The organism is Saccharopolyspora gregorii, from assembly GCF_024734405.1.
Lineage (GTDB): Bacteria > Actinomycetota > Actinomycetes > Mycobacteriales > Pseudonocardiaceae > Saccharopolyspora_C > Saccharopolyspora_C gregorii.
Genome location: NZ_CP059556.1, coordinates 114,686 through 172,356 on the forward strand (window position 1 = coordinate 114,686; position 57,671 = coordinate 172,356).

The 57,671-nt window shown below is 69.7% G+C and carries 49 protein-coding genes and 2 tRNA genes (2 of these 51 running past the window's edge); 17 read left to right on the forward strand and 34 right to left on the reverse strand.

Translation table 11 applies throughout. The features are described from left to right. Positions 1-289: the 5' portion of a metallopeptidase family protein gene (locus H1226_RS00520; protein ID WP_258344873.1), read on the reverse strand. 62 nt of this gene lie to the left of the window's left edge; the window shows 289 of its 351 coding nt (coding positions 1-289); the start codon lies at positions 287-289; its stop codon lies beyond the left edge, outside the window. 4 nt (positions 290-293) lie between these two features. Further along, entirely contained in the window at positions 294-1,295 is a 1,002-nt protein-coding gene (locus H1226_RS00525; RefSeq protein WP_258344874.1) for a septum formation family protein, read from the reverse strand. Positions 1,296-1,499: 204 nt separating this feature from the next. Here H1226_RS00525 and H1226_RS00530 point away from each other — a divergent pair, with 204 nt between their 5' ends. From H1226_RS00530 to serS, 4 genes are all read left to right on the forward strand, one after another. Continuing rightward, positions 1,500-2,135 (forward strand): hypothetical protein, encoded by a 636-nt coding sequence (locus H1226_RS00530; RefSeq protein WP_224958394.1) that lies wholly within the window; start codon positions 1,500-1,502, stop codon positions 2,133-2,135. A 4-nt stretch (positions 2,136-2,139) separates the two neighbouring features. Beyond that, on the forward strand, positions 2,140-3,306 hold the full coding sequence (locus H1226_RS00535; RefSeq protein ID WP_224958396.1) for a glutathionylspermidine synthase family protein: 1,167 nt from the start codon (positions 2,140-2,142) through the stop codon (positions 3,304-3,306). Between the two features lie 106 nt (positions 3,307-3,412). Next, a complete protein-coding gene (locus H1226_RS00540; protein ID WP_258344879.1) occupies positions 3,413-4,279 on the forward strand; it encodes a flagellar biosynthesis protein FlhF in 867 nt (288 codons plus the stop codon). Positions 4,280-4,372: 93 nt separating this feature from the next. Then, positions 4,373-5,638, forward strand: coding sequence for a serine--tRNA ligase (serS, locus tag H1226_RS00545; RefSeq protein ID WP_224958400.1), 1,266 nt, complete (start codon positions 4,373-4,375; stop codon positions 5,636-5,638). Here serS and H1226_RS00550 read toward each other — a convergent pair whose 3' ends face one another. After that, positions 5,639-6,274 (reverse strand): endonuclease, encoded by a 636-nt coding sequence (locus tag H1226_RS00550; RefSeq protein ID WP_258344886.1) that lies wholly within the window; start codon positions 6,272-6,274, stop codon positions 5,639-5,641. Between the two features lie 106 nt (positions 6,275-6,380). Here H1226_RS00550 and H1226_RS00555 point away from each other — a divergent pair, with 106 nt between their 5' ends. Further along, positions 6,381-6,998 carry a helix-turn-helix domain-containing protein gene (locus H1226_RS00555; RefSeq protein ID WP_258344888.1) on the forward strand — a complete coding sequence of 206 codons (618 nt, stop codon included), beginning with the start codon at positions 6,381-6,383 and terminating at the stop codon, positions 6,996-6,998. Positions 6,999-7,252: 254 nt separating this feature from the next. Here the strand turns inward: H1226_RS00555 and H1226_RS00560 are convergent, their stop codons facing one another. Continuing rightward, positions 7,253-8,125, reverse strand: coding sequence for an LLM class flavin-dependent oxidoreductase (locus H1226_RS00560; protein ID WP_258344890.1), 873 nt, complete (start codon positions 8,123-8,125; stop codon positions 7,253-7,255). A gap of 175 nt (positions 8,126-8,300) precedes the next feature. On the opposite strand from H1226_RS00560, the gene H1226_RS00565 reads away from it, so the two are divergent. Next, positions 8,301-9,110, forward strand: a complete 810-nt coding sequence (locus H1226_RS00565; RefSeq protein ID WP_224958406.1) for an HAD family hydrolase — start codon at positions 8,301-8,303, stop codon at positions 9,108-9,110. A 93-nt stretch (positions 9,111-9,203) separates the two neighbouring features. On the opposite strand, the gene H1226_RS00570 is transcribed toward H1226_RS00565, so the two are convergent. Next, positions 9,204-10,430 carry a glycosyltransferase 87 family protein gene (locus H1226_RS00570; RefSeq protein WP_258344892.1) on the reverse strand — a complete coding sequence of 409 codons (1,227 nt, stop codon included), beginning with the start codon at positions 10,428-10,430 and terminating at the stop codon, positions 9,204-9,206. A gap of 266 nt (positions 10,431-10,696) precedes the next feature. On the opposite strand from H1226_RS00570, the gene glf reads away from it, so the two are divergent. The 4 genes from glf (at position 10,697) to H1226_RS00590 (ending at position 15,651) form a co-directional block, all read left to right on the forward strand. After that, the gene (gene glf, locus H1226_RS00575) at positions 10,697-11,890 is read left to right on the forward strand and encodes a UDP-galactopyranose mutase (protein ID WP_258344899.1); all 1,194 of its coding nucleotides are present in this window, start codon (positions 10,697-10,699) and stop codon (positions 11,888-11,890) included. Between the two features lies 1 nt (position 11,891). After that, positions 11,892-13,871: a glycosyltransferase gene (locus tag H1226_RS00580; RefSeq protein WP_309148769.1), complete on the forward strand. Its 1,980-nt coding sequence runs from the start codon at positions 11,892-11,894 to the stop codon at positions 13,869-13,871. A gap of 120 nt (positions 13,872-13,991) precedes the next feature. Further along, entirely contained in the window at positions 13,992-14,510 is a 519-nt protein-coding gene (locus tag H1226_RS00585; RefSeq protein ID WP_224967134.1) for a phosphatase PAP2 family protein, read from the forward strand. Then, positions 14,503-15,651, forward strand: coding sequence for a decaprenyl-phosphate phosphoribosyltransferase (locus H1226_RS00590; RefSeq protein ID WP_258344900.1), 1,149 nt, complete (start codon positions 14,503-14,505; stop codon positions 15,649-15,651). The genes H1226_RS00585 and H1226_RS00590 overlap by 8 nt, the downstream gene beginning before the upstream one ends. Before the next feature lie 52 nt (positions 15,652-15,703). On the opposite strand, the gene H1226_RS00595 is transcribed toward H1226_RS00590, so the two are convergent. The 5 genes from H1226_RS00595 to H1226_RS00615 form a co-directional block, all read right to left on the reverse strand. After that, positions 15,704-16,969, reverse strand: a complete 1,266-nt coding sequence (locus tag H1226_RS00595) for an NAD(P)/FAD-dependent oxidoreductase (RefSeq protein WP_258344902.1) — start codon at positions 16,967-16,969, stop codon at positions 15,704-15,706. Next, positions 16,966-17,367, reverse strand: a complete 402-nt coding sequence (locus H1226_RS00600) for a GtrA family protein (RefSeq protein ID WP_258344904.1) — start codon at positions 17,365-17,367, stop codon at positions 16,966-16,968. The genes H1226_RS00595 and H1226_RS00600 overlap by 4 nt, the downstream gene beginning before the upstream one ends. Beyond that, positions 17,354-18,331, reverse strand: coding sequence for a glycosyltransferase family 2 protein (locus tag H1226_RS00605; protein WP_258344905.1), 978 nt, complete (start codon positions 18,329-18,331; stop codon positions 17,354-17,356). Before H1226_RS00605 ends, H1226_RS00600 begins: the two co-directional genes overlap by 14 nt. A gap of 232 nt (positions 18,332-18,563) precedes the next feature. Next, positions 18,564-21,830 (reverse strand): arabinosyltransferase domain-containing protein, encoded by a 3,267-nt coding sequence (locus tag H1226_RS00610; protein ID WP_258344906.1) that lies wholly within the window; start codon positions 21,828-21,830, stop codon positions 18,564-18,566. Positions 21,831-21,927: 97 nt separating this feature from the next. Further along, complete coding sequence (locus H1226_RS00615) at positions 21,928-23,082, reverse strand: helix-turn-helix domain-containing protein (protein WP_258344907.1); 1,155 nt, start codon at positions 23,080-23,082, stop codon at positions 21,928-21,930. Here H1226_RS00615 and H1226_RS00620 point away from each other — a divergent pair. The 3 genes from H1226_RS00620 (at position 23,075) to H1226_RS00630 (ending at position 25,202) form a co-directional block, all read left to right on the forward strand. Then, a complete protein-coding gene (locus H1226_RS00620) occupies positions 23,075-23,299 on the forward strand; it encodes a zinc finger protein (protein WP_224958415.1) in 225 nt (74 codons plus the stop codon). The two genes, H1226_RS00615 and H1226_RS00620, sit on opposite strands and share 8 nt — an antisense overlap. Further along, on the forward strand, positions 23,296-24,219 hold the full coding sequence (locus H1226_RS00625) for a hypothetical protein (protein WP_258344910.1): 924 nt from the start codon (positions 23,296-23,298) through the stop codon (positions 24,217-24,219). Before H1226_RS00620 ends, H1226_RS00625 begins: the two co-directional genes overlap by 4 nt. A 119-nt stretch (positions 24,220-24,338) precedes the next feature. Beyond that, on the forward strand, positions 24,339-25,202 hold the full coding sequence (locus tag H1226_RS00630) for an alpha/beta fold hydrolase (RefSeq protein ID WP_258344912.1): 864 nt from the start codon (positions 24,339-24,341) through the stop codon (positions 25,200-25,202). Between the two features lie 93 nt (positions 25,203-25,295). Here the strand turns inward: H1226_RS00630 and H1226_RS00635 are convergent, their stop codons facing one another. The 7 genes from H1226_RS00635 to H1226_RS00665 form a co-directional block, all read right to left on the reverse strand. Next, the gene (locus tag H1226_RS00635) at positions 25,296-26,267 is read right to left on the reverse strand and encodes an LGFP repeat-containing protein (protein WP_258344913.1); all 972 of its coding nucleotides are present in this window, start codon (positions 26,265-26,267) and stop codon (positions 25,296-25,298) included. Between the two features lie 335 nt (positions 26,268-26,602). Then, the gene (locus tag H1226_RS00640) at positions 26,603-27,907 is read right to left on the reverse strand and encodes a hypothetical protein (protein WP_258344914.1); all 1,305 of its coding nucleotides are present in this window, start codon (positions 27,905-27,907) and stop codon (positions 26,603-26,605) included. Between the two features lie 374 nt (positions 27,908-28,281). Continuing rightward, a complete protein-coding gene (locus H1226_RS00645; RefSeq protein ID WP_258344915.1) occupies positions 28,282-28,791 on the reverse strand; it encodes a DUF4232 domain-containing protein in 510 nt (169 codons plus the stop codon). Positions 28,792-29,043: 252 nt separating this feature from the next. Beyond that, entirely contained in the window at positions 29,044-30,933 is a 1,890-nt protein-coding gene (locus H1226_RS00650) for an alpha/beta hydrolase family protein (RefSeq protein ID WP_258344917.1), read from the reverse strand. Positions 30,934-31,101: 168 nt separating this feature from the next. Beyond that, positions 31,102-31,428: a hypothetical protein gene (locus H1226_RS00655; protein ID WP_258344919.1), complete on the reverse strand. Its 327-nt coding sequence runs from the start codon at positions 31,426-31,428 to the stop codon at positions 31,102-31,104. A 273-nt stretch (positions 31,429-31,701) separates the two neighbouring features. After that, positions 31,702-32,691, reverse strand: coding sequence for a helix-turn-helix domain-containing protein (locus H1226_RS00660; RefSeq protein ID WP_258344921.1), 990 nt, complete (start codon positions 32,689-32,691; stop codon positions 31,702-31,704). Between the two features lie 403 nt (positions 32,692-33,094). Next, positions 33,095-33,532, reverse strand: a complete 438-nt coding sequence (locus tag H1226_RS00665; protein WP_258344922.1) for a hypothetical protein — start codon at positions 33,530-33,532, stop codon at positions 33,095-33,097. A gap of 387 nt (positions 33,533-33,919) precedes the next feature. Here H1226_RS00665 and H1226_RS00670 point away from each other — a divergent pair, with 387 nt between their 5' ends. Next, on the forward strand, positions 33,920-34,582 hold the full coding sequence (locus tag H1226_RS00670; RefSeq protein ID WP_258344925.1) for a hypothetical protein: 663 nt from the start codon (positions 33,920-33,922) through the stop codon (positions 34,580-34,582). Positions 34,583-34,734: 152 nt separating this feature from the next. Here the strand turns inward: H1226_RS00670 and H1226_RS00675 are convergent. The 4 genes from H1226_RS00675 to H1226_RS00690 form a co-directional block, all read right to left on the reverse strand. Then, positions 34,735-34,807 (reverse strand) — tRNA-Arg (locus H1226_RS00675). Positions 34,808-34,846: 39 nt separating this feature from the next. Next, positions 34,847-34,936 (reverse strand) — tRNA-Ser (locus H1226_RS00680). 80 nt (positions 34,937-35,016) lie between these two features. Beyond that, positions 35,017-37,002, reverse strand: coding sequence for an acetoacetate--CoA ligase (locus H1226_RS00685; RefSeq protein WP_258344930.1), 1,986 nt, complete (start codon positions 37,000-37,002; stop codon positions 35,017-35,019). A gap of 114 nt (positions 37,003-37,116) precedes the next feature. Further along, on the reverse strand, positions 37,117-37,821 hold the full coding sequence (locus H1226_RS00690) for a dienelactone hydrolase family protein (RefSeq protein WP_224957173.1): 705 nt from the start codon (positions 37,819-37,821) through the stop codon (positions 37,117-37,119). Positions 37,822-38,287: 466 nt separating this feature from the next. Between H1226_RS00690 and hisC the strand changes: the two genes are divergently transcribed. After that, complete coding sequence (gene hisC, locus H1226_RS00695; RefSeq protein WP_258344931.1) at positions 38,288-39,346, forward strand: histidinol-phosphate transaminase; 1,059 nt, start codon at positions 38,288-38,290, stop codon at positions 39,344-39,346. A gap of 67 nt (positions 39,347-39,413) precedes the next feature. Continuing rightward, positions 39,414-40,157, forward strand: coding sequence for a hypothetical protein (locus tag H1226_RS00700; protein WP_258344932.1), 744 nt, complete (start codon positions 39,414-39,416; stop codon positions 40,155-40,157). Between the two features lie 233 nt (positions 40,158-40,390). Here H1226_RS00700 and H1226_RS00705 read toward each other — a convergent pair whose 3' ends face one another. The 5 genes from H1226_RS00705 to H1226_RS00725 all read right to left on the reverse strand — a co-directional run bounded on the left by H1226_RS00705 (position 40,391) and on the right by H1226_RS00725 (position 44,486). After that, positions 40,391-41,161: a hypothetical protein gene (locus H1226_RS00705; RefSeq protein ID WP_224957170.1), complete on the reverse strand. Its 771-nt coding sequence runs from the start codon at positions 41,159-41,161 to the stop codon at positions 40,391-40,393. An 88-nt stretch (positions 41,162-41,249) separates the two neighbouring features. After that, positions 41,250-41,726, reverse strand: coding sequence for a hypothetical protein (locus tag H1226_RS00710; RefSeq protein ID WP_258344933.1), 477 nt, complete (start codon positions 41,724-41,726; stop codon positions 41,250-41,252). Between the two features lie 195 nt (positions 41,727-41,921). Further along, a complete protein-coding gene (locus H1226_RS00715; RefSeq protein ID WP_258344942.1) occupies positions 41,922-42,770 on the reverse strand; it encodes a L,D-transpeptidase in 849 nt (282 codons plus the stop codon). 640 nt (positions 42,771-43,410) lie between these two features. After that, positions 43,411-43,689, reverse strand: coding sequence for a hypothetical protein (locus H1226_RS00720; RefSeq protein WP_258344944.1), 279 nt, complete (start codon positions 43,687-43,689; stop codon positions 43,411-43,413). Positions 43,690-43,928: 239 nt separating this feature from the next. Further along, positions 43,929-44,486 (reverse strand): VanZ family protein, encoded by a 558-nt coding sequence (locus tag H1226_RS00725; protein ID WP_258344945.1) that lies wholly within the window; start codon positions 44,484-44,486, stop codon positions 43,929-43,931. Between the two features lie 515 nt (positions 44,487-45,001). On the opposite strand from H1226_RS00725, the gene H1226_RS00730 reads away from it, so the two are divergent. Then, the gene (locus H1226_RS00730) at positions 45,002-45,472 is read left to right on the forward strand and encodes a very short patch repair endonuclease (RefSeq protein WP_258344946.1); all 471 of its coding nucleotides are present in this window, start codon (positions 45,002-45,004) and stop codon (positions 45,470-45,472) included. On the opposite strand, the gene drmB is transcribed toward H1226_RS00730, so the two are convergent. From drmB to H1226_RS00770, 8 genes are all read right to left on the reverse strand, one after another. After that, complete coding sequence (drmB, locus tag H1226_RS00735) at positions 45,441-47,402, reverse strand: DUF1998 domain-containing protein (RefSeq protein ID WP_258344947.1); 1,962 nt, start codon at positions 47,400-47,402, stop codon at positions 45,441-45,443. The genes H1226_RS00730 and drmB overlap by 32 nt on opposite strands. Continuing rightward, a complete protein-coding gene (locus tag H1226_RS00740; protein ID WP_258344948.1) occupies positions 47,399-50,896 on the reverse strand; it encodes a helicase-related protein in 3,498 nt (1,165 codons plus the stop codon). The genes drmB and H1226_RS00740 overlap by 4 nt, the downstream gene beginning before the upstream one ends. Next, the gene (locus tag H1226_RS00745) at positions 50,893-52,593 is read right to left on the reverse strand and encodes a nuclease-related domain-containing DEAD/DEAH box helicase (protein ID WP_258349528.1); all 1,701 of its coding nucleotides are present in this window, start codon (positions 52,591-52,593) and stop codon (positions 50,893-50,895) included. The genes H1226_RS00740 and H1226_RS00745 overlap by 4 nt, the downstream gene beginning before the upstream one ends. After that, positions 52,590-53,771, reverse strand: a complete 1,182-nt coding sequence (locus H1226_RS00750) for a hypothetical protein (protein WP_258344955.1) — start codon at positions 53,769-53,771, stop codon at positions 52,590-52,592. The genes H1226_RS00745 and H1226_RS00750 overlap by 4 nt, the downstream gene beginning before the upstream one ends. 344 nt (positions 53,772-54,115) lie before the next feature. Further along, complete coding sequence (locus H1226_RS00755) at positions 54,116-55,051, reverse strand: hypothetical protein (RefSeq protein ID WP_258344957.1); 936 nt, start codon at positions 55,049-55,051, stop codon at positions 54,116-54,118. Between the two features lie 32 nt (positions 55,052-55,083). After that, entirely contained in the window at positions 55,084-56,202 is a 1,119-nt protein-coding gene (locus H1226_RS00760; protein ID WP_258344959.1) for a DNA cytosine methyltransferase, read from the reverse strand. 450 nt (positions 56,203-56,652) lie between these two features. Next, positions 56,653-56,907: a winged helix-turn-helix domain-containing protein gene (locus H1226_RS00765; RefSeq protein WP_258344961.1), complete on the reverse strand. Its 255-nt coding sequence runs from the start codon at positions 56,905-56,907 to the stop codon at positions 56,653-56,655. Between the two features lie 417 nt (positions 56,908-57,324). Next, positions 57,325-57,671, reverse strand: partial view of an SUMF1/EgtB/PvdO family nonheme iron enzyme gene (locus H1226_RS00770; RefSeq protein WP_258344963.1) — the 3' portion only. Its footprint extends 586 nt past the window's final position; the window shows 347 of its 933 coding nt (coding positions 587-933); the start codon falls outside the window, past its right edge — the gene reads right to left on this strand; the stop codon is at positions 57,325-57,327.

The window sequence follows — 57,671 nt, forward strand, 5'->3', positions numbered from 1 at the left end:
GGACCACGGTGATCGCCACCTCGTCGACGACCTCGTCCTCCGAGTCGCACATCTCCAGCAGCGGTTCCCGGTAGATCGAGATCCGGTCCGGCAGCACGCCAGCGTAGGTGCTGTCCCGCTCGGTCAGCGCCACCCCGAAGTACAGGCCGAGCAGCGTCGGGTCCTCCTCGTTGTGGTCCTCGACGAGCACCACCACGTTGTTCATCGCGGCCGCGAACTGCTCGGGCACGAGGTCGAGCGCGTCGGCGACGAGTTCGTCGAACCGGGCCCGGGTCATCTCCACCGGCACCGGCTCAGCGCTCCCCGGAGGCGGGGACGCCGGGCTGGATGGGGGCGGTGTTCTGCGGCGCCGGTTCCGCGCCGACCTGCACGTCGCCCTTGACGCTGCCGGTGATCGGCGCGAGCCCGCTGCCGTCCGGCAGCTGCGCGCTGACCTTGCAGTTGACCTGCCGCGACCCGGCGTTCCAGCTCTCCTCGGAGAGCGTGTCCCAGTAGGGGACGAGCTTCTTGTCCTGCACCGCGGTCGGGCTGCCCGCGTACTCGGCGGCGAGCTCGCCGCAGCGGGTGGCGAGGAACCCGTCCTGGTCGTCTTCGGCCGGGTAGTCGGCGGGGAACTGCTGGCCGAGGTCGACGACGCCGGTGACCTCCACCGAGTGCGGCTGCGCGCAGTCCACCGGGTCCCACACCTCGGTGCCGTTGATGCCGAGGCAGCGGCCCACCTCGTAGGTGTTGGACTGGTCCTGCTCGGCGACCTTGCCCTTGATCGTGAACAGCTCCCCGGACGGGCCGGGCTGCTGGAGGCCGCAGTGCAGCATCCTGTCCCCGGAACCCCAGCCCTTCTCGCTGGGCGTGAACGCGCCGACGGAGAACCGGCCTTCCGGGTCGAGCCTGCCGCGCAGGTACTGCGCCGAGACGGCGGTGCAGCGCTCCTGCTTGAGCTGCTGCCACTGCTCCGCGGACGGGTACGGCGCGGTGCCCGCGAAGTCGGCCTTGAGATCAGCCTTGCCGGTGACCTCGAACAGGTGGCGCTCGCGGCACTTGACCTGCCGGATGTCCGCCGCGTCCGCTTCCGTCCAGTGCAGGCAGGTGCCGGCCTCGGCCTCGAACACCGGCGGGGTGGCGGGTGCGGCGCCTTCGCGGCCGGGCCCGCCGATGCCGGAGCCGCCCTGGCCGGGCGTGTTCAGCAGCGCGCTGATCAGCAGGACCAGTGCCCCGCCGATGGCGGCGGCGATCATCACCAGCCGGGTGTTGGGCTTCTTCCGGCGGTGCTTCTGGGGATCGCTGCGCTCGGCCATCGATCACATCATGCCTGGCGCACGGGACCCGTGCCCAAACGCTCACGCATCGAGTTGAAACCGATTCGTGTCCCCGCGCGTCCTACCGAGGCGTACCCGGCGCGGGTGCGCGATGGGTAGTGTTGCCGCTGGGAGTGGGCGATGACGGAAGATGGCAGACCATTGGCAGACCAGGACGGGCCGGACCGCAGAGACCAGCCGCCCATGGGCGGGGCTGACGATGTGACGCGGCCGAACGAGGTGCAGCAACCGGGTGAGCAGGGGGCTCGCGGCCGGATGCGCTTCCAGGACGAATCGACGACCCCGCGGGAACCGACGCTCGCCGAGAAGCGAGCCCGGATCGCGGCGGAGAAGCGCCAGGAGGAGCAGGCGCAGGCCGAGCTCGCCGAGCAGGAGCGCAAGACGCAGACCAGGCGGCGCGTGATGGTCGGCGGCGGGGTCACCGTCGGCGTGGTCGCGCTGGTCGCCGCGTTCTACTCGGGTTCCGCGTACAGCCAGGAGCAGACCGCGGTGCAGGAGTACTGCGCCACGGGTCAGGGCCAGACGACGGTCCAGGACCCGAACATGTGCGACGAGAACTACGTGCAGAGCCACGGCGGGTACCACAGCGGCGGCATGTTCTTCATGCCGATCTTCCTGCCCGGTGGCGGCATCGGTGGGTACAACTCCTACCGGTACGGCTACACCCAGCCCGGCACCGCGGCCCCGCCGGTGGGCCAGCCGGTGTCGAGCCCCAACTTCACCAAGCCCGCCGACGCGAACATCAAGAACACCAAGGGCCAGACGGTGCAGCGCGGCGGTTTCGGGATCAGCAACAAGAGCGGCAGCAGCGGGAGCTGAACGAGTGCGGCGGAGGACAACCGGGCGCAGGCCGGACTGGCAGCGCAAGGTCGAGGAACTGGGTCTCGTGTTCGGCACCCCGGCGCGGGCGGCCGACGGCTCGCAGCGGCCGTACTGGGACGAGGGCGTGCACTACGAGTTCAGCTTGGACGAGGTGCTCTCCCTGGAGGCCGACGTCGAGCTGCTCCAGTCGATGTGCCTGGACGCGGTGGACCACGTGGTCACCACCGAGCGCTACCGGGACTTCGGCATTCCCGAGTGGGTGTGGCCGCACATCGCCGAGTCGTGGAAGCGGAACGATCCGCACCTCTACGGCCGGTTCGACCTGCGCTACGACGGCTCCGGCCCGGCGAAGCTGCTGGAGTACAACGCCGACACGCCGACCTCGCTGCTGGAGGCGGCGGTCGTGCAGTGGAACTGGCTGACCGAGTGCCACGAGGGCGACGACCAGTGGAACTCGATCCACGAGAAGCTGGTCGAGCGCTGGGGCGAGATCGCCGACCAGCTCGCCACCCGCGAGGTCCACTTCACCTGGTCCGGCTCGGACACCAGCGGCGAGGACAACATCACCTCCGCCTACCTGCAGGAGACCGCGGCCGAGGCGGGCATGGACACCGTCGGCCTGGTGATCGAGGAGATCGGCTGGGAGCCGCTGCTGGAGCGCTTCGTCGACCTCGAAGAGGCGCCGATGAACTCCGTCGTCAAGATCTACCCCTGGGAGTGGATGGTCGACGACGACTTCGGCAAGCACGCGGTGCACACGCTGCCCGCGACGCAGTGGATCGAACCGCTGTGGAAGATGCTGCTGTCCAACAAGGCGCTGCTGGCCGTGCTGTGGGAGATGTACCCCGGGCACCCGAACCTGCTGCCGACGTTCCTGGACCAGCCCGGCATGCTCACCGAGTACGTGCGCAAGCCGCGGCTCGGCCGGGAGGGCAACAACATCACCGTGGTCGCGCCCGGCTGGGAGACCGAGACCGGCGGCTTCTACGGCGAAGAGGGCTACGTCTACCAGGCGTTCGACCCGCTGCCCGAGTTCGACGGGATGCGGCCCGCGCTGGGCGCCTGGGTCGTCGGCGACTCCGCCGCGGGACTCGGCATCCGGGAGACCGCGGGCCTGATCACCGACGACGGCGCCGCGTTCGTCCCGCACCGCATCCCCGGCTCCTGACCCGGCCCGCCGACCGGGCGTGACCTCGTGACCTGTGCTTCCGTGGGGAAACGGGGTGGGGGCGGCGCGCCTCCGCGAGCCCGGTTCGACACGGCGGGGTGGGCGCATGCCGTACAGCCAGGCGGGGAACGACGACGAGGACCGCGAAGCGGTCGAGCAGCACCGCGCGGAGCAGCAGGCCGCTGAGCGGCCGGGCGAGGTCGAGCCCGACGTGCTGCTCGACGTGCCGGCCCTGCGGGTGGAGGAGCTCCACCTGGAGGTCGAGGACCTGCGGGCCCAGGTGTCGCTGCAGGCGGAGATCCGCGACCTGCTGCGCCTGAGCGTGGGTGCGGACGTGTCGCTGGGGCGGGCGGACCTGGAGCTCAAGGGCGTCGAGGCGCAGGCGTTCCTCAAGGTCCGCCTCGACCACGTCGCCGAGATCATCGAGCGGGTGCTCACCTCCATCGACCGCAACCCGGAGATCGTGCTGGGGCTGACGCGGGAAGCCCGCGGGGTGCTGCGGGACGCGGGCGTCGACGACGCGCTGCGCGGCGGGGTCGGCGAGCTCGGCGAGGCCGCCGCGCGGTCGGTGCAGGCGGGCAGCGAGGTCGTGTCCGACGCGGCGACCGCCGCGGAGCAGGCCGGTCCGGCGGCGACCGGGGAAGCGGACCCGGCGGGACCGGCCGACCGCCCCGCGGGCGCACCGATGGACCGCCCCGCCGAACCCGCCGACCGCCCCGCCGAATCGGCCGACCGCCCCGCCGAACCCGCCGCCGAGCGGCCGGAGCCCGCCGACACCGACGCCCCCGGGCAGTCCGCCGCCGTGGCCGAGGAACCCGCTCCGGCGACCGACGAGCAGGCCGCTGACCAGCGACCCCCGCGCCGCCCCGCCGAGACCGCGCGCCGGGCGCGCTACCGCTCGGCGACCGGGCGCAGGCTCGGCGACCCCGCCCGCCGGGACCGGCCCCGGCAGCGGCGCCGCCACGAGCGCTGACGCCCCGACCGGCCACCCGGATGACCTGGACGGGCCGCGGGCACCGCCCCCGCGACGGCACCGGAGGGAGCCGACCGGCTAGGCTCACCTGCTGTGATCGACCTCAAGACGCTTCGCGATGACCCGGAGGCCGTGCGCGCCTCGCAGCGCGCCCGAGGTGAGGACGCGTCCCTCGTGGACGCGCTGCTCGCCGCCGACGAGCGTCGCAGGTCCGCGGTGTCCCGAGCCGACACGCTGCGCGCCGAGCAGAAGCAGCTCGGCAAGCAGGTCGGGAAGGCCAAGGGCGAGGAGCGCGACGAGCTGCTGGCCCGCGCCAAGGACCTCTCCGCCCAGGTCAAGCAGGCCGAGGCCGAGCAGACCGAGTCCGACGCCGAGCTGCTGCGCACCCAGAAGAAGGTCTCGAACATCGTCGAGCCCGAAACCCCGCCGGGTGGCGAGGACGACTTCGTGGTGCTCAAGCACGTCGGCACCCCGCACGAGTTCGACTTCGAGGTCCGGGACCACCTGGACCTCGGCCTGGGGCTGCGCGCGTTCGACATGGAGCGCGGCGCGAAGGTCGCGGGCGCCCGGTTCTACTTCCTCACCGGCATCGGTGCCCAGCTGGAGCTGGCGCTGCTGAACATGGCCGCGGCCCAGGCCACCGCCGCCGGGTTCACCCTGGTCGTGCCGCCGGTGCTGGTCCGCCCGGAGATCATGGAGGGCACCGGCTTCCTCGGTTCCCACTCCACCGAGGTGTACCGGCTGGAGGAGGACGACGCGTACCTGGTCGGCACCTCCGAGGTCCCGCTCGCGGGCTACCACTCGGGCGAGATCCTCGATCTCGCCGCCGGTCCGCTGCGCTACGCGGGCTGGTCCACCTGCTTCCGCCGCGAAGCGGGCTCCTACGGCAAGGACACCCGCGGCATCATCCGCGTGCACCAGTTCAACAAGCTGGAGATGTTCGTCTACTGCCGCGAGGAGGAGGCCCGCGCCGAGCACGAGCGGCTGCTCGCGTGGGAGGAGGAGATGCTCGCCAAGATCGAGGTGCCGTACCGGGTGATCGACACCGCGGCCGGCGACCTCGGGGCGAGCGCGGCCCGGAAGTTCGACTGCGAGGCGTGGATCCCGTCGCAGCAGGCCTACCGCGAGCTGACGTCCACCTCGAACTGCACCACGTTCCAGGCGCGGCGGCTCAACACCCGCTACCGGGAGGCCGACGGCCCGAACGCCATCGCCTCCACGCTCAACGGCACGCTCGCCACCACCCGGTGGATCGTGGCCATCCTGGAGAACCACCAGCGGCCGGACGGTTCCGTGGTGGTGCCCGCGGCGCTGCGGCCGTTCCTCGGCGGCCGGGAAGTGCTCGAACCGGTCGCCTGATCAGGCCGACGCGGTGATCCCCTGGAGGAGGCCCTTCTCCAGCGTGATGCGCACCAGGGCGGCGGAGAAGCGGGCGTGGTCGTCCGCGGGCACCAGCTCGCCCAGCCGGTGCGCGTCCGCAGGCAGCCCGGCCTTCTCGGCTCCGGAGAGCGCCTTCGCGTCGAAGTGGGGGCGCAGCTCCGGCCACACCGCCTGCGCCTCCCGGCAGAAGATGTGCGCGCCGACCGGGCCGAGGCTCGGCACCTCGCGCAGCAGCCGCTGCACCTCCGCCGGGTCCCCGTCCGCGGCGGCCCGCAACCGGCGCAGGTCGCCCCGGTAGCGGTCCAGCACCAGCTCGGCGCCGCGGCCGAGCGCGGTGGCCGTGCTCTCGTCGTAGCGCACGTAGTGCCCGCGGCCCAGCGCGTCCACCCGCTGCTGCCAGGTCGCGTCCCGCATCCGCTCCGCGGTGGGGAACTCGCCGAGCTCCCGGGCCGCGGCCACCGCGATCTCGGCCTTGATCCGGGTGGACAGCAGCACCGACAGCACCAGCAACCGGTACAGCGGGGACGGCTTGTCGGCGAGCGCGATGCCCGCCTGCTCCGCGTAGGTGGTGCCCGCTTCGCGCACCAGCGCGCGGGCGGTGGACCGTTCGGACATGTCGGCACCTCCTCCGGCCCGGCCTACCCGGGCGTGCCCGCGCCCACACCGGCACGCGGAGCTCGGTGCCGGGATCCGCGGGGGACCAGCGCCTATGGTGGTGGGCGTGGCGGATCCTTCAGCTGAACGACAGAGCGCGCCCGGCGACGGCGCGGACGGCCGGGGGCTGGCGGGCATCGGCGAGCGGATCCGCCGATTGCGCGCCGAGCGCGGGCTGCCCGGGACCGGACTGGCCGAGGCCGCGCGGCTCACCGCGGAGCGGCTCGCGGCCGTCGAGGACGAGGCGGCGACGCCGACGCTTCCGGAGCTCACCGCGCTCGCCGGGGCGCTGGACGTGGCGCTCCCCGAACTGTTCACCGACGCGGTGCCCGGTCCGGCCGCGGTCGTGATGCGCGGCGACGAGGTGCCCACCGTCGAATCCGGTGACCTCGCGGTGCAGGTGCTCACGCCCCGCTCGGTGCTGCCCGGGATGTACGCGGCGCGCTACCGGCTGGACCCGACGAGCGTCGGGGTGCGGCCGGTGCAGCACGAGGGGCACGACTGGTTGTACGTGCTCAGCGGGGAGCTGCGCGTCGAGTTCGAGCAGGATTCGGTGACGCTGCGGGCCGGGGACAGCGCCAGCTTCGGCGCGACGGTGGCGCACCGGTTGGTGGTGCCCGGCGGCGAGCCAGCCGAGTTCCTGGCCGTCGGCGCCACCCTCCTCACCACCGACCTACCCGCGTAGCCACCGAGGCCCGTCGGGCTGACCGCCCGCCGGTCAACCTGCCCGGTGGATCGTGCCGCTTTCCTGTCAGCGGCGAAGCCGCTGAGCGGCGACCACGCACGCAACGGGACCACCCGCGGGTTCTCAGCGCCCTCCTCGCGAGGACAGCGTTTTCTCATGTGGCGGAGCCACCTGTGAAAACGATCCCGCAGCGAGGAGGGCGCTGAGGTTCCGCCACCCGACCACTGCGCAAACCGAGTTCGACAAAGAAACGGTCAGAGCTCGGGGAGGACCTCGGAGGCGATCTCCTCGACCGTCGACTCGGTCCCCTCGTAGGGCGAGTCGGTGCGCGGCCAGTGCGTCACGACGTCGGTGAAGCCGAGTTCGGCGGCGCGGCCCACGACCTCCTTGAAGTACTCCACGCTGCTCATCGAGTACGCCGGGGCCGCGTCCGCTTGCAGGTAGCGGTGGACGCGGGCCGGGGCCTTGCCCTCGGCGGCGAGCGCGTCGTCGAACTTCTTGGTCAGCTCGGCCACGCCGCGCCACCAGGCCTCGACGTCGTCCCCGCCGCTGCCGGTGGTCACCCAGCCCTGCCCGTAGCGGGCGGCGAGCCGCATCGCGCGCGGCCCGTTCGCGGCGATGACGAACGGCAGGCGCGGCAGCTGCACGCAGCCGGGGGCGCGGCGGGCTTCCACGGCGGTGTAGTGCTCGCCGTACCAGCTGGTGTTGTCCTGGGTGAGGATCTTGTCGAGCAGCTCGACGAACTCCTCGAACCGCTCGGTCCGGGCGGCGGGGGCGAGCGGCTGCCCGCCGAGCACCGCGGTGTCGAAGCCGGGCCCGCCCGCACCGATGCCGAGCGTGATCCGGCCGTCGGAGATGTCGTCGAGCGCGGTGATCTCCCGGGCGAAGTGCACCGGGTGCCGGAAGTTCGGCGAGGCCACCAGGGTGCCCAGCCGGATCGTGGAGGTCACGGTCGCCGCCGCGGTGAGCGTGGGCACCGCGTCGAACCAGGGTTTGTCGACCAGCGACCGCCAGCCCAGGTGATCGTAGGTCCAGGCGTGGGCGAAGCCGTACTCCTCGGCCATCCGCCACAGCGGCTCCGCGGCCCACCACCGGTGTTCGGGCAGTATCACAATCCCAACGCGCACACCGCTGACCGTATCGGTACCACCCGGACGGGTTCGACCCTGTGCGGGCTCTTGACCAGGTTTCGTGCCTGCCGCCCGTCCGAGTGCTCCCCGGCCGACGGAAAGATCCACACTGTCAGGTGAAGCCGGATTAATCGAGCCCCGGCTCGTGCGCGGTCTCGCCAGCATGTCCCGGGTGAACAAACCCGCGCTAGTCGCATCCGATGTGGACGGAACGCTGCTGGACCCGTCGGTCCAGGTCAGCGAGCGGACGGCGCGCACCGTGCGCGCCGTCGTGGACGACACCCCGTTCGTGCTGGTCACCGGAAGGCCACCACGATGGGTGCCGCAGATAGTGGACGGTCTCGGCGTGGCCGGGATCGCGGTGTGCTCGAACGGCGCGGTGCTCTACGACGCCGAATCCGACCGGGTGCTGCACCGCACCGAGATGGAACCGGAGCAGCTGCGCGACGCGGCCCGCGAGCTGCGCGAGGCGCTGCCCGGCTGCACGTTCGCGGTGGAGCGCTCCACCGGCCGGGCCCGGGACGACGTGGCCGAGCAGTTCCTCGCCGAGGCCGGGTTCCACCGGGTCTGGCCGAACCGGGACATCCGGGTGGTGGAGCGCTCGGAGCTGTTCGACCGGCCCGCGGTGAAGCTGATGGTGCTGCACGAGGACCGCAGCACCGACCTGGTGCCCGCCGTCGAGGAGGTGCTGGGCCCCCGGTTGTGCCTGACCTGCTCGATGGGCGGCGGCCCGGTCGAGCTGTCCGCGCCGGGGGTGGACAAGGGCAGCGGTCTCGCGGCGGTGGCCGAGAAGCTCGGCGTCCCGCCGGACGAGGTGATCGGCTTCGGCGACATGCCCAACGACATCCCGATGCTGGACTGGGTGGGGCACGGCGTGGCGATGCGCAACGCGCACCCGGGGGTGCTGGAGATCGCCGACGAGGTCACCGGCTGCAACGGGCAGGACGGGGTCGCGCAGGTGCTGGAGCGCTGGTGGCCGTGAGCCGCTGACCGGGCGCCGCCGCGGGCGGCGTGAAGATCTGATGAACGTTCGGAGCGCCGTGTTCGGGCTGGGGAGGCGGACACGGCGTCCTGGCTAGACCCCGCTGCCGACCCGTTCGGCGGCCGGTTCCGCCGCGGTCCGCTGCCGGTGCAGCAGGTGCGCGGCCGCGCAGGCGATGAGGAAGCCGATGCCCAGCAGCGCGTAGGAACCGCCCACGACCTGCTGCGAGAACGTCCACCGCAGTTCCCGGTCCCCGGTGTTGGGCAGGTACCAGTGCGGCGCGACCAGCACCGCCAGCGCGCACAGCCCCGCGTACATCGCGATCCCGTACCAGCGGTGCCGCCAGGCCATCGCGAACACGAGCACCAGCGCCGGCCCGGCCCACACCCAGTGGTGCGACCAGGAGATCGGCGAGACCAGCAGCACCAGCACCGCGTTGACCACCAGCGCCAGCGGCACGTTCCGGGTGCGCAGCGCGTACCGCATCCCCAGCACCGCGAGCACCAGCAGCACGAGCGACCCGGCGATCCACAGCGAGTCCAGCGCCGTCCCGGTGATGTCCTGCTTGGCGAGCAGGCTGCGCAGCGTCTGGTTCCCGGCGTACACCGCGCCGATGTCCTCGCCGGTGGAGAACATCTTGTCCAGCCACCAGTCCGCCGAGTCGTCCGGCGCCGCCAGCAGCCCCAGCAGCACCGTCCCGGCGAACGTCACGGCTGTGACCGACATGGCCCGGAAGTCCTTGCGCAGCAGGAACAGCAGCAGGAAGCCGAGCGGGGTGAGCTTGATTGCGGCGGCGATCCCGACCAGCAGCCCGCGCGGCCACCGGGTGCGCGGCAGCAGGCAGTCGGCGGCGACCAGGCCCATCAGCAGCAGGTTGACCTGCCCGTAGTTCACCGTGTCCCGCGTCGGTTCGATGATCGTCATGATCGGCAGGGCGACCGCGGTGGCCACCGCGACCGAGCCGGCGTTCGGCGCCAGGTACGGCGAGGAGCGCGCGAACGAATACGCGGTCACCAGGATCGACAGGTGCGAGAGCACCGAGACCACGACGACGGCGGCATCGCCGGACAACCACCACAGCGGGGTGAAGACGATCGCCGCGAACGGCGGGTAGATGAACGGCAGGGTGGTGCTGTCCGGGGATTCCGGAGTCAGGTCGCCGTAGATCTCGTAACCGTTCAGCCACGCTCGGGCACCGAGCCGGTAAATCTCGGTGTCCAGGTAGCCGCGGGTGTCGATCCAGTGCACGAACCAGATCGCCAGCGCTTCCAGGACGATCGCCGCCACCAGCAGGTACCGGCCGTCTCGGACCTTGGTCACGCTGCAGATCACCTTCCAGGTCCGGGAGCGGGCCGCGGCGATGCTACCGAATCCGACTCGCCGGTCCCGTCACCGCGCTGAGCGACACCGATCGTCGTGATGACTCCGGAGAGTCGCGAAGTGTCACTGTTCGTGCTGCACGATCGGTCTTGATCGGACTCAGCGCCACCCGGATGGCCAGCGAAAACACGTGATGTAGTTGAATCGGGACGGGAACCTCAACGCGGTTCCCGGGCCCCGTCGGCTGGCCGCTACCCTCGACGGCTGTGAGCTTCGCAGGCTATGACCTGATCGTTGTTGGCTCCGGATTCTTCGGACTGACGATCGCAGAGCGCGCCGCCACCCAGCTGGACAAGCGGGTGCTGGTGCTGGACCGACGTGACCACATCGGCGGAAACGCCTATTCGGAACCGGAACCGGAAACCGGTATCGAGGTGCACCGCTATGGCGCGCACCTGTTCCACACCTCGAACAAGCGGGTGTGGGAGTACGTGAACCGGTTCACGGATTTCACCGATTACCAGCACCGGGTGTTCACCCGGCATGAGGGGCAGATTTACTCGTTCCCGATGAACTTGGGCCTGCTGTGCCAGTTCTTCGGTCGCGCGTTCTCCCCGGACGAGGCCAAGGCGCTGGTCGCGGAGCAGGCGGCGGAGATCGAGACCGCCGACGCCCAGAACCTGGAGGAGAAGGCGATCTCCCTGATCGGCCGTCCGCTGTACGACGCGTTCGTGCGCGGCTACACGGCCAAGCAGTGGCAGACCGACCCGAAGCAGCTGCCCGCCGCGAACATCACCCGGCTGCCGGTCCGCTACAACTTCAACAACCGCTACTTCAACGACACCTACGAGGGTCTTCCGGTTGACGGCTACACCGCCTGGCTGGAGAAGATGGCGGAGCACCCGAACATCGAGGTCCGGCTCAGCACGGACTACTTCGACGTCCGCGCCGAGCTGCCCGCCGACGTGCCCGTGGTGTACACCGGCCCGCTGGACCGCTACTTCGACTACTCGGAGGGCGAGCTGGGCTGGCGCACCCTCGACTTCGAGTCCGAGGTCGTGCCGACCGGCGACTACCAGGGCACGCCGGTGATGAACTACGCGGACGAGGACGTGCCCTACACCCGGATCCACGAGTTCCGGCACTTCCACCCCGAGCGGGAGGACCGGCACCCGAAGGACAAGACGGTCATCGTCCGGGAGTACTCGCGGTTCGCCGAGCACGGCGACGAGCCGTACTACCCGATCAACACCGGCGACGACCGGGCGAAGCTCGAGGCGTACCGCGAGAAGGCGAAGGCCGAGGCCAAGGAGCGCAAGGTGCTCTTCGGCGGCCGGCTGGGCACCTACAAGTACCTCGATATGCACATGGCGATCGGCTCGGCGTTGAGCATGTTCGACAACAAGCTCACCCCCTATTTCACCGAGGGCCGCCTCCTGGACGGCTCGCTGGAGGATTGACGTGACCGACCGGACCCCCGACGTGTCCGCGGCCGCCACCAAGCGCGCCGGGACCGCGACCGCGGCCGAGAGCAAGACCGGTGAGGCGGCCGCCACCCGCTCGAAGAGCCGCAAGGTGGCTCCCGAGCAGGTGCTGCAACGCGTGGTCTTCCCGCGTGGCGAGGACCCGCTGGACGTGCGCGCGCTTTACATCGACGAGCCGCAGACCGGCACCACCACGGTGGTGTCCCGGCGCTCGATCAAGGTGCCCGCGCACTCCAAGATCTCGCTGGCGTCCTACTTCAACGCCTTCCCCGCCAGCTACTGGAAGCGGTGGACGAAGGTCGACGAGGTGGTGCTGCGGCTGAAGGTCAAGGGGGCCGGTCGGCTCGACGTCTACCGCTCGAAGGCCAACGGCGACAGCGTGCACCTGGAAGGTGCGCCGGTCGCCAGCCCGAAGTCCTGGACGTGGCTGGAGTTCCGGGTCTCGCTGAAGCCGTTCGAGGACGGCGGCTGGATCTGGTTCGACCTGTTCACCAACGACAGCGCGCTGGAAGTCGACGAGGCGGCCTGGACCACCGACGTCGAGCTGCCGCGGCAGCGGGTCGTCGTGGGCACCACCACGATCCGCCCGGCCGACTGCGTCGTGGCGCTGCAGACCCTGGGCGAGGACCCCGAGGTCATGGCCGTGGTGGAGAAGGTCGTCGTCGCCGACCAGGGCGGTCAGAAGATCCGCGACACCGAGGGCTTCGAGCTGGCCGCCGAGCGGCTCGGCGACAAGCTGCAGGTGATCGAGCAGGCCAACATCGGCGGCTCCGGCGGCTTCACCCGCGTCATGTACGAGGGCGTGCACAACTCGGACGCCGAGCAGGTCCTGCTCATGGACGACGACATCGCGCTGGAGCCGGACGGCGTGCTGCGCGCCAACGCGTTCGCCCGGGCCGCCTCCCACCCGGTGATCGTCGGCGGCCACATGCTGAACCTGCAGGCCCGCTCGCGGCTGCACAGCATGGGCGAGGTCGTCGACGTCGGCGTCGGCATCTGGCGCCCCGCGCCGGGCGCGGTCACCGACTACGACTTCGCGAAGACCCCGCTGCGCAAGAGCAAGAAGCTGCACAAGCGGATCGACGCGAACTACAACGGCTGGTGGATGTGCCTGTTCCCGCGTGAGGTCATCGAGAACTCCGGGCTGCCGCTGCCGCTGTTCATCAAGTTCGACGACTCGGAGTACTCGCTGCGCGCCGGCGCGCACGGCTACCCGACGGTGACGCTGCCGGGCGCGGCGGTGTGGCACATGCCGTGGACGGACAAGAACGACGCCACGGACTGGACCGCCTACTTCCACACCCGCAACCGGCTGGTGATGGCCGCGCTGCACAGCCCGGAAGAGGTGCGGCAGGTCCTGGTCAAGCAGGGCCTGAAGCTGACCTTGCGGCACCTGCTGTCGATGGAGTACTCCACGGTGGCGGTGCAGCAGAAGGCCATCGAGGACTTCCTGGCCGGACCGGGCGAGCTGTTCGACTCGCTGCGCACGGCCCGCCCGGACGTGCTGGAGCTGCGCAAGGACTACGACGACGCGAAGACGCTGCCCTCGGCCCGCGAGTTCCCGCCGCCCTCGGCGGACCCGATCATGGCGGAGGGCCTGCTGAAGCCGCCGGTGAACCCGGCGGTCATCGCGGCGCGGGCGTCGAAGGCGCTGCTGCACAACCTCAAGGAACCCGACCAGGCGGCGGGCGAGCGGCCGCAGCTGAACATCCCGGCCGACAGCGCCCGCTGGTTCCTGCTCGGCGCGCTGGACAGCGCGACCGTGTCCAACGCCGACGGCAGCGGGGTGTCGTTCCGGCGCCGCGACCCGGAGGAGTTCCGCAGGCTCGGGCTCCGCGCCTTGGCGAACTACCGCAAGCTGGCCCGCGAGTGGCCGCGGCTGCGCGAGGTCTACCGCGCGGCGCTGCCCGAGCTGACCAGCCCGGAGTCCTGGAAACAGGTCTTCGACGAGAAGTGATCGACCCCGTGACCTGTGTGCCCCGACCCCGGAGACGAAGTGGCTGCTGAACCGACTACGACGACTCCCGGCGCGTCCAGCGCCGCGGAGCGGGAGTTCATCCCCGGCACCGAGGAACCGATGCCGGAAGTCACCACCGAGACGCTCGTCCTGCGCAAGGTGCAGGGCGCGCTGGCCAAGCCGCCGGTGGTCAAGGCGGCCCGCGCGATGTCGCTGTTCGGCGAGCACGCGGCAGGCTGGCTGGCGATCGGCGCCGTGGGTGCGCTGGTGGACCGCAAGCGGCGCGGCGAGTGGGTCGCGGCCGCGGCCGGCGTCGCCTTCGCGCACGGGGCGTCCATCGGGGTGAAGCGGGTCGTGCGGCGCAGCCGGCCCGGTGACCCGCAGGTGAAGGTGCTGGTCGGAACGCCGAGCAAGCTCAGCTTCCCGTCCTCGCACGCGACTTCGACGACGACGGCCGCCGTGCTCTACGGCGGTCTGCTGGGCAAGCGGCTGACCCCGGCGCTGGTGCCGCCGATGATGGTCAGCCGGATGGTCCTGGGGGTTCATTACCCGAGCGACGTTCTCGCCGGTTCAGCGCTCGGCGGTGCCGTGGCGCTGGGCGTCCGGCGGTTCACGAGACGGCGGAGGAACCGTGGCTGACAAGAACGAGACCGGCGCGACCGTCAGCGAACCCGAAGGCGGGATCGACGAGGCCGCGGCGAAGACCGAGGACGGCGGGGCCGAGGCGAAGGTCTCCGTCGAGACCGACGCCGAGCAGGTGCGCGAGGTCGAGGCCGACGCCGAGGGGTCCATCGGCTCCGAGGCGGGCGGCAGCGCCGCCGCGCTGGAGGAGTCCGCGGCGAAGGCCGGGGACGAGAAGGACAAGTCCTCCGACGCCTACCACGCGAAGGTGACCGCGAAGGCGGGCACTCCGGCGGGCCTGATCAGCGGCCTGATCAAGGAGCTGCGCCCGAAGCAGTGGGTCAAGAACGTCCTGGTGCTGGCCGCCCCGTTCACCGCGGGCGCGCTGCTCAACACCGACGTCGTGCTCGACGCCGCCCTGGCGTTCGTGGTGTTCTCGATGGCCGCATCGGGCATCTACTTCATCAACGACGCCATCGACGTCGAGTCGGACCGCCAGCACCCGACCAAGCGGAACCGGCCGATCGCGGCGGGCCTCATCCCGGTGCCGATCGCCTGGGTGGTGGCGGTGCTGCTGCTCGGCGGCTCGCTGGCCATCTCCGGCGTGGTGAGCTTCGGGCTGTTCACGGTGATGGCCGTGTACATCGCGGTGCAGCTGGGCTACTGCTTCGGCCTGAAGCACCAGCCGGTGATCGACCTGTGCATCGTGGCCTCCGGGTTCCTGCTGCGCGCGGTCGCCGGTGGCGCCGCGGCCGGGCTGGAGATCACCCAGTGGTTCTACATCGTGGTGGCGTTCGGCTCGCTGTTCATGGTGGCGGGCAAGCGCTACGCCGAGGTGAAGCTGGCGGCCGAGACCGGTGCGAAGATCCGCAAGTCGCTGAAGGCGTACTCGCCGTCGTACCTGCGGTTCGTGTGGGCCATCGCGGCCGCGATCACGATCATGACGTACTGCCTGTGGGCGTACGACATCCGCGAGATCGAGCAGTCCCGCTGGGGCATCATCTCGATCATCCCGATGGTGATCGCGATCCTGCGGTACGCGGTGGACGTGGACAAGGGCGTCGCGGGCGAGCCGGAGGAGGTGGCGCTGAAGGACAAGGTGCTGCTGGTCCTCGGAGCCGTGCTCGCGGGCTGCCTGTTCCTCGCGTACTACCTCTGATCGAACCCGATCTCGGAACGCCCCCGGTGCCCGCCGGGGGCGTTCCGCCGTTCTAGGGCCGGTCCAGGCCGAGGTCGCGGATGACGTCGTGGGCCATCCGCACCGCGTAGCTCTGGCCGCGGTCCTGCGGGTAGATCTGCGACATGGTGGCCAGCACGACCCCCGGCATCGAGGTGGCGTGCGGCGGGATCAGGTCCCGGTACTCGGGCGTGACGACCGGTTGCGCGAACCCGGCCTTGGAGAAGTGCCAGTCCCGGATCCACGACTCGTCGAACTCCGGGTTCAGCTTCCGCAGCCACGGGACGTAGCGCGCCAGCAGCTCCGAGGGTTCGGTGGTGAACCGCCAGTCGTCCCGCGGCACGTAGTTGCCGACGTAGACGACGTGCCGCCCGCCGTACTCGGCGCGGTCGACCATGTTGGTGTGCTCGACGACGGCGAGGAACGGGAAATCGGTGTCGTTGATGTTGAGCCAGTAGTACGGGATGACGCTGCGGTCGCACTCCAGCACGAAGCAGGTGGCGCCCAGGTACTGGTTGCGCCACAGCACGTCGTCGGACTCGATCTCGGCGGCCTTCGCGAACACCGGTTGCGGGACGGTGACGACGAGCCGGTCGAACTCGTAGGCGGTGCCGTCGGCGGTCTTCACCTCCACCGAGTTCGGCTGGCGGACGGAGACCACGGGCTTGTCGAACTCGACGCGGCCGCCGCGTTCGGTCACCGCGTCCAGCAGCGCCCGGTACACCTTCTGGAACCCGCCGTGCACGTAGCCGAGCTCGAAGGTGCGGTAGTGGATCCGCGCCCACAGCCACGCCATCGACACCTGCTCGGCGCGGTCGCCGAACTTGCCGGTCAGCAGCGGTTCCCAGATGGTCCCGGTGACCCGCGGCCCGGCCCAGCGGCGCATCCAGTCGAGGGCGCGCACCGACCCGAACCGGGAGCCGTCGCGGACCGCTTTGAGCGCGGCGGAGCTGGCGCCGAACCGCAGCCGGTCGAGCAGCGAGAACTTCGGGAACCGCAGCATCTCCAGCGGGGTGCCGAACGGGTGCAGCTCGCCGTCCAGGTACACGCCGGTGCTGGGGGAGTGGAACCGCAGGTCGTCGGCCAGGCCGAGCTCGGTGATCAGGTCGATCATCGCCCGGTCGGTCTTGAAGCTGTGGTGGTAGAAGCGCTCCAGCGGGGTGCCGCCGACCTCGATGGAGGCCGCGAGCCCGCCGAGCTCGGCGGAGGCCTCCAGCACGGTGACGTCGTGGCCGGCCTTCACCGCGTCGAACGCGGCGGTCAGACCGGTGGCCCCGGCGCCCACGACACCCAGCTTCATCCGAAACTCCATCTCTTGTTGATCAGGTACTGCAGCAGCACGACCAGCGGGATCGCGGCCGCCTTCACCAGGTTCGGCGTCACCCCGAGCAGCCCGGAACCCAGGTGCAGCAGCAGGAACGTCACCGCCATGCCCGCCAGGCCGACGCTGTAGAACCGGGCGAAGCGGACCAGCAGCCGGTCCCGGGTGCGGAAGTTCAGCCAGGCGTTGAGCGCGAAGTTGTTCGCGATGCCGACGCTGGTGCTGATCGCGTTCGCGAGCTGCTCGTGCAGCCCGCAGGTGTTGAACAGCAGCAGGAACACCAGGTAGTCGAGGGTGACGCCGCTGACGCCGATGATCCCGTACAGCACCAGCGCGCGGCTCGGCCTCGGCAGCCGGCGCTGCTCAACCCCCGTCATGCCGGATCACCTTGCGCACGATGTAGAGCGGGCGCTGGCGCACCTCGTCGTAGATCCGCCCGATGTAGCTGCCGATCACGCCGAGCGAGAGCATCTGCACCCCGCCGAGGAACAGCATCACCACCATGATCATCGTCCAGCCGGAGACGGTGATCTGCGGGAAGAACAGCCGCAGCGCCACCGCGTAGAGGATGCCCAGCGCGGCCAGCCCGAGGCTCAGGAACCCGATGCGGGTGATCAGCTTCAGCGGTGCGGTGGAGAACCCGGTGACGCCGTCGGCGGCGAGCCGCACCATCTTGCGCAGCGGGTACTTCGTCTCGCCCGCGGCCCGCTCGTCCCGGTCGAACAGCACCTCGGTCTGCTGGAACCCCATCGAGGCGACCATGCCGCGGATGAACCGGCTGCGCTCCCGGAACCCGCGCAGCTCCTCGGCGGCGCGCCGGTCCAGCAGCCGGAAGTCGCCGGTGTCCACCGGGATGTCCACTTCGGCCAGGTTGTGCAGCAGCCGGTAGTACGAGTGCGCGGTGAGCCGCTTGAACCGGGTGTCGCGCCGGGTCCGCCGCCGCGCGGACACGATCTCGGCGCCGCCGCGCCACGCGTCGATCATCTCGATGCTCACCGCGGGCGGGTCCTGCAGGTCGGTGTCCATCACGACCACCGCGTCGCCCTCGGCGTGGTCCAGCCCGGCGGTGATGGCGATCTGGTGGCCGAAGTTGCGGGCGAAGTCCAGCACCCGCACCCGCGGGTCGGCCTCGGCGAGCTCCCGCAGCACCTGCAGCGAACCGTCCCGGGAACCGTCGTTGACGTAGACGAACTCGTACTCCAGGTCGGGCCGGGTCGCGGTGGCGGCGAGCAGTTCCCGGTGGAACCGGCGCAGGCCGTCCTGCTCGTCGTACACCGGCAGCACGTAGGAGATGAGCGAACCCGTGGCCGCCTCCTCGGTCCGCCGGTCTGGCGAGGGCACCGGCACTGCTCGGCTGATCGTCTCGGCCACCTGACTCCCCCTCGTCACCGTCCTCGCTTCGCGTGGACGCCGCGCTCGGCGGATCGGTTGCCCGTCGGTCGGGCGATCCGGCGCGGTTCGTCCGGGCGGGGAACGGCTCGGGGTGCCCGGCGCACCCGAGTTTTCCGCATCGGGCCATCGCTGGGCACCGGCATCGCGTGATCGTTATCCACCGGTCCGGTGATGTTCGCGGTCACGGGTGCAGATCGCCTTCCTCGAAGGGGTAGGCGCCGTCGCCGTCCGCGCCGCCCTGCAACACCCGGCGGGTGCGCTGGTCGTAGGCGTCGCGGTCCAGGTCGTAGCGCACCGACAGCACGTGCCCCCAGGTGAACCCGGGGTCGCCGCGCAGCCTGCTCGGCGTCTCCAGCCGCCGGGATTGGCCGAGCACACCGGTGAACACCCCGCCGTAGGACGGGTCGAACGCCATCGAGCCCTCCCCGGCGGGCGGGGTGATGAGCAGGCCGGGGCTGTCCGCGGTGCCGTGCGAGACGCGCGGGTAGTCGAAGTAGCAGGGGAACAGGAAGCTGATCGGCCAGTCGACCAGCGCCGGGATCCCGCCGTCGAGCACGTCGCGCAGCGGCACCACGTCGCGCACCGCGGGACCGCTGAACGCGAGCCAGCCCTGCTCGTCGGTGGTGGTGTCCACGGCGTGCAGCCGGACCCGGTCGGCGCGCGCGGGCAGGTCGGCGGCGGTGACGGTGATCAGCCGCCAGGAGCCGAAGTCCCGCCAGTCGACGGGCCGGCCCTTCCGCGGGTCCTCGTAGGGCAGCTGCCGGGGCGGGGTGTCGCGCAGCGCGCGGGAACCGAGCTCGCGCACCTCGTCCCCGGCGCGGCCGCCGAACTGGAGCGCCAGCTCGTTGCCCTGCTCGGGTCGGCCGGCGACCCACACCGACAGCTCCTGCCCGGGGCGCAGCGCGGGCAGCTCGAACCAGCCGGTGGTGACCTCGCCGGTGGTGGCGGGGCCGTCGCGGAGGCTGTCCCACATCAGCGGGCTCGCGTCGGTGGGTTCGGCTTCGGCGCCGGTGGGGCGCAGCGCGAGCTCGCCGGGTTCGCGGCGCAGCAGCGGTTCCTGCGGCGGGCGGCCGGGGCGTTCGCGGTTCGCGGCGAAGGCGGTGGCCGGGGGCTCGCCGTCCTCGTCGTCGGTCGCAGCGGTGCCGGTCTCCGCCTCGGCGCCGGTGTCGTCGAGCGGGCCGTCGACGAGCCGCAGCGCGCCGGCCTCGGCCAGCGGCAGCGTCTCCACCTCGTTCTCGACGCCGCAGCTGCGGGCCCGCACGCTGTCCCAGCTGGAGCGGCCCACCGAGAACGCGCCCGCCTGCGCCGGTGCCTGCGCGAACGACCCGAGCAGCACCACCACCATCACCAGCGCCGACAGGGTGAACAGCGCCGAGGCGGGCAGCGTCCACGCCCCGGCGAGCGCCCGCATCCGCACCAGCCCGAACCCGAGCAGACCGATCACCGCGGCCAGCAGCAGCCACGGCAGCGGACCGTCCAACGGCAGCCCCAGCGGCCGCACCGCGGTGTCCGACCACGCCACCCCGAAGTCCGAGTACTGCCACCACGAGTTGGGCCCGGTGAACGCCAGCGCCGCCAGCACCGCGCCACCGGCCGCGCCCGCGACGCCGAGCTGCCGGGCTTCGCGCTTCGCGCCCGGCAACGCCCCCACCCTGGCCAGCAGCACCGCGGTCGCGGCCAGCAGCGCGGGCGCCACCCCGGCGAGCGCGCCGAAGTGGTGCGTCCACTTCGACGGCGTCAGCCACAGCGTCGCGAACACCGCCACCACCGCGCCGACCAGCAGCGGCAGCTCCGGCATCCGCACCGCCCGGTGCAGCCGCCGCAGCACCGCCGCGGATGCCAGCAGCACGGCCGCGATCGCCAGCAGCACCGCCAACCGCTTGCTCGCCGTCCCCCAGGTGGTGGTGCCCAGCAGCTCCGCGTACCGGTCGATCTCCTGGTACCAGCCGAGGCTCGGCCCGAACTCCTCGTGGATCTCGGTGGCCCGGCGGAACCCGGTCCAGGTGGAGTCGGCGAACATCGCCACCACCCCGACCGAGCCGAGGCAGCACAGCAGCGCGGTCCGCGTCGGCACGGTGATCCAGCGCGGCAGCGCCCCCGGCACGACCAGCACCCGCCGGATCCGCGGTGCGAACGCCAGCACGATCAGCAGCGCCGCCACCCCGGTGGGCGTGACGGCGACGGTCAGCCCGGTCAGCAGCGCCGCCGCGCCGAGCGGGCCGAACGGGGCCCGCGCCGTCGGCGCGGTGGCGCGCAGCAGCAGCGCGACGATCGCGGCGGTGCCGAGCGCGACGAACGCCTCCGGCCGGATGCCGAGGTCGAACGGCAGCCAGCAGGCGAGGAAGAACACCGCGGCCAGCAGGTGCACCCCGGCCCGCCGGACGCCGCGGCACAGCGGGGCGACGATGCCGTGCGCCAGCACCAGCCAGGTGAGCATCCCGGCGACGACGCTCGGCACCCGCAGCCACGCGGGCGCGAGGCTGTGCTCGGACACCCAGCGCATCAGGTGCTGCACCAGCGTGAACGGTGCCTCGGAAGCGTTGAACCAGCGGTAGAAGTTGCCGATGTCCCCGGTCGCCGCGTGGTTGCGGATGGTCAGCATCGCGAAGCCGTCGTCATCGCTGATCGGCCCGATGACCAGCCAGCACGCCAGCACCGCCGCTACGATGGCATCAACCAGCAATAATGCTGCCGTGCGGTAGCGGATGCGGGCGAGCGCAGCGCGCCGGATCGCGGCCCAGGTCGGCGGGGTGTGCGCGACGAGCAGCAGCAGCGAGGCCGCGGCCAGCAGGAGCGCCGTCCCGATCAGCGACAGCTTCAGCGAGCTCGGTGCGGTCTCGAACCAGGTGTGGGCGCGGGCGGTGACCGACAGCTCGGCCGCCTGCTCGGGGGCGAGGCCGGTGCGGAACGCGAAGATCTCCGGCGCGGGCACGTCCGGCAGCACCATCGCGGGCAGCCCGCCGACCACGACCTCGGTCCGCTGCGCGTCGGCGCGCACGGTGAGGTCGCAGTCCGCGGGCAGCGGCGGCAGCGGGACGGCGCGTTCGCCGAGCACCAGGTCCGGGGCGCCGCCCTCGGTGCGCAGCACCAGCCCGTCGCGCTCGCTGCCGGGCGGCGTGGTGGCCAGCAGCAGCACCGGCTCCGGCCGGTCCAGCGCGGCCCGCAGCGCGCGGCACGGGACGGTCGCGGTGAACTCGGCGGGGCGGTACGGGGCGAACAGCGCGGTGGTGGACACCGCGGGTTCGTCGGCGGCGGGCCAGCTCACCTCGGTGCGGTCGGCCCACACCGGGGCGAACGGCAGGGCCAGCGCGCAGCACAGCCCGGCGACGCCGAGCAGCAGCGCCACCACGTGCGCGATCCACCTGGCGCGGCGGGCCGCGGGAGCGGTCAGCTCGTCGAGGGGGCGTCGCGCTTCCCCTGGTGCACGGATCGGGCTGCTGGGCTCCACGACACCGTCCTCAAGAAGATCTTCCCCGTCGCCGCGGGATCATTCTTGCGCACGCGTCGCGGACGGCTCCGGTCGCCGTCGTCGCCGGACCGCCGGGTCAGCGGACTTCGTCGAGCAGGGTGGCGGTGTCGCCGGGGCTCAGCGCCGCCGCCCGGAGCCGGGCGAACGCGGTGTCGTACCACTCGGTCTGCGCCGGCCCGTCGAGGTAGTCGGCGTTGCTGAGGTGCTCGATGTAGACGAGCCGCCCCGGTGCGGGCTGCTCGTAGTGCAGCAGCTGGAACGAGGTGCCCATCGCCGCGTGCGCGCCGGCGCCGAACGGCAGCACCTGCACGGTGATGTTCGGCCGCTCGGTGAGGTCGCGCAGGTGCGCGAGCTGCTTGTGCATCACGGCGCAGCCGCCGACCTGGCGGCGCAGCACCGTCTCGTTGAGCACCACGGCCACCGCGGGCGGCTCGTCCCCGGCGAGCACCGCCTGCCGGTCGGCGTTGACGGTGACGAGCCGTTCGAGCTCGTCCGCGTCGCGCCGCGGGTCGAGGGCGAGCGCGACCGCCTTGGCGTACTCGGGGGTGCGGAACAGCGCGGGAACGAGTTCGGACTCGTACGCGAAGAGCGTGGCGGCGATGCTTTCCATCGCGACGAATCGCTGTGCCCAGTCCGGAACGCGAATATGATTCCGCTTCCGGGCTTGGCGGGCGAGTTGCAGAACGGTTTCCGCGCGGTCCCCCGGCACCCCGTAGCAGTCGATGAGCAGCCGCACATCTCCCGGTCCGATGGTGGCCTTGCCCGTCTCGATCTTGCTGATTTTCGGTTTCGTGCATTCCAGCGCGTTCGCCGCCTGTTCCTGGGTCTTTCCGCAGCTCTCGCGCATGTCCCGCAGCAGCCTGCCCAGCTGGAGGCGGGCCACGGGAGGGCCGGTGATGCTCATCGGTGGCCTTTCGATCGAAACGGGGGATCGAGTCCAGTTGTTCCAGTGCGCGGACCTGTGCGCAATCAAGATCATCCGAATGGGTAGTTCCTCCGGGAATGCACTCTCTTTATCGTTCAGGTAGGCCGGTTCCCGCTGCGCGCCGGACGTGCCGCGGGAGTCGTGCGGCGGGAGTCGGCGGTGAGAGCCGTGCGGCGAGAACTGCGCGGCGAGAACTGCGCGGCGAGAGAACGGTGCGGCGGCCCGGAACGTCCCGGAATTCGGCGGCGGACGCGCGCCGCGAAAGCGGTGTCCGCAGCGGAGGACGAGGAGGTTCGCGGTGTTCATCAGGTTGGCCGGTCCGGTCGCGTACTGGCGCCCGGCGAAGGGCGAGCGGCACGCGCTGTCCGCCGAGCAGCGGCCGTACCCCGGGCAGGTGCGGGATGCGCTGTGCGGGTTGCGGTTCACCATCAACGAGCCCAGCGACTGCGACTGGTTCGCGGAGTCCTGCGCGGACTGCCTGGCCAGGGCGAAGGCGCTGCGCGATGCGAGGGAGCAGGGATGAGCGCCGAGCAGCTCGGGGCCGTGGTGGCCGGATCGGTCCTGCTGGCCGGGGTGCTGGCACTGGTGCTCCCGTTGCGCGGGGGCCGGGGCGAGCACGGCGGCGCGGGGCCGGGCGCGGTCACCGTCGACCGGCTGCGGGTGCGCTCCCGCGGTGCTCCGGTGGCTTCCGCCGGACAGCGGCGGGTCCCCGCTGCGGGACCGGCCGCGCGTCCGGGGAGCCCGGTGCGGGCGGTGGCTCCGGGGCGGCGGGTGACGGACCTGCGGTCGGTGGACCGGCCCGCGCCGGTGGGCCGCCCGACCTGGACGGTGCGGGCCGGCGTGGCGCCGCCTCGGCCGGCGGCCGGTGCTGCGGCGCCGGCCTCGGTCCGGCCGCGCCCGCGGTTCCCCGCGAACCGGGTGGTCGCCGCGGAACCGACCCCACCGCGGCCCGCGCCGCCGAAGCCCGGACCGCCGCCGAAGCCCGGACCGCCGAAACCCGGACCGCCGCCGAAGCGGGACTCGCCGAAGCCGGGCTCGTTCGAACCCGGACCGGCGGAACCGGGTCCCGCGACGTCCGGCCCCCCGGAGCGGGGCCCCCGCTCGGCCCAGCTCCCCGCCCAGCTCTCCGCGGCCCGGGTTCCCGCGGCCAGGCTCCCCGCCGCCCGGCCCGTTCCGGCCCCGCCCGCTCCCGCCTTCCGGACCGCGTCGGCGGACGTCCTCGCGCCCTCGTCGTCCTGCGCGGACGTGCCGGACGAGGAGATCGTGTGGCCGGAGCAGGATCCGCAGGAGCACGCCGGCAGGCACCGGCTGCGCACCGACGACTGGTTCTGCCACCGGCTGGGCACGGCGCTCGCGCTGCTCGCGCACCGGGAGTTCCGCCCGGTGGCCCCGCCCGCGCTGCCGTCGCGCGTCGATATTCGCTTGCCCGGTGCCCTACTCTGACATCGTGATCAGCTGACGAAGCCGCCCGCTCGCCCTCGCGAGCCGTCCCGTTCCGCGACCGCGGAAGCCGGGCATCCCACGACGTTCCGGCGCGACCGCGCCGTCGGAGATGAGGCCCCATGTCAGCGAACCCCACCATCGTGCTGGTCCACGGCGCCGCGAGCACCGCGGGCGTCTGGTCGCCGGTGCAGCGCGAGCTGGCCCTGCGCGGCTACCGCAGCCTGGCGCCGGACCTGCCCGGGCACGGCCTGAACGCGCACCACCCGGCCGCCTACTACCAGTCCCCGCAGGACGTCGAGGCGTTCGCCACCACCCCTTCCGCGCTCGCCGGGATCGGGATCGACGACTACGCCGAGCACCTGGAGGGGCTGCTGCGCCGCGTCGCCGAGCACGGTCCGGTGCTGCTGGCGGGCACCAGCGCGGGCGGCATCCCGATCACCGCGGTCGCCGAGCGGTGCCCGGAGCTGGTGGACCGGCTCGTGTACCTGTCCGCGTGGTGCGCGGTGCGCTCGGAGTCGGTGGCCGATTCGGCGCGCTGGCCGGAGCACACCGGGAACCTGCTGGACGAGATCGGGTGGCCGGTCCTCGGCGATCCGGCGGAGCTGGGCGTGCTGCGGTTCAACCTGCGCGACTCCGACCCGGCCCGGTTCCGGGCGGCGAAGGCCGCGATGCTGGCCGAGGGCACCGACGACGAGTTCCGCGCCCTGGTGGACGTGCTGGAGCCGGACGCGAACGTGCGCATCGGCGCGGAGCGGGTGCCGGCGACGGCGGAGCGCTGGGGCCGGGTGCCGCGCACGTTCGTGCGGTTCGCCGCGGATCGCTGCACCCCGCTGCCGGAGCAGGACCGCATGATCGCGGACGCGGACGCGCTGGCGCCCGCGAACCCGTTCGACGTGCGGACGCTCGACTGCGGGCACGTCGGGTACTTCTGCCGGCCGGTGGAGTTCGCCGAGATCCTGGGCGGGCTCGCCGACGCGCTCTGACCGTCCGAAGTGGACCGGCCGAATCGGTCCACTTCGGATGGTCGGGTGTGCGGGGCCGGACCGCTCCCCGCGGTGGTCCGGCTCGTCAGCGGATCACCACGGTGCGTCGCTGATCGCGCCGGTGTCCGGGTTGCGCAGGATGTAGCCGCCCTGGAAGTCCACCTGGACGCCGCCGTCGACCTCGTGCGGGTCCGACGTGGGGTAGCCGAGGTAGCCGGAGTAGCGGTCCAGGTCGTACCAGTGCCGCAGCACGTCGCCCCGCAGCCAGTGCGCCCCGGATTCCGGGGACCAGTAGACGGCCCCGGTCTCCTGGCGGCCGGAGAACTCGTTGAAGCGGCCGATGTCGTCGTCGGCGACCTGCTCGTCGGTCGTCGGGTAGCCGAGCTCGCCGGTCTCCCAGCCCTGCGCGGCCCATGCTTCGCGGATCGCGCCCTGCACCGAGTGCGCGCCCGTCTCCTCCGACCAGTACACCGAGGCGCCGTCCCCGTTCGGGCCGACGAAGTGGTTGTAGCTGCCGGATCCGTCGACGGTGGCGGTGGTCGTCTTCGTCGGGTAGCCGAGGTAGCCGACCTCCCAGCCCTTCGCCTCCCAGAAGTCCCGGATCGGGCCCCACACGCCCTGCGCCCCGGTCGCGTCGGTCCAGTAGATCGAGGCGGGCCCGGTCGCGTCGCTGCCCGCGAACTGGTTGTAGCGGCCGACTCCGTCCGGCGCGACGCGCTCGTCGGCGTCGGCGGCGCCGAGCACGTCGTAGCCCCCGATGTCGTTGTACCGCGCGGCGATGTCGCCGTGGATCTCGGTGACGCCGGTGGCCTCGGTGTGGAACAACCAGCCGTACTGGAACCGCTGGTAGCTGGTCTCGCCGTCGGTGTGCTGCGAGTCGACCGGCTCGCCGAGCAGCTGCCGCAGGTCGGCGTCGTTCCAGTACCGCTCTTCGATCGGCGTGAAGGCCTGCTGCTGGACCTGTCCGGCCGGTTCCGGCGCGGCGGCCGCGGTGGCGGCGGGTCCGGCGAGGGCGAGCGGCACGGCGGCCGCGGCGAGCACGATTCCCCAGTTCCTGGTGTTCAAGGCACGTCCCCTTTTCGCTTGCACAGCAAGGAATTTCCGTACGACTTGAGCACGCGGGGCGGGGCCGGCCGGTTGCCCCGGGTTTCGACGTTCACCGGTTCGGCCGCATCGGCCGGATCCACGCCGGAGGCGTCGAGGCCGTGGGGCCCGAGCGTCCGGGCGAAAACGGGGGCCGCGGGCGAGATCGGGGCCGGCGACCGGAATCGGGGCGGGGCGGGAGTTCCGCGGAAGCGGGTGGAACGGGAAGAGGTGCGCCTGACGGACCCCACTCCGTCAGGCGCACCTCAGTTCGTGGCCCGTTTCCCGTTGTACCAGCCGGGATCCGGGCTCGCCCGTCAGCGCTTCGGGAAGTCGGCCACCCGTCCGCCGTCCCGGTGCCAATCCACGTACCCCAGCTCGAACTCGGTGCTGCGGCCCCACGGCACGTCGTGCTCGCCGCGCACCGGGTAACCGAGGTAGGAGCGTTCCCAGCCGAGCGCGGACCAGCGGGCGCGGATGCCGCCGTACACCTCGACGGCCCCGGTCTGCGGCGACCAGTAGATGGAGGCGGCACCGGTGTCGCCGCCGGCGAAGTGCGCGTACTTGCCGCGCCCGTCGGGGGCGGTGAGCTCGTCGGTGGTGGGGTAGCCGAGCAGCCCGTTGGGGCCGCTGAACTGGAGGTACTTGTCGATGATGGCGCCGCGCACCGAGTGCGCCCCGGTCTGCGGGCTCCACGCGATGCCCGCGGCGAACTCGCCGTCACCGTCGAACCGGGCGTACTTGCCGCGTCCGTCGGCGGCGGTGATCTCGTCGGTGGTCGGGTAGCCGAGCGGCCCTGCCTCCCAGCCGGATTCGGCCCACTTGTCCCGGATCGCGCCGAGCACCACGTGCGCCTCGTTGTCCCGGGTCAGGTAGATGGAGGCGCCGCCGGGGCGGGAGAAGTGGTTGTAGGCGCCGAGCTCGTCGGGGGTCGTGGTGGTGTCGGTGGTGGGGTGGCCGAGTGCGGCACCGCCGCCGTTCTCGGTCCACTTCTCCAGGATCGGGGCGCGCAGCAGGTGCGCGCCGGTGGCGCTGGTGAAGTAGATCGCCGAGGCGGTCTCCTTGCCGTCGAGGCTGACGAACTCGGTGTAGCGGGCGCCCGCGTCGTCGGTGAGCTCGTCGGTGGTGGGCACGCCGACGACGTCGTGCGCGCCGAGCGCGACGAACCGGTCGAGGATGCCGCCGAAGACGATGTGCACGCCGGTGTCGGGCGTCCAGTAGAAGCGGGCGTGCTCGTACTCGCGCCAGCGCAGCGAGTCGTGCTCGACCTCCTCGTCGCCGAGCGGGTTGCCGATGGCGTCCTTCACCGCGCGGGGCAGCGCCGAGTAGCGCGCTCCGATCTCGCCGTCACCGGGGCGGGTGGGTTCGTCGTGGACGGGCGCGGTGGCGGGGGTACCGCTGGTGCTGGGCGCGGGGCCGGTGGGCGGCGGGCCGGTCCGTTCGGTCGGGTCGCCGAGCAGCGGGAGTTCGATGGTGCGCTCGGCGCTGGTCTGCGTGGTGCTCGGGCCGCCGAGGAGCCCGCTGATCGGCTGCGCTTCCGCGTGGGCGGCACCGGGCAGCACGGTCAGGACGCACAGAGCCGCCGCGCTGACGGCGGCTCCGGCGAGTTCGGTGACGGTCACTCCTTGCCCCTTTCGAGTCGTCACCTTGTGATCGCCGGAAGGGGCGGTGGAGTTGCACTCTGTTACCGATTCGAGTCCGAGTTTCCTATCGCAACCGGTTTCGGACTTTTCCGGCTCGGCGCGCGGCCGAACCGGTACCACTCGGAGTGACCGACGGCAGGGGTGTAGGCGCAGCTCGCGGGGGTTCGGGGGCGGATCGGATCGGGTTCCGGACGCACAGGGTCAGCAATTTTCGCCGGCAACGTTCCGTGTTCGCCGCAGCGCCGGTGCCCCCGTCCGGCCGCGTGCCCTGCTCCGCCGGCTTGCCCCCGCGGCGGACCCCGAGACGCGAAGAACCCCCTCCGCGGAGGGGGTTCTTCGCGATGGCGGGAGGGTCAGCCCTGCGCGACCGGGGTCGCCTGCAGCACGCCCTTGAGCTGCTCGCCACCGGGCCAGTCGGTGGCGACCCGGTCGTCCTCGAGGGCCGAGGGCAGCGAGAACTCGACGCCGGTGGGCACCGCGGCGTGCGGCGCGGCGTCGGCGGCCTGGATCAGGTAGGAGTGCGCGGGCGAGGACGCGGTCAGGTTGACCGGCTCGGCGGCGCTGTTCTCGGGGACGACGTCGATGCCCGGGATCGGCGCGCCGTTCTCGTTGAAGACCAGGCCGCGCGGGCCGCCCTGCAGCTTGCAGTTGACGTCCGGGTTCGTGGCCGCGTAGTCGATGCGGAACGCCTCGTGGCCGGCGGCGCCGCCCTGCTCCTTGACGACCGTGACGTTGACGTCGGCGGCGGTGCAGGCGGTGTCGCTCGGGTTGGCGGTCGCGGCCCCGGCGGAGAGGACGGAGATCCCGGCGACCGCCCCGGTGACGGCGGCGGCAGCGGCGATGCGGCGGATGTTCGCGAACATGGTGTTTCCTCCTCAGCGGTTCTTCTGCTCCTGAAGACGTGCCGGGCGCGCCGAGGATGCTCCGGGATGACACTGCTCATGCCGGAGCAACCTCGGTCCCGCCCGAACGTCGTCCGGAGGCGGGCGGGAGGAATGCCCCGTTCGTCCGCTCGATCCCGGGCGAACGGGACGCAACGGCACCTGGTCCGCCCCCGGGCGCCGACGCACCCGAGGCCGGACGCCTTCCGCGAGCACGTGCTGCGCTCGCTGTGATCAGGCCGCTTCGCTGCGGCCGCCGAGGTGCGCGGCGAAGAACCGCTCGATGGCCCGGTGCAGCTCGATCTGGTTCTCCGGGTTGAGGAACCCGTGCCCCTCGTCCTCCTTGACGAGGTACTCGACCTCGACACCGCGTGCCCGCAGCGCGGCGACGATGTTGTCCGATTCGGCCTGCACCACCCGCGCGTCGTTGGCGCCCTGGGCGACCAGCAGCGGCGTGCGGATCCGGTCGACGCGGGTGATGGGGGAGCGGGCGAGCATGTCGACGCGCTGCTCGGGCACGTCCGGGTCGCCCGCGTACCGGTACCAGTTGCCGATCAGCCCGCGGCGGGCGAACGGCGGCAGCGTGCGGGTGAAGTTGACCAGGTCGGAGATGCCCACGTAGTCGACGGCGGCGGCGAACTTGTCGGGCGTGAAGGTGACGCCGACCAGCGCCGCGTACCCGCCGTAGGAGCCGCCGGAGATCGCGAGGCGCTCGGGGTCGGCGTAGCCCTGCTCGACGGCCCAGTCGGCGGCGTCGATGAGGTCGTCGTGCATGGCCCCGGCGAGCTCGCCGATGGCGGCTTCCAGGTGCCGCTTGCCGTACCCGGTGGAGCCGCGGAAGTTCACCTGCAGCACCGCGTACCCGCGGTTCGCCAGCAGCTGCACCTCGGGCGAGTAGCCCCACGAATCCCGGTACCACGGCCCGCCGTGCACCAGCAGCACCAGCGGCAGCCCGCGCGGTTCCACGCCGACCGGCAAGGTCAGGTACGAGGGCAGCGGGAGCCCGTCGCGGGCGGGGATCGTCACCGGCGCCATCGGCGCCAGCGATTCGGGGTCGAGGTGCGGGTACGACCGGAACAGCAGCCGGGATTCCCCGGTGGCGTGGTCGTAGAACCAGGTGGCGCCGGGGTCGCGGTCGTGGGTGAACGACACCACCCAGCGGCGTCCGGTGTCGTCCCGGGAGATCCCGGCCAGGTCACCGTCGGAGAGCGCGTCCAGCTTCGCCAGCACTTCGGCGAACTCGTCGTCCAGCGCCCGGATCTCCTGCCGCTCGCCGAGGTAGCGCACCCCGAGCAGCCGCCCGCTCGCCCGGTCCCGGATCAGCGGGGAGGACTGCTGCACGGCGATGCGCCGGTCCCCGTCGAGGTCCAGCTCCGGATGCGAGTCCACTTCGGACTCCTCGCCGGTGGTCAGGTCGAACCGGGCCAGCAGGGCGCGGTCCCCGTCGCGGTACGAGCCCAGCCACACCCCGGTGCCGTCCGCGTCGAGCTCGAACGGGTTGATGCCTATCGGGTGGCCGTCGCCGGTGAACGTCGTGATCGGGGTCAGCTCGCCGGTCGCGGGGTCGTGGCGGGACAGCTCCAGGGCGCCGTCCTCGGTGATGCTGCGGGCGTAGATCTCCGCACCGGGCAGCCAGTCCAGCACGGTGCCGGGGTTCTCGGCGAGCACGGTCGACTCGCCGCTGCTGATGTCGATCTCCACCAGGTCGAACCGGTCGAGCTCGCGGGCGTTGAGCTGCACCAGCACCTTGCCGGGCCGGCCCGGGCGCTGCTGCCCGATCGAGGTCCGGACCCCGGGCGGGTAGGGCGTCAGGTCGACCGCGGGCGCGTCCGGGTCGTCCAGGTCCACGCGGAACAGGTGCCAGTCCTCGTTGCCGCCCGCGTCCTGCACGTACAGCAGCCAGCGCGGGTCGTCGGTCCAGTGGTAGCCGGTGACGCTGCGCGTCTCGTCCGCGGTGACGCACCGCGCCTCGGAGTCGTCCTCGACCCCCCGCACCCACACGTTGAGCCGGTTCTTCCACGGCGCCAGGTAGGCGATCCGCGTGCCGTCCGGGGAGATCGAGGCGCCGGCGCGCTCGGGCGAGTCGAAGAACGCTTCCACCGGCAGGATGTCGGGCAGGGCCATGTCGGATCTCTCCTCTCCGACGGCCCGGTCGGCCGCCGTGACCACAGTCGACCCCGTGCCGTCGCGGCATGCTCAAGCCGATTTCCCGTGACCCGAGCCACTCGTGCCGCCGCGAGGGCGGATCTCCACCCGGATCGCGGCGTCGACGGAGCGCCCGGCCCCGGCCCGTCAGAGCGACCGCAGCCGGTCGCGCACCCGCTCCAGCAAGGGCAGGTCCCGATCCGCCTCGATCCGCCCGCTCCAGGCGAGGCGCCGGTCCAGCGCCGCTCCCGGTTCCCGCCGGGGCAGCGGTGGCCGGCAGTCCGGACCGCACGAGTGGTCGCGCCCCCAGCTCTCGATCAGCACCGCGACGCAGTCCGCGCACCCCGAGCGCGCCCGGCCGCCGGTGGCGCGGTCCACACCGACCCCGCAGAACGCGGATCCGCCCCTCGCGTCCCGGACGTGCACCCGCCCGTCCGCGTCGGTCCAGGTCCCGGCGGGCCGCAGCGGCCTCATCGGAACGCCGTTCCGGTGAGTCCGGTGGCGGGACCGGTGCTGGTCGGGGAGGGCACCGGTCCCGCCGGAACCCCACCCGGACCGCGGCCGGGGATCCGCGGTCGTCCTCGGGTGGGGTAGTCGCGGCGCGCACCGAGCACCCGGGTTCCGAGCGCGGAGCGGAACCGGCGGACGAGGTGCGGCGGCATTCGCGACATACCCCGACCGTCGGCGCCCGATCGCCGCGGGTTGACGGTTATGCGCCCCATGCGCATGGGACCGCATGGGATCCGGTCAGCGGGCGAGCGCCCGGGCGTGCGCGGTGCGGTACTCGCCGGTCCACGCCGCGTGCCGCTGGTCCTCCGGCAAGCCGTCGAGTCCGCTGCCCAAGTGGTCGGCGGCGACGTCGTGCAGGCCCATGTCCAGGGTCGCCATGCCGAGGTTGAGCCGGTGGAAGGTCGGGGTCAGCCAGTAGGCGGTGCCGGGGGCCGGCCGCTGCCCGGATTCCTCCAGCAGCTCGGCGGCGGTGTCCAGGAGCCGTCGTGCACCGTCCCGATCACCGAGGCGGCTCGCCCCGTGCGCGGCTTGAGCGGCGGCACCGATGCGCTGGTGGACGCTCGCACCGGGGGTGTGGTGCTCGGTGAGGAACCACCGCGCCACTCCGCGCCAGTTCTGCTGCTGGCGGGCGATGTAGCCGCGGAAGTTCGCCGCCTGCGCGGCGAGCACGCCGTCCCCGATCTCGTCGGCGGCCTGCTCGGCTTCGGACAGCCACCGCAGCGCTTCCCGGTCCTGCCGATCCTCGGCGTACAACCACCCGGCGAACTGCACCCACTCGGCGGCGACCGCGGCCAGCGCGGGCCGGTGCGGGCCGGAAGCCTGCCGCACCAGTCCGGTGACCAGCCGCGCGTGCGCGAGGGTGGGCGCGATGAGCGGTACCGGCCCGAGCACGTCGTCGAGCCTGCGCTGCGCGGCGAGCACTCCGGCGAGGGCGGTGACGGTGCCGCCGTCGAGGGTGTGCGGCCGGTCCAGCACCCGTTCGATCCGAGTCCGGTCCGCGTCGTCGAGCACGTCGTCGGCACCACCGGTGGCGAGCCTGCGCAGCGCTCCGGCGGCACCGACCGCGTCGTCGAGCGCGGCGACGGCGCGGACGTCGGGCCGCTGCCAGTCGTGCTCGTACCGGGAGATGTTGCCCTGGTCCACGTGCACGTGGCGCGCGAGCGCGCTCTGCGTCAGCCCCGCGGTGCGGCGGAGGCGCCGCAGCGCCTGCCCGAAGCTCTCGGCCATCGTTCGCCCCTTCCTCGCCGGGCGGCCCGGCGAGCGGCCCACCTTGCCAGCCGTGCGCCCGATCCTCGGCGGACTCGGCCGGGCGAGATCGACTCCGCAGCCGATCAGTCGACCCCGACCGGCCCCAGCAGATCCCAGCGGTTCCCCGCGATGTCCCGGAAGACCGCGACGCGGCCGTGGGGTTTGCCGCGCGGGGGAGCCGCATGAATTCGACTCCTTCCCGAGCGGATCGCCGATCAGCTTCGCGCACGGCACGACCGTTCCGCAACGGCCCCGGACAGCAGGAAACCCCCTGTGGGGAGGGGGTTTCCTTCGGCTCGGCCGGACCGTCGGCGCACTGGTGCCGAAGCCGTGGATCGGCGCGGACCACGGCACCGGCCCGGCCGGCGCGCGGGGCGGCCGATCAGCCGGCGGGCGTGGTCGTGCACTCCACCGTCGGCTCGGCCTCGGTGCCGGAGGCGACGCAGTCGACGCCCTCGCCGCCCTCGGGGATCGGGTAGCTGAACACGATCGGCCCGTCCGCCTCGTCACCGACGGAGAACTTCAGGACGGTCGGCTGCCACGATTCGCTGCCGTGCAGGGTCTTCGAGTAGTACGTGGTGCCGGGCTCGACGGTGGTGCCGAAGCCTTCACCGTCGTCGGTGAGCTCGCGGACGTGCAGCCGGTAGTCCCCGGCGGTGTACTTGCCCTCGCCCTCGTGTCCCGGTTCGGCGTGGTGCGAGTTCTGGACCTGGGAGGGGACCTGTTCCAGGTTCACGGCCGCGGCGATACCCCCGCCGACCACCAGCACCGCACCGGCCACGAGGCCGGAGACCACGACGTTCTTGGCATTGATCCGCATTACGGCTCCTCGCATTTCATCCGGCCCGAGCACCGTCGCGGCGGTGCCGGAATTCCGATCACCAAGCCTGGTGCGGCGCGCGATCGGCCACCTCGGCCGAGAGGCCGGTTCGAAACGCGGAAGACCAGCCGATCGGCCGGAGTCACTTCCCCCGGAGGCCTTTCCGAAAAGCGGGGAAACCCTTGCTAGCAGTGGTTTTCCGCTCGCCCGGAAGCGAATCCGGGGAAGCTCCCGCACTTCGATCGTCGGATTCGACCGGAGGAATGCCCGCGCGATCCCGCAACGCGCCGGTGGTCCTTTCAGGTGATCCATCCGGTAAACGGAGTAGTGGAGGCTCCGGCTGGCGAAGATCGGACCCTTCCTACATCGATCTGACGAGGAGCGGGTGTGCCGGACGGCTTCTACACGGATTCGCAAGGCCGGATTCGGCCGATCAACGGGAAGAAGGGCCGCGGTGGATTCGTCGCCGCCGCCGGTGCGACCGCACTCGCGGTCACCGCCGTCGCCGGTGGCGGTGGGGCTACCGGCGGGGTGAGCTCCGTGGCGGGTGAGCAGGTCGCGGTCCGCGTCAGCAACGCGAAGCAGGCGGCGCGCAACGGGCAGTCCGACAAGGTCTGGCAACGGATGCGGCTGCGGGTCCGCGAGCAGCGATCCCCGGATCATCAGCTGGACTGCATCGTGCATTCCTTCGGGCAGGTGCAGGAGTTCTTCGTCGGGCACCGGTGCCGCTCCCTGACGAGGACCGTGATTCCGCTCGCCGACGAACAGGGCGGCACCGCGGTCGTGTCGATCGCCTGGGTGCGGACCGGCAGCACACGGGATGCGCGCGCGCTGAACCGGCTGGACCGCCGGGACGGGACCGGGGACATCAGGGCGCTGGGCAGCAGCGTCCTCGCCGCGCGGGGAGTGTCCTTCACCGGCGAGCACTACGAGTCCACCGCGAAGGGCACGCTGTTCGTGCGAGCGGAGGCGGCACCGATGAGCGGGAACCTCCCGCCGGCGCTCCTGGACGGGATGGCCGAGGTGGCGGTGCTGCTCCCGCGGCCGTAGCCGGGACGGGAGTCGGTGCCGACGTGCTCGACGGTGCGGTCGGTGGCAGCGCGATCAGGTCGGCGGGGAGGCCCGATCGCCGGCACCCGACCCCGGACAGCAAGAAACCCCCTGCGACTAAGTAGGGGGTTTCCAGCTGTCTCGACCAGACGTGCGCCCGAAGGGATTCGAACCCCTAACCTTCTGATCCGTAGTCAGATGCTCTATCCGTTGAGCTACGGGCGCTTGTTCAGTTGTGGATCCCCGCCTGGGCGGGAACCCCTGCGGAGGCTCCGGGATTTGAACCCGGGAGGGGGCGTGACCCCCAACCGCATTAGCAGTGCGGCGCCATAGACCAGACTAGGCGAAGCCTCCCGGCAGTCCCTCTCGGCCACTGGGGAAAAGAGTACACGGCCCGTTCACGCCTTCGCGCAGGGGGGTCGGTCCGCGATCGATCAGTCGTTCGCACCCGCTGCGAGCTGGACGAACGGGTCGAGGGCCGCCGGATTGCGCAGGGCGTCGCGGCTGACGGCGCGTTCCGGGTCGCCGCCGGCGAGGATCTTCTTCACCGGAACCTCCAGCTTCTTGCCGTTGAGCGTCTGCGGGACCTCGTCCACGAGCAGGAACCGGTTCGGCACGTGCCGGGGGGACAGCTCGTCGCGCAGCCGCCGCTTCAGCTCGCCTTCGACGTCCGCCAGCCGGGCACCCTCGGCGAGCACCAGGAAGCACAGCAGCTCCCCTTCGCCGCCCGCGCCGGAGGTGTCGATGACGAGCGAGTCGGCGACCTCCTCGAAGGCCTCCACGACGCGGTAGAACTCGGCGGTGCCCATCCGGATGCCGCCGCGGTTGAGCGTGGAGTCGCTGCGGCCGTGGATGATCAGGCTGCCGCGGTCGGTGACCTCGATCCAGTCGCCGTGGCGCCACACGCCGGGGTAGGTGTCGAAGTAGGCCTCGCGCAGCCGCGACCTGTCGGGGTCGTTCCAGAAGAACACCGGCATCGTCGGCATCGGCTTGGTGAGCACCAGTTCGCCGACCTCGCCGCGCAGTTCCGCACCGTCCTCCGAGTACGACCGCACCGCGGCCCCGAGCAGCGCGCAGGAGATCTCGCCGAGCCACACCGGCACGTCCGGCGCCGCACCCACGATCGCGGTGCACAGGTCCGTCCCGCCGGAGACGCTGGCGATCTGCACGTCCGCGCCCACGTGCTCGGCGATCCAGCGGAACCCGTCGACGCTCAGCGGGGAACCGGTGGAGCCGACGGTGCGCAGCGCGCCCAGGTCGTGGTGCTCGGCGGGCCGCAGCTCCTTCTTCAGGCAGCTCTGCACGAACGGCGCCGAGGTGCCGAAGTAGGTGACCCGGTGCCGTTCCGCCAGGTCCCACAGCACGTCCAGCGACGGGTGCCCGGGGCTGCCGTCGAACAGCAGCAGCCGGGTGCCGGTGAGCAGGCCGCCGACGAGGAAGTTCCACATCATCCAGCCGGTGGTGGTGAACCACAGGAACGTGTCGCCGGGCCCGAGGTCGGCGTGCAGCCCGATCGCCTTGAGCTGCTCCAGCACCATGCCGCCGTGCCCGTGCACGATGCCCTTCGGCAGCCCGGTGGTGCCGGAGGAGTACAGCACCCACAGCGGGTGGTCGAACGGCACCGGGTCGAAGGCGAGCTCGGCGCCGCGGTGCCGGTCCAGCAGGGCGGCGAAGTCCTCGGTGCCGTCGAGCCCGCCGGCGCCGACGTAGTCGACCAGCACCACCGACGCGCCGGGCAGCAGCCCGCGCAGCTCGTCCACGGTGGCGCGGATGTCGTAGGTGCGGCCGCCGTACGCGTAGCCGTCCACCGCGACCAGCACGGTCGGCTCGATCTGCACGAACCGGTCCGCGACCGCCCGCACCCCGAAGTCCGGCGAGCACGACGACCAGGTCGCGCCCAGGCTCGCCGCCGCCAGGAACGCGATCAGCGTCTCCGGGCAGTTCGGCGCCAACGCCGCCACCCGGTCACCGCGGCGCACGCCCAGCTCGACGAACGCGGCGCGCATCGCCGCGACCCGCGCGCGCAGCTCGCCGAACGTGAGCTGCGAGCCTGCCCCGTCCTCCCGGGCGAACACGACCGCCACGTCCTCGTCGGACTTGCCGGGGCCGCCGCGCAGCGCGTGCTCGGCGTAGTTCAAGGTCGCGCCGGGGAACCACTTCGCGCCCGGCATCACCTCGGCGTCGAGCACCCGCTCGGCGCGCTCGTGGAAGGCCACGTCGAAGAAGTCCGCGATCGCGCCCCAGAAACCTTCGAGGTCCGACACCGACCAGTCCCACAGCGCCGGGTAGTCCGGCAGGTCGAGGCCGCGCTCGGTGCGCAGCCACTCGCGGAACTCGGCGAGGCGGGTGCCCGCCACCTGTTCCGCGGTGGGCCGCCACAGGACCTCGGGGTTTCGATCGGCGCCGGTGCTCGATGTCATGAGTGCTTCCTAACCCACGACCGGGCGTCGACGCCACAGCCGAACTGCTCGGTGCGCACCGCGAACAGGTTGTGCACATGCCTGTGGATGAGTTGTCCACAGGCTGTGCGCAACTCACCGCAGGTGGGTGTCCAGCCAGTTCCGCGCGCGCTGCCACGCCTCCGCGGCCGCGTCCAGGTCCGTGTCGAAGCGGTGCTCGCTGCGGGCGAAGTGCACCAGGTCCGTCGCCACCGGGGCGGTCGCCGCGGCCTCGCGGAGCTTGTCCACCTCGTCCGCCGGGATGCGCTCGTCCAGCTCGCTGTAGATGCCCAGCCACGGGCCCGCCAGCTCCCCGGCGATCTCCACCAGCGCGGGCAACCCGTCCGACAGCGGGCTCAGGATCCCGCCCCCGCCGACCGTCACCGCCGCGCCCAGGCTGCGGCTCGCCGCCACCACCAGCGCGGCCGAACCGCCGATGTCGAACCCGATGACGCCCTGCCGGTCGCCCGGCACGCCCTGGTCGGTCAGCCACACGAACGCCGCGTCCGAATCGGCCAGGATCGACTCGCCCGATAGTCGCTGCACGTGGTCCCGCACGTGCTCTTCGGCGTGGTCGTCGGAGAACTCGTCGGTGCCCTCGCGGTGGTACAGGTGCGGCGCCACGGTCAGCCAGCCTTCGTCGGCGAGGCTGCCCACCAGGGAACGCACCCGGTCGGTGACGCCGCGCGCCTCGTGCAGCACCACCAGTCCGCCGCGCACGACGTTCTCCGGCTCGGCGACGGTCATCCGGAGCTCGGTGCCGTCCGTGAGCGCGAGCGTCTCGGTCCGGGTTTCGGTCATGCCGTTCAGGTAATCAGGGATGGGTGAACAGCAGTCAACGTGATCATCCGGATGGCGGAGCCCGGTTGACACACCGTCGCCGTCGCCGCGTTCCCGCCGCCGCGCCGCCCGCTGATCTCCGCGCCCTCCCGGGCCGCGACGGGTGAGTGCGCCGCCACGTGCGGCAACGGGCCGGCAGAGCTCCACCGCGGGCCGCGCGGAACGGCACCACCGCGAGCTCGGACGTCCGCCGGCCCGCGTCGGGGGTGTGTTCGGTGTTACACCCGATCGGCGCCAACCGGTCGCCGGGCGGGGTGGAGCCCCGCGGCGCCCGCCCTTCCCGCGGTGCCGTACGGGAGCTCCCGCTCGGCCGCACGGATTCTGGGCCTCCCCGTCCAGCTCAGCGCCGCGTCACCGGTTCTACAGTGGTCGGGCGGTGCTCCCGGCGGCGAAGCGGGGGACGCCGCCCGAGCAGAGGGAGCCCCGCATGACCGTCCGCATCCGCCCCGACCTCGACCAGCTGCCCGCCTACGTCGCCGGCCGCACCGTCGCCGGATCGCTCAAGCTCGCCAGCAACGAGGTCTCCGCGGGTCCGCTGCCCGGCGTCGCCGAGGCCGTCGCCCGCGCCGCCGCCGACGCGCACCGCTACCCCGACATCGGCGCCGCCCGCCTCACCGAAGCGCTCGCCGCCCACCTCGACGTCGATCCGGGCCGCATCGCCGTCGGCTGCGGCTCCGTCGCCCTGTGCGAGCAGCTCATCCAGATCACCTGCACCGCCGAGGACACCGTCGTCTACCCCTGGCGGTCCTTCGAGGCCTACCCGATCCTCAGCCGCATCGTCGGCGCCACCGAGGTGCAGGTGCCGCTGACCGCCGAGCACGCCGTCGACCTCGACGCGATGGCCGCCGCGATCACCCCGCGGACCCGGCTGGTGTTCGTCTGCTCCCCGAACAACCCGACCGGACCGGCGCTGCGCCGCGCCGAACTGGAGCGGTTCCTCGACTCGGTGCCCTCCGACGTGCTCGTTGTCTTCGACGAGGCGTACCGCGAGTTCGTCACCGACCCCGACGTGCCGGACGGCGTCGAACTCACCGCCCGCTACGACAACGTGCTCGCGCTGCGCACCTTCTCCAAGGCCTACGGGCTCGCCGGGCTCCGCGTCGGCTACGCCATCGGGCCGGCGCACGTCGCCGAAGCGCTGCGCAAGGTGTGCATCCCGTTCAGCATCAACGCCCTCGGCCAGGCCGCCGCGATCGCCTCGCTGGCCGCGCAGGACGAGATGCGGGCCCGCTGCGCCGCGATCACCGCCGAACGGGTGCGGGTGCGCGACGAGCTGATCGCCCTCGGCCACGCCGTCCCCGAGACGCAGGCGAACTTCGTCTGGCTGCCGCTGGGCGACCGGGCCGGCGAGTTCAACGAGCACTGCCTCGCCGAACGCGTCGTGGTGCGCGCCTTCGCCGGCTCCGGCGTGCGGATCACCATCGGCGACGCCGCGGAGAACGACCTGCTGCTCGGCGCCGCGAAGTCCTTCCCGCTGCACGGCTGACGAAGCTCGATCCACCGGCCCCCGCGTTGCTACCGTGCCCGGACAGCGCGCAGATCGGGGGCCGGTGATGGCGGCGGAACACGTTCCGGGCGGAGTGCGGGCGAGCTGGCTCGTGGTGGACGCCGAGACGGCGGAAGTCCTGCGGCGGCACGAAGAACGACACCGCTTCCGCTCCGCGTCGCTGGTGAAACCGCTCATCGCGCTCGACCACCTGCGGCGCGGCGGCGAACCGTCCGCGGCCGACCGCGCGCTGCTGGAACCGATGCTGCGCTCCAGCGACGACGACGCGGCGAGCGAGCTGTGGGACCGCGGCGGCCGGGAGCGGATCGTGCACCGGACCGTCGCCGAGATCGGCCTCACCGGGACCGAGCCGCCGCGCGATCCGGACATGTGGGGCTACGTGGTGCTCACCGCCGCCGACGTCGTGCTGTCGCTCCGGCACCTGCGGACCGCGGGAGCGGCGGGCGAGTTCGTGCTGGAGCAGCTGCGGCACTTCACCCGGCACGGCACCGACGGCTTCGACCAGAGCTTCGGGCTCCCCGCGTCGGGAGCCGACGTGGACGCGCTCAAGCAGGGCTGGTCCGGGTTCGGCCTCGGTCCGAACGAGGAGCCCGCCGAACCGGCGGCCGAGCGCCGCGCCACCCCGGACGAGCGGATCGACCTGGAACGCCCGGCGATGCACACCAGCGGCCTGGTGCGCCGCGGGGATCGGCTGCTCGTCGTCGCGGTGTGCACGCTGCACCCGGCCGGAACCGGTTGGGACACCGCGGCGGGAACGATCACCGAGCTGGTCCGCTCGATCCTCGACTGACCGCTCCGCCCGTCGCACCAGGGGATCGACCGGTCCGCGAGGGCGGTGATGCCCGGCGGAGAGAGGGGGAGTACTCCGCCGGACATCCCGCGAGGTGTGACCGCCGGTCGGACCGGAACGGCCGCGGCGACCGCGCAGCCGAACCACACCGAGAGCGAATCTAGCCGCGCAGCCGGGAAAAACGCCGGGCGCAACAACCAAGATCGCACTTTCGAGTGGAAGATCCCGCCGGTTCAGCGCGCGGCCGGCCCGATCTCGTCCTGGGCGGGCGCGGCGGCCACGGCGCGGGGTTCGGCGCGGTCCTCGGCGGACTTCGCGGCGACCTCCTCCTCGCTGACCCGCTCGCCGCCGCGGCGGCGGAAGAACTGGAAGCCGGGGATGCCGACGATGGCCCGGCGCACGTCGTGGGTGACTTCGAGCAGCTCGTGGATCTCGGGGCCCACCTTGTCCAAGGTGCGCAGGATCGGCAGCACGTCGGAGAGCACGTGCTCGGTGAGCACCGGGAGTTCGTCGACCAGGCGGATCGCCGCGTCGACCTCCTTCTGCGAGAGCTCGTCGACGAACAGCTGCGCCATCGGGGCCGCTTTGCGCGCGACCGGCTCGTAGGCGGCGAGGAGTTCGTCGGCGACCGCCGCGGTCCGCTGCACGTCGCTGACGGTGCTCGCGGCGGTGGCGCTGACGGCGCCCGCGGACTCGACGATCGTCTGCGCCTCGGCGGAGATGGCGCCGGCCGCTTCGACGGTCCGTCCCGCCGCGGCGGCCACGACCTTGGCCTCGCGCAGGACCTCTTCGACTTCGTCGACGGTGCGGCTGGTGCGGGCGAGGATCTCCTCGGCCCCGTCGACGACGGTGTTCACCCTGGCCAACAGGGCCTCGACGCCGTCCACCAAGCCCAGCACCCGAGCGGGAGCGGCGGCGACGGTGGTCGCGGACTCCACCGCCCGACCGACCGTGGAGCGGGCCATTCCGAGTACGTCGCCGGGAGTGGGGATGCGGATCAACATGTCACCACTGTGCACGTGCCCGCACCTCGTCGACCACGGTGCGGGTCGGAACGAGGTGCGGGCACGGTGCGAATCGGGACGAAACCGGTCAGCCGGTCACGGCGGCGTGGCCGGCCACCGCCACCGGGCTCGGCGCGGCGGGCAGCTCGGCCGGCGAGACCTGCTCGGGAGCGCTCGGCGCGGGCGCCGGAGCGGGAGCGGGAGCGGGAGCCGGGCCGGGGCCGGGCTCGCCCGGGCCGGGGCCACCGGGGCCGCCACCGCAGTCGTCGTCGCAGCCGCCGCCGCAGGCGTCGTCGTCGCAGCCGCCGCCGTGGCCGGGCTTCTCCGGCTTCTCGTGCCCAGGCTTCTCGGGCTTCTCGTGGTCCGGCTTGTGCGACGGGTGGTCCCCGACCGGCGCGTTGGTGCAGTCACCGCTCTGCGGCGACAGGATGTTGACCACCGCACCGACGACCGCCACGTTGTTGCCGCACAGCTGGATCGGAACGAGGCTCACGTCGTTGTCGTTGCCGACGTTGATCCCGTCGTTGTCCGCGCTGTCGGCGAACGCCGGAGCGCCTGCGAGCAACAAACCAGCGGTCGCCGTGATGACACCGGCGAAGCGTGCTTTTTTGTGCACTGTCGCACTTCCTTCGTTTCGATTTCCGGGATTTCTGTGGTGGCCGGCTTTTCCCGTGGTCCGGTTCCGGCCGGCCGGTCGCGCCAGGACCTCGTTCGCCCTGCCGCCTTCCCGCCGCGTTCCGCTCCGCTGTTCGCGAGTGCTCTAGTGCAGCAGCACGAGTGTTCCCAGCGGGAGTGTGCTCAGCAGCCGTAATGCGTCCGGTGGCACTCGCACACACCCGTCGCTGGCTGCCTCGCCGAACACGGCCGGATCCGGCCAGCCGTGCAGTGCGACCGTTCCCGGTCCGCCTCCGTAGCTGTTGAACGTTTCGGAATGCGTACCGAGCGGAAGGATGATGGGGCTGAACTTGGTGACCGTTTCCTCGATCGCGGCCATCAGGTAGGTCCGGCCGCGCGGGGTGGGGGAGTCGGAGGAACCGACGCCGACGGTCCAGCTGCCGACGTTCCGGTCGCCCTCCCACACCACGAGCCGACGCGCGTCGACGTCCACGTCGACGTGGTACGGCGTGCGGGCCTGCGTGATCGGGGCGCCGTCGATGCGGATCCAGCCGGTGCTGCTGTTCGGCCGGGACGGCAGCAGGACCTGCCCCCAGCCGCCCTGCCGGGCGATCAGCGGCACCCAGGTCGGGTTGCCGAGCTGGGTGGCGGGCAGCCGCGCGAACGGGGCTCCGCCGGGGGCGTCGTGCACGGCCACGTCGTGCTCGACCCGCAGCACGACCCCGTCGGTCCCGACCTGCGGCGCGGGGTCGGCGGCGGCGCCGTCGAGGTCGCCGAAGGTGCTGGCCTCGGGGAGCCCGGTGAGGTCGACCCGGGCGGCCTGTCCGGTCGGTGCGGGGGCGGCGTGATCCGCGGCCGGAGCAGGTGGCAGCGCACCGCCCCCGCAACCGGTGAGCAACGCCGCGAGGCCACCGGCGAGCAGCGAGGATCGCGCGCGGCCGAGCGCCCGGCGGCGTGCCGGGGCGCTCGGGGCGGATCGCGTTCGCGCAGTCATGGCTCGTCCTCGGTTCCTGGCCCGGCGATGCCGGGTGCGGCGATGCGGTGGGCGAATGCCGAAAGGCATTCGGGAGGTTCTTGCCGATCGGGGGAGGCGCCGGATCGCCGGTACCGCCGATCAGGTGCCGGGCGGACGCTAACCCACCGCGTGGATCGCTCCAAACGGAAAGGTACGCGCGTGCGTGGCGGTGCCGTCCTGCGGAATTCGTTGCTGAGCAGCGAAAACCGGCGTTTCCGGTGGATCTGTCGGAAACGCCGAGAATCGGTTGCCCCACCATCGGGTAGATAAGTTCACTACTTCGAGTGACCCGTTTCGAGGGATTCGCGTGGTGCCGAACTGCCGCCGGACGAGCTCGAACGGCGAGTACCCGGTCCGGCTCGTGATCAGCGTGCTCCCGTATCCGCCGGACCGCCACCGCACGAGGGCGCGCGGTTCGAATGCCGAGCTGCCACCGGCCGCGGGATCGCGGTGCGGTGGCGACCACGATCTTCCGCCGGGCCGCCGGGCGCGGTGCGGGCGCGAGTCGGTTCTGCCGGGCCCGTACCGCTGTCTCCTCCGGCGCGGAATCGTGGCCGTGGAACGCAACGATCCCCGTCCGGAAGACGGGGATCGTTGCTGTGCGGCGGGAGGAACGGGGTCAGTCCACCCAGGGGCCGTGCTGGACCTCGACCTGGCTCGGGCCTTCGGGGTCCGACTCGTGGACCGGCTTGCAGTAGATGGCGTAGTAGTCGTCGGGGGTGTTGGGGTCGTTCTGCATCTGCTTGACCTTGTCCAGGCAGGCGTCCCCGGTGGGATAGACCGTCGGAAGGGTCTCCAGCTGCTCGGGTCCCGCGGATGCCGCGCCGGTTCCCAGCAGGGAAACGCCTGCACCGGCCACGCAGAGAGCCGCTGTCGCCAGAGCCTTGCCGAATCGCATGTGAACTCCTCTTCGAGGTAAGGGTGGGGAGCGAACGCGTCGCTGGAACCGACGCTATTCGCGGGAGAGCGCGCCGGGACCCGATCAGCCGCGCCGTCCGGGTAACCCCTCGGCGGCCACCCGAGGCGCCACCGCGGGTGACGGGGAGCACGAGCCGCGCCGAGGCCCGGAGTGCCGCGCACGGGACGGATCCCGGAACGCTGAAAACCTGCCCAGGTGCGGCAGCGGAGCATTCGAGATCACCGGTCCGCCTCGGACGCGCTCGCATTCGCACCGTCCCGCTCCACGGCCGGAGGTGCCGATTCCGCGGTCCGGCCGGGGAATCGCGAGATCAGCGTTGCCGCGACCGCGGCGGCCACCGCGGCACCGGCGGAATTGTTGAGGAAGTCCTGCGTCTCGCACACCCCTCGGTTCGTGGCCATTTGCAGCAACTCGATCGCCGCGCTGAGCCCGATCGCCGAAACGAGCACCACCAGCGGCTTGCGCGTGGCGAGGACGGCGAAGAACACCAGCGGCACGAACAGCAGCACGTTCGACAACTCGTTGGCGCCGGTCATCGAGAATCCGTTCAGCTGGCAGAACGGTTCCTCGACCACCCGCACTCCGGGCATCGACGCGTAGTCCGGCCGGGTGCGGGAGAGGGTCGCGCCCAGCACCACGCCGAGGCTGGCCCCGGCGAGCACCGACGGCACCGGACGCCATCCCCACCGGCGCGCCGCCACCAGTCCCGCGGTGCTCAGCAACGCGAGCCCGACCAGCGTTCCGACGAGGATGAGCAGGTTCGACAACGCGCCCACGACGGACCAGAAAACCGAATTCACTCCGTACAGCACAACGGCGTCTCCCATTCGTGGTCGATTGCATGCCCGAGCGAAATTAGCGGCGGAATTCGACGATCCGGATCAGCCGCGAAGCCGGTGGTCCCGGGCCGAACGGCCGATTCAGCGGCACCGCGGCCCGCCGATCGGCCAGTGCGGCAGCGGACGCCGCCGGACCCCGCGGAAGGTGCGAAGGGGACGCGGAGCCGCGGCGCGGGCGGCGGGACGCGAAAGAGCCCGGCGGGGAATTCCTCGCCGGGCTCCACTGGTTCCCGTTGCGGAAGCGGGGGGATTCGAACCCCCGGTCCCTCTCGGGACGCTCGCTTTCAAGCTCTGAGAACGTCAGTTCGGCCGTGTTCAGCGCACCCATAACCAGGGATTCCTCAGAAATTCTGAACTTCGATGAACCCAGCTGAACCGGCGCAACTGCTACCAGGACTGCAACCACGAGGGCGGTCCGACGGGTCTGCCAGCGTCAGGAATAGCCTCTACGCATGGCCAAGCAAGGCGAGAGCGACTCGTGGGCATCGAGCCCCGGACGTCGTCGCAACATGCAGGCGAATCGCTCGCGTGACACTAAGCCGGAGCTGGCAGTGAGACGGCGGTTGCATCGGCGCGGCCTGCGGTATCGGGTCGATGCCGCACCGATTCCGGCGCTGCGACGCCGGGCAGACATTGTGTTCGCCAAGGCACGCGTCGCAGTCTTTGTCGATGGGTGCTTCTGGCACGGCTGTCCTGAGCATGGCCGCAAGAGCTTCAACCACAACACCGCTTATTGGCCTACGAAGATCGCGGCCAACATGGCGCGCGACCGGGATACGGACGCCCGCCTTCGCGAGGCAGGATGGACCGTGCTGCGCTTCTGGGAGCACCAGGACGCAGACATCATCGCTAAAGACATCATCGACGTACTTCAAGCCCTGCAGAGCAGCGCTAAGCTACCGACGAGAAGTACCCCAAGCTAGGTTTGTCGAACCTGCCGATCACAAGCCCCCGGTCGAGGAAGCGGTTGAACTCCTCGCAGCTGGTTTCAGGCAGGTGGGCACAGCCGTGACAGGCCGCAAGATTGCAAGAGTCTGGTCCCTGCCCTTTCTCTCCTGCGTCCATACAGACAGGGTCTGTGGAGCACCAGCGGGCATCCTTTACAGCGTTGGCCATGACCGGCCACAGATTTTCGGGCTTGGCCATTCTCACCAAGCCGCCCATCGTGCCTTCAGAATCGCCGGTTGCGGTATAGATCAGCAAGCCTGCCATCATCCGGCCCGGCGTCTCGGAGACGTAGAGGCGTTCTCGAAGTGAGGCCGAACTATAGCCACAGGTGAAGATTAGCTCGTTGATCAGAAGGTGGGCGAGCGTGTGGATCAGCACGAAGCGCGGGCTGAGGATTCTTGGCGCGATCCCACGCAGGCGGGCAACTTCGCCGTACTGGTCGGTAATTTTCTTGGCACGGGACATCACCTCCGGTCGCTGTTCCCACATCTGCAAACTTGCAAGGTTGAGTTCCAGGTAAATTCCTTCACCTTTTACGACGTACGCTGGCAGCCAGTCATGCTCGGGGGAGAGTGTCCGACGGCGCAACAGTGCTTTGCCGACTGAGAGCTTAAGGTCGTGGTCACGTATGCGTGTGAAGCCGCGCAGTGCTCGCGTCTCGGTCAGCGTTTCGATGCGCCGGACACGCTCGAGCAGCCCAGATAGCTCGGGATGAATGCCGGGGTTTGACGAGGCTAGAAAATCATCAGTCGGGGTCTCGCGGAGCAGCTGGAACTCCGGGTACCGCCAGACATCGGTACTGGTGAGCGAATCGGCACCTTCCTCATCGCTGTTCCCGTCTTCCTCGTCCGTTCCGGCACTTGCTTGGGCTGCGCTGTCAATGCCGAACATGTCGCGGTAGCCCGCCAAGAGCTCTTCGTCGTTGTTCAGGCGGAACAGCTCGTGCGGCAGCTCGGCTCGGATCTGTTCTGCGGTCACATTTGCCCCATCCAGCCGATTCAGCATGCGGAGGATCGGCCGGACATCTGCCCGGTTCAGCAAGTCATGGAGCTCGGCGCTCACGGCGCCGACCTGCCTTGGCAAATAGATCGATGACTCGACCTTCGGAAAGTAGACGTTGCCGGCACCGCGGAGCGCACCGCGGATTGGCTCGCCACACGCCCCGGCCGACTCGGCTAGCCATGGCCGTGCTCCTTTGCAGTAGTACGGCTGGTCGGTGGAGACGAGTTGGTCGGTCAGGTAGGTGTGTTCGACCTGGTTATTGTCCCAGTGCGAGTTCGTGATTCCTTCAAGCGAGCGCTCCTTGCCACACCCCTTCGGTTTGCCCTTCGAATCGCAGACCACGACCTGGCCCTCAAGGCCGCCGCCGCCGCGTGACTCAAGTCGCAACGTTCCGCTGCAGTCGGGGCTGAGGCTTCTATGGACCCACTCTCGGAACGGGAAGTCGTCGAGGTGCCCATGGACGCAGATCGCAACAAAGGGCACCTGGGACATGCGCGGTGGCTTCCGCTTGGCGCCATCCGCATCCTGCTTGTGCTTCGGGTCTGGGCATTCGACCGGTTGCGCCATGCTGAGCGGGCTCAGTTCGAGCCGCTTGCAGTACATGCAGAACGACCATTGGGGAAACCGGAGCACTGGAACCTTGAGGTTAGTGTTCCGGGGATCGCTTTCGCGCTGACGGATCCGGTAGTCGGGTGGCAGCCGGAATTCACGCACCTGGAGGCGCTCCTCCAGACGCCAGTCCTGGACTCGGTACTCGTTTAGTTCAAGGAGCTGGGGGGAATCAATCCTGTACCAGTGGTCGAGACCGGCGGTGATCACCGAGGTGCCGTTCACCAAGATGCTCATCGCACCGACCCCGAACGGCGACACCAGCTGGGCTCGTCGAATGCTTCCTGAGCTCATTGCTCATCCTCCTCGGCTAGGGCAATTTCTTCCCGGTTGTAATCCAAGGAGATCTCTAGACGGCACTCGGCATCGACGTTACGCATGCTGGTTGGGACGTCCCACATAGTTGCCTCAGCCGTAAGGTCCGGAAGCGTTCCTGCGTACCGCATCAAGCCCTGTTTCGGATCACCTCCTCTGATGTTCGCGCTCCAATCTGTCCGTTCCCATTTCGCCCATTCCTTAGCCCGCTTCCGTTGTTCCTGCTCGAGGGTCTGAAGCTCACCGGGATCTGCGATTACTGCCCGCTCTCTGAGGAGGTCCACTGCCGCGTCATATTCCGACTCAGGAAACGGATAAACGGGCAGGGTGATCTCAGCTGACTGGCGGATGTGCGCCACTGTAGCGGCATGGAGCGCTCGCTTAAGTACGGGTGCGGCGTACGGCGTTACTGACGTCGGCTCAACTTGGGCATAGAGCTGCTCGTGGTATGTGCGGAAACGCTCGTAGTGGCTACGGTCCCTTGGCTTGGCCGCACCGTAGATCGTAAGCACCAGGCCCGGGCTTCGGTCTGGTCGACGGCCCACCCGGCCGCTGACCTGGATGTACTGTGCTGTGGTCTTAGGCTGGCCGACGATGGTCATCAGGCCGAGCCGGTCAATGTCGACACCGACCTCGATGATGTTCGAGGCCAGGCAGATGTCGACGCAGCCGGGATCGCCATATGCGATCTGCAATTGTTCGATAGCCTTGGGGATGTCGTCACTACGCCGACGACTGGTGAGTTCCATTGGGATTCTCGGCCACCTCGGCGACTTGAGGTCTTCCCGTCGACGCAATCCAGCCAGGTAGTCCGGAATGTCGGACTGGATCAGTGATACCGTATTGCCCAGCTCCCGAAGGCTATTTAGGAAGTTCAAATTGGTCCAGTAGCCGTCCTTGTCGGCATCAGGGATATCGACTGCACCCTGGAGTGTTGCTGCTGCAACCCGCACTTGGACCGTCTGCGTAGATCCGAGCGAGGCGCTCAAGATGCCGAGATAGCGCCTCCCCGGCTCGGGCTCACCGTTCTCCAGCAGAGCAGGTTCGGCAAAGAATGAGTGGCCCTCCGTCAATCCGTGCGGTGGAAAGAGCGCGACTTGCGCGCGGCCGAACAGTCCACGGACCTGGTCCTCGTAACGCCGAATCGTCGCTGTCGCGGCGATGATCTTCGGTGGAAGGGGTTCTTCGTTCCGCTTATCAGTACAAAGGTCATCGATAACAGGCTCATAGAGGCCGACCATCGAGCCGAGTGGCCCAGAAATTAGGTGCAGCTCGTCCTGAATGATCAATCCGGGAGGCGAGAATCGCCGAGAACCGTCGTCGGCCAATCCGAAGATGGCTCTGGCTTCCGGGCGCCATGCCATCATTGCAAACTTGTCGACCGTACCGATCACAATCGATGGGCGACTGTCATAGATGTCCTGGTCGACCACATGCACAGGCAACTTACGTCTGCCACCGAATCGGCAGGCGCGATCCGCACAACGGAACTCGACCTTCTTTCCAACTGGCTCGTAGCCGATAATGTCCTGCCCACGACCGGGCTTCCGCTTGGGCCCCATTTCGGTGCCGCACCACGGACAGCGCAGCAACAGAAATTTGTTCTGAGCTGAGTTGTGACTTGCTAGCTGGCGCAGGTTCTCACGGGCTTGGTCCCAGTTGTTGGGGGTCGAAGAACCGCCCAACCAGATGCCAATACCGAATGGCATCGTACCGAGTTCGTCCTCGTTTCGTGAGCGGATGTCCTCCAGCACGCACACAAGCGCGGCCGCCCGCAGGAACTGCTGCGAGGTCAGGAGTCTCAGGGTGTACCGCATGAGCGTGTCGGTGCCCGCGTCGTCCTTCTTGCGAAGACGACGGGCGAGCAGGCTGACTGCAGCGGCGCCGAGGTACGCCTCGGTCTTACCCCCACCGGTCGGGAAGAAGATGAGGTCGACGATCGAGCGGGTGGACTGTGTCCGATCGATGAGCTCCGGGAGACTGGCCAGCAGGAAGGCGATCTGGAACGGTCGCCAGTTGCCTTTGCCTGGGACCGGTGTCGGCGTCGGATGGCTCCCTGTGACGACCAGTCGACCGTCCCGATGGCGCTCAACTGGGCGCCTTTCGAAACTTGATCGCAACTGCTGGAAGAGCATGGCTTCGTTAGCGAGCCGAAATGCCCGTTTCGCTGTCGGATCGGTCGTCACCAGCTGCCAACCCGCGCGCATCCGGTCGAGCGCGAGCTGAGCCTGATCCATGTGGCGCAACGCTGCCTGGTGGAACTTCTGAGGCAGATCGTCGATCTCGGCCTTACGAGCCTCAATCCATTCGCGGTACAGCCGCAGTACGGTTTCGACTTGCACCCGACCGGCATCGGTTCCGTTCGCCAGTTCCTCCATGCTGACAGTCACCGGCTGACGGGTGCCATCGGACGCGGTCATATAGACGTTCGGTGTCAGGCTGACAACCTCATGCGCAGGCAGGGGCTCGGCCCAGACCTCAGTTGCGAGGCTTTGTCCCGAGAGTGTCTTCCAGTCGGCCGCACATCCATGACCGATGGCGTAAGTTAGCCGGTCCCGGTAGAGCAAAGCGATCGATTGTTCTTCGGGGTCCGGCTCGTGCTGTTCGACATCCGGGTAAGCCGTAATCCGTATCCCTCCGTCTGGTTGTGCTCGGAAGGTCATCTGAAACAGAGCTGAGGAGGGGCCTGACCCTGGCGTCGTGTTGAGCGCCGCCATGGTGATCAGCCGCTCCGTCGAGTCTGCCGCTCGGCCAGGGAGTCTGCGACTGAAAACCTGCAGCGTCGGGGTGACTCGGAGTTCCCCGATCGGCTTAAGCGAAACATTCTTTCGGTTGTTAGTAGCGTCAAGCAGCGTTCGCCCAGGGATTCGGCCGGTCAACTCAAAAGGACGGCGGACCCACCAGATGCGCGGGCGGTGAAGCCCTGCCCAGGTGACGGATATGCGGTCGTAGTATGCGCCCTTGATGGTCACAGCGAGCGAGCCCTCCGAGGGCACCTCGCACTGGAACGAGATGGCCATGGCGGAGGGTTTGAACTTGTTGGCGTCCGTTAGGTCGAAGTCGTCAGAGTCAGCTTCACCGCTTAACGCAATGGTGTCCTTAACCTCGAGTTGAGGTCCAAGTTGGGGTAGGAACTCGTCGTTCTCGCTTAGTCCCGTGACGCCGGTTGTCTCGTCGTCGGCCTCTTCGGACTGGAGATCTTCATGATTGGCCTGGATAACCGTGCCATGGTCGGCGGCGCCTCCAAAGAGAACTCCAACGCCATAGCGGTGGAGTGGATCGCCTCCGGTCAAGATCTCTTGCCCAGTGCTGGCATCGTGCCAGAGGCCGTAGCTGTCCTCGCGCTTATCGAAGTGATAGGTGCCCGAGGAGCAGTCAAGCGGCTTGCCACGAAAAAGCTCATCTGGCGGCGGCCCGAATAGTTCACGCCGAACTGCGGCCTCCATGATGGCGCGGCCCTCGACACCTGTCATGGTTTCCCTCCGTAGGTGGCGCGAAATGTCTGAGTCTCAATTAGCGCGACCAGGCGGTCTGTTGCGCGGGTCATTCCGACATAAAGCAGTGCCTCGAAATTGAGTCCTGCCCCTTCGTCAAGATCGGTGATGATAACTGCCGGGGATTCCAATCCCTTGAAAGCGTGGATCGTGCTAAAGCGCAGCTGACTGCTTCTGGGGGCTTGCCCATCGGCTGGTCGCAGGATCTGGCGCAGCCACTGATCTTTAGTTGTTTCAGCGGTTGAACCGCTTCTAAGCGGGCTGAGAACAATCATCTCGTCCAAGCCAAATCCGTCCTCGCGTAGAGTCCGCACGGCATCGGCTAGCAAGGTCGACTGATCCTGCCCCCTCTGAACAGGTATGAACTCCGGATCAACGCCATCATCAGGGCGCCGGAACCGGCGATAACCAGGGACCATGTGGCTCAGTTTCTTCACCACCGTGCCTATTCGTGGCAAGTTCCTGCAGTTCACATTCAGGGCGAAGGTGGCCAATCCGTGGATTCGCTCGCTCAGTAACGCGCGGCCGTCGCCGCTCTCATAGATTGCTTGACGCTCAAAGTCGCCGAACAACACCACTCGGCCACCCTTGAGACCGTCCTTCACCAGCAGGTCGAGTACATCGAGCATCGGATTTCGTGCCAGGTCTTGGACCTCGTCGACAATGAGGAAGTCCGCAGCCTCTGTCTCCCCATGATCGAGCAGTGCTTCCACTGTGAGGTCTGGCAGTTGGGTTTCCCAGAACTGCGGTCCCGTCTCTATCGGCGTCTGAACACCGCTCAGGCGAAGGGCCTCCTGATGGAAGGTGCCGACACGAAGCCCCTCGATATCAGCCATTTCCCGTTTGAGCCGCTGCCCGAGGAGACGATTGAAGCAGATCAGGCGCCCCGTACGTCCGAGTTCGATCTCACGGCGCGCAGCCTCCATCGCCAGCCAAGTTTTGCCGCACCCGGCCGGACCCGAGAACATTACTGCCCGGTTATGTTGCATGCTGTCAAGCGCATCATATTGCTCGTCTATGAAGGCCGCGAGCTGGTTTTCTCGTACTCGCCTGATGTCGCCTGGCACAATCGCAGCCTCAAATTTTGGCCGAAGGACACTCGCGATCCGGTTGGCTGTGTCCTCATCAAGTCCGACGGCGCCAGGGGTAAAGCCTCGGATGCGACTCCCTAAGTGCTCGGTGCCAGCCGCAAGAGCTCGGGAAACCGCGCCCGCAGCGTTCGCCTTGAGGTCTTCCGAATCGAGCAGTTGCCAACTGTGCCACTCCGGGTTATGCGGCAGCTTCGCCCGGGCGCGGACGTGTGTGAACCACACGGCGTCGAGCACTGGCACAGACCGCAGATTCACATCATGGGACCGGAGGTAGTCCTTGATGCTGTGCATGGCTTCGTTTACCTGTTGGAATGGCCCGCGACTGGTGGGCGCCTGGGAGCCGAGCTTCCATCGCCCATCGGGCAAGCGCTTAACTGAAGAGTGGGACTTGACCTCGATGACCAGGACCCCATGGTTTGGCACGACCACGACGAAGTCGGCTTCACCTTGAACCTGCCGGACGTGCGAGGCGATCGCGAGTGAATGGAGCACAATCCAGTCGCCGGTCTCCGGGCTGGTAGCGAGAGCTTCGAAGACCGCACTCTCTCCGGGCGGCGCATCCTCTGGGCAGTACGGAGGCATCATTCGAGCCACTTGGCACTCCGATCCGGATGTAGTACGCGCGCCTCATGGCGGGCGATGACCTCGACGTGTGGTGAGATGCTGAGAACGCGCGTCGCGATGACTCCGCGGAAGCCCGGTGACTTCAACTCAAGCCGGAGGTGACCGTTGCGTTCAAGAAGTGACATGTCGGCTGCTGCGACCACTTCCTCGAGCTGGTCAGCGATGTCGGCGATGGCCTGTGCTCGCTTGCGGCGCATAACCGTCGCCAAGTCGTACGCTGGGTGGAAATCGATTCCAAGCCACCGGAGAAGTCTCTCGAAATCTTGGTCGCTGCGGGGGCGCGCGAGCATCGGTTCGGTCCAAGCCTCGGCACGGTAGGAACTCTTCACACCGGCGTCTGCAAGTTTGCGGACAACGTGGGTTCGACCGTGCTTATTAAGTTGCTCCCGCAAGGCACCCTTCCACTTTGCTTGCGACTCCTCCACAACCTTTGCCTGCGATCCCATCAGCATCAGTGCAGCTGCGTACAGTGCTTGTCGTTCGGTTTCACCGTCTCGGAGTAGTAGGTAAGTGCCTGGACGGACGTCTTCAATGTCGACATTCATGATCCGCCCCCCACCGGGCTGGGACGGGTCTACGGTGCGGATCCAATCGCCATCGTCTTCGAGCCACGTACCGTAGGCCCCGCTCAACAGCACACGCCGGGCAGTGACCTCCTCAGTCCCGGGCTCTCTGCGCGCTTTCGGCCCCGGGGGAACCCAACTGGCCTGCGGAAGCAATTCAGCTTCGTCGACTGAGTTTGCTGTCGGCGGCGAGCTCGGCTCGGTTGCATGCCCTGTCAGGAAGGGCCGCCCGGTAACTATAACGGCACCTTCAGCTCGCTCAGCGAGCACCGAACACGGCAGCGAACGGTCGCCAAACCACTCGGGGAAGACGAAGTTCAATGCCTCGGTTAAAGGCGCGTTCACTAGCGATGCTGGGAAGAATCGTGGTGGACCAACTGCATACCCGTACTCGACGAACAACTGCTCGCGAATGAGTTGACTGACGCTCCTTACCCGGTAGCCGAGCTGACCGAGCCAGCTTTCCAGACCTGCCACAGCCGACCCGCTCACTGCGATAACGACACAGTCTTCAGCATTCGCTTCTTGGATGAGCTCCAGGAGCACGCCGCCCGTGGCGATATCGGTTGCTGCCACTGACTCAGCGGCAGCAACTAGTTCGTCAAGGGCGTGCTGTGCCTGAGAACCAAAACCGGACCGCACGCGAACTGCTTCGGCTCTCACTTCAACGACAGCTTGCCGGAGAGCAGCGTTGACTTGAACGGGCGGAGGCTGCGTTAGTAGCCTCCAACGCAGAGCTTTTGCCGCACCGAGCAAATTATCTAAGAGTCCCGAGCTGTCATCGCGCGCGAGTAACAGTACATTCCGAATAGCATTGTTGAATCGCGCCCCTAGCGGATCCCTGACTATATCGAGCTCGACGCCGTTCCGAAGGAGCGTAGCCGAGCGTTCATGCCGTGCGGCAACTACTTCAATCCGATTCATAGCGGCACCGCAAATCCGAGCGCCTCGACGCCTGCCGGAGGCTTCCAATTCAGTTCACGCTCGAGCGGGACTGGTTCCCCTCTTGTATTGCGATAGTTCATCACCCTTTCCGAGGCTGATTCATCTACAACACTGCGGTCCAGAATCGAAATTACAACGTCAGACTCGATCGCGGGTAGGTGTTTCGTCGCCGCCGCGCCGTCCAGCACCACGGCGCGGACCTCCGAAGGCGGTGGTTCCTCTTCGAGCTGCGACGCTGCCCAAAGTTGCGTTGACCACGTTGCGGCTCGCGGGTACTCAGGAAGAAGAAGATTCGCGATCCGCTCACGCTCGTAACCGATACCAAGGAATGCCGTGAGGTCCTCGCGCAGCCACTTTAGCGTCCCGATCAACGCCAGGTCTTTCGGTGGAGCACACAGCCGCGCTGCCCAACCGCTGTCTAGCCCGGTCAGCCTGCTGATCACCCCCGGCTCGGGTGCAGATTGAGTGCGAGGCACCTCCAGCGAGTCGAGCGGGACCAGCGCACGTAGCTTGTCAATCTGCCACTCGCTGCCAAACCGGGCGCGATCCTTGTCGACATTGATGCCGCCGAAGCGCTCGGTCAGCACCTTGTTCGGGGTGACGACCCGCGCTGGCGCGTGGATCGGCATCGTGGCGATGACCTCACGGACAGGTCGGATACTTGGCGCAGCAGCCGCCGACATCCATCCACAGCCGGTCAGCACCGCGGCGAAGTCGCGGATCGGCACCGAGAGCGCGACCACTAGCTGGGTCTCTGGATGTTCCCTAGACCAGCGCGCAGCCATGCGGCCGAGCATTACGAACTTGCCGATCCAATCGGCCGCAAGCACAGGCCCGGTGTCGTCCTGTGCAAGCGTCATGTACGTCGGGACACGACGCTGCCCCGTTCCCACCGCTACCACCCCTGCCATGTTCAAACCTCGGCAGCTGCAATATCAGGGCATTATGGGATGCTTCCCATGAGATTGACTTCTCTAGGCGAAATCTCGGATGCCTGCGAACCTTCCACTCCCGTGGATGACCTGGTCATGCGTTCGGGTCGCCACGCGTGTAGTCCCTTCTGTGAGGCGTTAGCGAGCGCTTCAATAATCGCGTCGGCAAGCGCCCGGGCTAGGGGCGGGGGTACAGCATTCGAGACCTGTTCAACCTGGGCAGAGAGAGTTCCATCAAGTACGAACTCGTGCGGGAAACCTTGAAGAAGCATGGCTTCGTAGATACTCAGGCGCCGACGCCCCTCGGGGTGAACGTGAATCTCCCGATGCCCGTATGCGACAGTTGGGCTGGGTTTGTCCCAATCCAAACGACGGAAACTCCTGCCAGCCCGACTGGCCCCGTCAGGCTCTGAGAATCGCTTAGATACAGGACGCATCGTCCAGTGGTTCTCATGATGAGGAATCTCCGCCGCCGTAATTTGCCGCGAGAAGTAGGCTGGATCCGGAAGGGACCCGATCACACCACGAACGGTAAGGTTTTTGCCTTCCGTAGTCTTGCGAGGGCGAAAAAGTTCCGCTGCGTCTGAACTCCGAAATCCCGAGATGATCACACGATTTCGCGTTTGCGCAACTCCATAGTCCAGTGCTGAATACTCGTCAACACTCGCCATCAGGCCGATCTCTTTGAACTTCGACAGGATTCCACTGAAAACGACAGAGTGCTTTGCGTCCTTAATTCCTAGAACATTCTCGAAAAGGACGAATTCAACTGTGTACTTTTCCTGTAGTGCCTCGACTATATGAAGGTACAGCAGAGGGAGCCGATTCCTTGGATCGTTCGCTGCACTGCCACTGTTTGAGCGGGAGAATCCTTGACACGGTGGTCCGCCAATGACGCCGATCTTATCGCCCGGTTCCAAGACGCCCTCAAGGTGCTCCAGCACCCCCTTGGGGCCGAGTTCCTCGAGGTCGGCCGCGAGCGACATCGTGCCCTTGAAGTTGCGCCTATGGGTCTGGATGGAAGCAAAAGACCTGTCCACTGCAAACTTGAGCGAGAAGCCTGCTTCACGAAAACCGAGGTCAAGACCGCCGGCGCCAGAGAAGAGACTTACGATCTTAGGCAACGCCATGCTGACTCCCGTCCACGTGCGCTCGCGCAGCGGTCAGGCTGACGGCGCCTTCTTTCTCCATGCCCCACCATCGCCGCATACTGAACGCGGTCCACGCGCTCACTCTAGTGATCAACAGCGCTGACTGTAACGGAGGTCGGCGACGTTTTGTGGAGAACACCTGGATTGGCGCGGCAGCTGAGGTCATCTCGATGCGCCCGGTCCGAGGGAAGGTTGGGCACCTTGTGCATCGTCAACCGCGACGCCGTGCCGCTCACGGCCCCGCCGAGGTCGCTGCTGCGCACGATAGACCGCCCGGTCAGAGCGCTGTAGAACTTGCCCTGTTGCTCTGGTCGTCAAAGTCGCGAGGATCACGCGAACTGACGCGACATGCCACTTGTCACCCCAGATGGCCTGGCGACTGACGCCTCGAAATGTGTTGGATGTCCTGTGTGGGCGCCCTCGCTGGAGTCAGGCTGCAGTGACGTAGGTGCCCATGCCGTTGACGACGGTGAGTAGGCCGGCTTCTTGGAGGTGGCGGATGGCCTTGGTGGCGGTGACCTTGGTGACGCCGTAGATCTCGGCGAGTTCGGGTCCGGAGGGGAGGCGCTGGCCTGGGGAGAGTTCGCCGGATTCGATGTCGGCTCGGAGGTCGTCGGCGATCTGGGACCAGACGTAGACCGGCAGGTCCCGGTTGATCCTGTCTGCGCGGCTCTCCCAGCTCATAACCCGACGCTATGCAGGAGGAGGAAGCTACGCCTGATGAGATGAACCCATAGGTACGTGTAGGTAGCTGCACTTTTGCTTATGGAAGTGACCCAGGCCGAGGAGCCGAAAGCGGTCTTCGTTGACGGCCGACGCTGGCTCGTGTGCCCGGTCGCCGGTCCTGACTGCTTCCGTGTCGTGGCCGACCTCGGGCGCATCGCTGTCGACGCGGTCGAGTTCCACGCGGAGAACCATCACTTGGGAAGGCGCTGTTCCTGCTGTGGCCGATGACCGCTTGGCCGTCGAAGGGCGGGGAGTCGCCATTCGACGTGCGATAACGCCCCGAGAGGCGATCTCACAGGGCGTTGAGATCGCCACAGCGGCGATGAAAGGCCTTGCCCGGTGTCCAGGCAAGGGCGGAGGTGCGGTGTGAACTGGTCAGCCGGTGCCGTGAAGCAGTCGTTCGAGGTCTTCGGCCGGCGCCGCGCACCGGAAGCCGGTGTCGTCGTCGCACATGGTCTCGTTGGCGTCGTTGAACTGCGACGGGACCGCGCGGTCGAACTGGCTCGTCCAGGCTCCGCCCTTGAGCTCGCGCCGTCCGGGCGTGGACTGGGTGTCGAGCCATTCCCAGACGTTGCCGCACATGTCGTAGACGCCGTAGGGGCTGGTCCCGGACTGGTAGCAGTCGACGGCCGTCGTGGTGCCGACGCCGTTCTCGCGGACGTTGCACTTGGCCGGCGTCGGCTGGTCGCCCCACGGGTAGGTCGCACCGCGGGTTCCTCTGG

Excerpts from the sequence above, each read along its gene's own strand:
- H1226_RS00525 (WP_258344874.1), bottom strand. The coding sequence starts at position 1,295 with ATGGCCGAGCGCAGCGATCCCCAGAAGCACCGCCGGAAGAAGCCCAAC.
- H1226_RS00530 (WP_224958394.1), top strand. The coding sequence starts at position 1,500 with ATGGGCGGGGCTGACGATGTGACGCGGCCGAACGAGGTGCAGCAACCG.
- H1226_RS00540 (WP_258344879.1), top strand. The coding sequence starts at position 3,413 with ATGCCGTACAGCCAGGCGGGGAACGACGACGAGGACCGCGAAGCGGTC.
- H1226_RS00550 (WP_258344886.1), bottom strand. The coding sequence starts at position 6,274 with ATGTCCGAACGGTCCACCGCCCGCGCGCTGGTGCGCGAAGCGGGCACC.
- H1226_RS00585 (WP_224967134.1), top strand. The coding sequence starts at position 13,992 with ATGCCGGAAGTCACCACCGAGACGCTCGTCCTGCGCAAGGTGCAGGGC.
- H1226_RS00595 (WP_258344902.1), bottom strand. The coding sequence starts at position 16,969 with ATGAAGCTGGGTGTCGTGGGCGCCGGGGCCACCGGTCTGACCGCCGCG.
- H1226_RS00600 (WP_258344904.1), bottom strand. The coding sequence starts at position 17,367 with ATGACGGGGGTTGAGCAGCGCCGGCTGCCGAGGCCGAGCCGCGCGCTG.
- H1226_RS00615 (WP_258344907.1), bottom strand. The coding sequence starts at position 23,082 with ATGAACACCGCGAACCTCCTCGTCCTCCGCTGCGGACACCGCTTTCGC.
- H1226_RS00625 (WP_258344910.1), top strand. The coding sequence starts at position 23,296 with ATGAGCGCCGAGCAGCTCGGGGCCGTGGTGGCCGGATCGGTCCTGCTG.
- H1226_RS00630 (WP_258344912.1), top strand. The coding sequence starts at position 24,339 with ATGTCAGCGAACCCCACCATCGTGCTGGTCCACGGCGCCGCGAGCACC.
- H1226_RS00645 (WP_258344915.1), bottom strand. The coding sequence starts at position 28,791 with ATGTTCGCGAACATCCGCCGCATCGCCGCTGCCGCCGCCGTCACCGGG.
- H1226_RS00650 (WP_258344917.1), bottom strand. The coding sequence starts at position 30,933 with ATGGCCCTGCCCGACATCCTGCCGGTGGAAGCGTTCTTCGACTCGCCC.
- H1226_RS00655 (WP_258344919.1), bottom strand. The coding sequence starts at position 31,428 with ATGAGGCCGCTGCGGCCCGCCGGGACCTGGACCGACGCGGACGGGCGG.
- H1226_RS00660 (WP_258344921.1), bottom strand. The coding sequence starts at position 32,691 with ATGGCCGAGAGCTTCGGGCAGGCGCTGCGGCGCCTCCGCCGCACCGCG.
- H1226_RS00665 (WP_258344922.1), bottom strand. The coding sequence starts at position 33,532 with ATGCGGATCAATGCCAAGAACGTCGTGGTCTCCGGCCTCGTGGCCGGT.
- H1226_RS00685 (WP_258344930.1), bottom strand. The coding sequence starts at position 37,002 with ATGACATCGAGCACCGGCGCCGATCGAAACCCCGAGGTCCTGTGGCGG.
- H1226_RS00690 (WP_224957173.1), bottom strand. The coding sequence starts at position 37,821 with ATGACCGAAACCCGGACCGAGACGCTCGCGCTCACGGACGGCACCGAG.
- hisC (WP_258344931.1), top strand. The coding sequence starts at position 38,288 with ATGACCGTCCGCATCCGCCCCGACCTCGACCAGCTGCCCGCCTACGTC.
- H1226_RS00700 (WP_258344932.1), top strand. The coding sequence starts at position 39,414 with ATGGCGGCGGAACACGTTCCGGGCGGAGTGCGGGCGAGCTGGCTCGTG.
- H1226_RS00705 (WP_224957170.1), bottom strand. The coding sequence starts at position 41,161 with ATGTTGATCCGCATCCCCACTCCCGGCGACGTACTCGGAATGGCCCGC.
- H1226_RS00715 (WP_258344942.1), bottom strand. The coding sequence starts at position 42,770 with ATGACTGCGCGAACGCGATCCGCCCCGAGCGCCCCGGCACGCCGCCGG.
- H1226_RS00720 (WP_258344944.1), bottom strand. The coding sequence starts at position 43,689 with ATGCGATTCGGCAAGGCTCTGGCGACAGCGGCTCTCTGCGTGGCCGGT.
- H1226_RS00730 (WP_258344946.1), top strand. The coding sequence starts at position 45,002 with ATGGCCAAGCAAGGCGAGAGCGACTCGTGGGCATCGAGCCCCGGACGT.
- drmB (WP_258344947.1), bottom strand. The coding sequence starts at position 47,402 with ATGAGCTCAGGAAGCATTCGACGAGCCCAGCTGGTGTCGCCGTTCGGG.
- H1226_RS00740 (WP_258344948.1), bottom strand. The coding sequence starts at position 50,896 with ATGACAGGTGTCGAGGGCCGCGCCATCATGGAGGCCGCAGTTCGGCGT.
- H1226_RS00745 (WP_258349528.1), bottom strand. The coding sequence starts at position 52,593 with ATGATGCCTCCGTACTGCCCAGAGGATGCGCCGCCCGGAGAGAGTGCG.
- H1226_RS00755 (WP_258344957.1), bottom strand. The coding sequence starts at position 55,051 with ATGGCAGGGGTGGTAGCGGTGGGAACGGGGCAGCGTCGTGTCCCGACG.
- H1226_RS00760 (WP_258344959.1), bottom strand. The coding sequence starts at position 56,202 with ATGGCGTTGCCTAAGATCGTAAGTCTCTTCTCTGGCGCCGGCGGTCTT.
- H1226_RS00765 (WP_258344961.1), bottom strand. The coding sequence starts at position 56,907 with ATGAGCTGGGAGAGCCGCGCAGACAGGATCAACCGGGACCTGCCGGTC.